Source organism: Enterobacter sp. 4974935, from assembly GCF_058661735.1.
The window spans coordinates 849149-906819 of record NZ_JBZWGT010000003.1; the positions used below are offsets into that span (position 1 = coordinate 849149).

Genomic DNA, 57671 nt, shown 5'->3' on the forward strand with positions numbered 1-57671 from the left:
AATCGCAGCTCGGCACGCGGCTACTGGAACGCAACACCCGACGCCAGAGCCTGACCGACGCCGGACGCGTTTATTTCGAAGAGGCCAGGCGCGTGCTGGAGCAGGTCTCCATTGCTGAAAACGCAGTTGAACGTCTGCGAGCCACGCCCGCCGGCACCCTGCGCGTGACGGCACCCACCTCGTTTGGCGGCTGCGTTATCGCGCCTCTGACGGCCACGTTTTTACAGCGCTACCCGCAAGTGCGCATCGAACTGGATCTCACCAACCGAATGGTGGATCTGGTGGAGGAAGGGGTCGATCTGGCCATTCGCATCGGGGAGATCCGAAATGAGGATCTGGTGGCGAAATACCTGTGTCCCTACAACATGACGATCTGCGCCGCGCCGGAATATCTGGCGCGTCACGGTACGCCGCAAACGCCAGCCGATCTGGTGGATCACCTGTGTCTGTCGCACACGGTATGGACGGCGCGTAACGAGTGGCGGCTGCCCGGTGTGGAAGGCGAGGTGCGCTGGAAGCGTGATGCCGTCTTACGATGCAATGACGGCTACGGCTTACGCATGGCGGCGCGAGCCGGGGCAGGACTATTGCTGCAACCGGAAGTGCTGGTGGCTGAAGAGCTGGCAAACGGCAGGCTGGTTCGGGTTCTGGAAGCGTTTACGCCCGCGCCGAGGCCGGTGCATTTATTGTGGCGCCAGGATTTGCGTCCGCTGCCTAAGCTAACGGAATTTATTGCCCATATTCTGCTAAGATTGGGCACAATATAAAAAAAGAAGGTAAGTAAAGAATGTCTGCAAATAAACTCGCCAGCAGCGCGCAGGGCCTGCAATCCTCTGCCATCCGTGAATTATTAAAACATAGCAAAATGGCAGGCGTGATTTCGCTGGGGGGCGGTATTCCAAACCCGGATCTGTTCGATCATGAAGGTTTAAAAATTGCCGCTGATGCCGTGCTGTCTCAGCATTTTGGCGAAGCGTTCCAGTACGGCCTGACGGAAGGCGTCCCGGGGCTGCGCGAAGAGATCCAACGCATCTGTGAAGGTCGCGGCATCGCCTGTAAAGCCGATGACGTGGTCATTACATCCGGCTCTCAACAGTCGCTTGACGTGCTGGCGCGTGCGTTAATTAACCCGGGCGATACGGTCGTCGTTGAGCGTCCGACCTACCTCGCCGCGTTGCAGGTCTTTGGCCTGGCACAGGCGAATTTTGAATCCGTCGGCACCGACGGCGACGGCATGAAAGTAGATGAACTTGAAGCGCTGGTGGCAACCAAAACCATCAAAGCGGTTTATATCGTGCCAACCTTTGGTAACCCGGGCGGCGTGACGCTCTCCGAGGCGCGGCGTAAACAGCTGGTGGAATTATCGAAGCGCTATGACTTCGTGATTATCGAAGACGATCCGTACAGCGAAATCAACTATACCGAAGAAGCGTTCCGCCCGCTGATTGCTCATGCCAAAGATATCGACAATGAGGATAACGTGGTGTACACCTCCACCTTCTCTAAAATCCTCGCGCCGGGCACCCGTGTGGGCTGGGTGCTGGTGCCGGAGTGGCTGAAGCGTGCGGTGGTGAACCTCAAGCAAACCACCGATCTGCACACCAGCACGCTGTCGCAGCTGATGACGTACGAATATCTGAAAACCGGTCGTCTGGCGAATCAGATTAAAATGATCCGCGAAGCCTATCGCCAGAAATACCAGACCTTTGCCAGTGAACTGGAAGCGGAGCTGGGCGATGTGATGTCGTTCCACAAGCCAAAGGGCGGCATGTTCCTGTGGGCGAAAATGAATAACGGCATCAATACGACGAAATGGCTGGAAAAAACGTTGAGCAACGGCGTCGTGTTTGTGCCGGGTGAGTTCTTCTACTGCAACGAGCCGGACCACACCACGCTGCGCATGTCTTTCGTTACCCCAACGGATGAGCAGCTTAAAGAAGCGGTTCGACGTCTGAAAATTTCCCTGTAAGCGGATGCGCATAATGGCAGATGCCGTTATGCGCTGTTCCCGTGTAGGGTAAGGTTATTGCGTGGCGTGGGCGAGGGTGCGGTCAAATGCATCGCCGTCTGGCGCCTGTGTGACTTCATGGATCCGACAAATTTTCCCCTCGCGCAGCGTGGCAAACATATACACCTCTAATTCTGCCTGGCGACCATCCGGATATGTCACGGCCACTCTGTGCCGGTCTGCCACACATTCGTTATGGCAACATAACGCTTCCACGGTAAACGTAATCTCGCGGATCTGCGCACGCACATGGTTCAGGTGTTTCATAAATCCCTGATAATCAAGCATGTGACCGTCCGTAACCTGCTGGTAGTCGGGCGTAAACACCTCTGCCGGATCTACATTGCCATTGAATAAGCGGGTTAACAGACAGGCCATTTGCTCGCGCTGCGCGGTGTTGTCGGGCTGGTTTATCAGGGATGTAATGATGGTCATGTTAGCTCCTCGTGATGTTGAGCCGCTATTATCCTTGACAGCATAAGGCGTAGTTTCTGTAATAAGTCGAAGAATAACGATTTTCGGTCAAATTCATGCTGACAACTGAGAGGCTTGTTCATCCCGGCGGCTATCACACACCGTGGCACAGCCATCATGCCGGCCAGCTCTGGCGCATTGCTGCGGGGCTGCTGGTGATTGAGACGCCGCTGGGGCGTTCGGTGGTACCCGCAAAACATATCGGCTGGATCCCGCCTGGTCAGCAGCACGCTGCCTTTTCGGAAAGTGCGATTGAAGGTTGCGCTGTCTATCTTGACCCTGCCCATTGTGAAGGGCTTCCGGAAAAGGCCACGCTTTTCGAGTCGGACGATTTTACCGATGCACTGTTTTCCCGTTTAAGCGTTGCCGGAAGTGAATACGATCCCCGAAAGCTCATCCTGCTGCTGGAGGAGTTGGTTCTGGCGTCTCAGGTCCGCTTTTATCTGCCCGTACCGACCGATCCCCGGCTGAAAAATGTGGTCAGGAAACTGCTGCAATCCGTCGATGATAATCAGACGGTGGAAAGCCATGCCAGCCGTGCCGGGATGAGCGTACGTACATTCAACCGGCGGTTTAGCGCGGAGACGGGGATGAACTTCGTCAACTGGCGCCAGCTGGCGCGCGTCATGCAGGCGATGGAGTGGCTGGCGGCGGGGAAGCCGGTGGGGTGGATTGCGCTCTCGTGCGGATACAACAGCGTCAGCGCATTTATTGAAGTTTTCAGAACGTGGACCGGTAAAACGCCGGGGCAGTGGGCGATTAAAGAAGGCCCTTTTGCGCAAAGGTAATGCGCGTGGCCTCGTTGAGATCCAGCTCTCTTAACGATTCCGGATAAACCCAGGCGATCTCCTGAAACTCGTCGTTAAACGTAACATCCCGATTGGCGCTGATGCAGTCGAAGATCAGATAAATCATATAAATTTCCTCGGTGGTACCCTCGGCGTAAGTTTTGACCCTGATGTCATCGCGAAAAGCCCAGGGCTTGACGTCGATAATGTCCAGCGCGTCGCCCAGCTCCTCACGGACTTCACGGCGCAGCGCCTGTTCCATGGTTTCGCCGGGTTCCATTCCACCACCGCAGAGTGCCCACTGACCGGGGAATACACCGCGATCGTCGGCCATTTTACATAGCAGGTAGGCTCCGTCATTCTGGATGATGGGGCAGACAATGGTTCGTTGGCGCATGATTTCTTCCTGAAAAATGAATTTGGGCTACTATAGCAGATTGGTGATGGAGATCATGTTAAGTGTGTTGGATCCTCATCACTCGGAACAGCGGTGTAGGCCGGGTAAGGCGAAGCCGCCACCCGGCGTTTGACTACCGTTCCCTCAGCGCCTCCTTCGCCCGGTTAAACGGCTTAATCAGATAATCCAGCACCGTTTTCTCCCCGGTCTTAATATCCACCGTCGCAATCATCCCCGGCACAATCGAAAAGTGCCTGCCCGCCTTGTTCACCAGATAATCCTGGCTTGTGCGAATGAATACACGGTAGTAGAACACCTCCGGCTTCGCTTCGTCCTGAATGGTGTCCGGCGAAATGGTCTCCACCACCCCGTGCAGCCCGCCGTAAATCGCGTAATCGTAGGCGGTGATTTTCACCAGCGCCTCCTGATTAGGATGGATAAAGGCGATATCCCGGGGCGAGAGGCGGGTTTCAATCAGCAGGTGATCGTCCACCGGCACAATCTCCATTAACTCGCCGTTGGGCGGTATGACGCCGCCGATGGTGGTCACCTTGATGTTTTTCACGATCCCGCGCACCGGCGACTTCACCGTCAGGCGGGTAACGGAATCCTCGCGGCCTTTCAGGATCGCTGACACCATATCCACCTCGGCGTTGGCCTTCGACAGCGCTTCACGGGCCTGCACGTAATACTGGGAACGTACGTCGGTGAGCTTCAGCTCCAGGTCGCTTTTCTGCCGTTGCAGGCGCAGCACTTCCACGTGGCTGGCGGCACCGGTTTTCACCAGCCGTTGAGTGATCGCCAGTTCTTTATTGGCGAGCGCTAACGCGGAGCGGAGTTCACGCTGCGTATCCTCCAGCTGGGCGCGGCGAGAGTTGTAAAGCCGCGTTTCTGCGGCGGTCAGGTCGGTCCATTTCGCCAGGGAAGGCGGGAATTTCAGCGGGAGATCGTTCACCTCGGCGTACAGGCGCACGCTGGAGGCCAGCGACGCGCGGTAACGCGCCGCGCTTTCGCCGACGTTAGATTCCGAGCGGGTAGGATCCAGCCGCGCCAGCACCTGTCCGGCCTGCACCTGATCCCCTTCGTGTACGTTCAGTTCGGTGAGGATCCCCCCATCCAGCGACTGCAATACCTGCTCGCGTGAACTGGGGATCACTTTTCCGGTGCCGGTTGAGACTTCATCCAGCACCCCGAACCACGCCCAGACGCCGAGCACCACAAACATCAGCAGGGAGAAGAAAACGATGCGCCGGGCACCGGTATAACCGCTCTCGGAGTCGAGCGCGTTATCCAGATCTTCTACTGCGGCAACGTCACGCTGATTGATTTTCATTATTCCACTCCCGTCCGGTTGCCTGCTGCTGTTGCTGCATACGGCTGTTGTTCAGCGCCTGCGCTTTTGGCGCGTCCATCACCAGCATGCCATCTTTGAGTACCACCACGCGCTCCACCAGCTCCAGTACCGGCACGCGGTGGGTCGCGACAACCAGCGTGCGGTTGCCGAGCCACGCCCCGAGACGTTGAATAAATTCCCGCTCGGTATGTTCATCAAGGGAGGCGGTCGGTTCATCCATCAGCACGATATTCGGGTCGCGCAGCAGCATCCGCGCCAGCAGAATAGACTGCCGCTGCCCGCCGGACAGCCCGACGCCGTTCTCCATAATCGGGTAATCCAGCCCCTTTGGCAGCTTCTGCACAAAGCTGGCCGCGCCGCACATCTCCAGCACCTCGAAGATCTCTTCATCGGTGGCGCGCGGCATACCGAGCGTGATGTTCTCGCGCAGGGTGCCGTAAAACAGCCGGGCGTTTTGGGTCATAAAGCCGACGTTTCTCCGCACGTCAGCCACGTCCAGATGCGGCAGGCTGAGGTTGTCGAGCCGCAGTTCACCGCCCGCCAGATCCATCCCGCCCGCCATCGCCTGCAACAGGGTTGATTTACCCGCGCCGTTGCGCCCGAGGATCGCCACTTTTTCGCCCGCTTTGATCTCCAGGCGGTTAATGCGCAGCGCCATGCGGGGATCTTCCGGGTGATAGCGGAACTGCGCCTGCTCGAAAAGATAGTGGCCGCGCAGCACGTCCTGGCGGATCGGCGTCTCTTCGCGCTGGTTCTCGGTCGGCAGCTGCATAATGCTGTCCAGCCCCTCTTTGGCCGCCTTCACCTGCTGCCAGCGGGCCAGCACGCCGCACAGCGTCGCCATCGGGGCGATCATCCGTGAGGCGAGCATCGAGGCGGCCACCACCGAACCGGTGGTTAAGGTGCCGTCGATCACCATCGGTGCGCCCACCACGATCACCCCGGCATAGACCAGGCTCTGAATGGTCATCCCCCAGCTGATCAGGTTCTGCGTCAGTTCGCGGGTGCGCAGGCCGGATTCGGCGGTGATCTGGATATAGCTGTTCCACTGCTGCAAAAAGCGGTTCTCCGCCTGCATCAGCTTGATGTCCTCCAGCCCCTGCACGCTCTCCACCAGCACCGCGTTGCGCAGGGTAGATTCATGCGCCGACTGCTTCGCCAGCTCCGCCAGCTTCTTTTGCAGCAGCAGGCCAGGCAGGACCATAATCACCGCCGCCACCGGGGCGATCCACGCCAGCTGCGGGGCGATGATCGCCAGCACAATCACAAACAGGATAAAGAACGGCAGATCGACGATGGTGGAAATGGTGGAGGAGGTGACCATCTCGCGGATCTGCTCCAGCTCGCGCAGCTGGGAGATAAAGCTGCCGGTGGAGCGCGGAATGGCGCTATGGCGTAGCCGCAGCGCGTGGCCGAAGACCCGATCCGAGACGCGCATATCCGAGCGTTTGCCCAGCAGATCCATAATGTGCCCGCGCGCCACGCGCAGCACAAAACCAAACAGCGTGGCGATCAGTACCCCAATGGTCAGTACGTAGAGCGTCGGGTAGGACTGGGCGGGGATCACCCGGTCATACACCTGCATGGAAAAGACAATGCCGGAGAGGGAGAGCACGTTGATAAACAGCGCCGCCAGCATCACCCAGCTGTAAGGGCGAAGGTCGCGCATCACCAGCCGGTAGAGCCAGTCCGGGCGGTATTTTGAGATATAGGCGTCCACGCGGCTGTCCTTCAGCGCCGCCAGCGGACGCAGGGCGATGACGTGGCGGATGGCAGGCAGCATCGCGCTCATCGACAGGCGGTTGGTGTGCGTGCTGTCGTCGAAAAAGCTGACCTCAAGCGTATCCTCGCCGTCGAAATTGTCGATCACGCCGATTTTACCGTCGTTTAGCTCTACCACCACCGGCAGACGCCAGCTGTTGATGGCGTGCTGATCGGCCGTCAGCAGCTGGAACGTCAGCCCGGCTTCACGGGCGAGCTGCGTCAGCGCGGGCACCATCGGTTTGCCTTTCAGCCACGGCGCGCCCGCGATCAGCGAGCCTGGCGAGCAGGCAACGCGATAGCGCGTCGCCACATAGCCAAACGCCTGCGCCCACTGCTCCAGCGCCTCATCCGTCATGTTTTCACCCTGCGGAATATCGCGTTGCTTCATGGCTGGATCTCCACGGTCTGGATGGTGCGGTTTTCAAGATCGAACGCCTGACGTATGCGCCCGGTTTGGTAGAGACAGTTCAGCTGAAGCTGGCGGAGCTGTCCGGCGGTTTGCTGCTGGGTAAAGCGCGCCTGATACACCTCCTGCTCGGCGTTGAGCACGTCGAGCAGCGGGCGGGAACCAAGATCGAGATACTGCTGCTGATACAGCTCGCGGGTACGGGCGCTGAGCGCTTCCTGGCGGCCCTGGATCTGAAGCGTGCTCATCAGGCTCATCACCTGGCTGCGCGCTTCCAGCAGTTTTTGCCGCACCTCAAGACGGGTGCGCTGAATGGTGGACTGGGCCGATTCCACCGCGTGTCCGGCGGCGTTACGCCGGGCGGTGAGGCCGCCGCCCTGATAGAGCGGCATCTGCACTTTTACCCACGCGGAGTACTGGGTGCGGTCCCGCGTTTCGTTGCCTGAGTAGCGGTCGTTAAGATAGTGGCGGACTTCCGGCTCCAGCGAGACGGTAGGGGTCATCTGCGCGTTGGCATAGTCGAGATTGGCCTGCGCGACGTTGGCCTGCGCCCAGGCCGCTAAAACCGAGGGCACCAGGCGATCGTCCGGCTCGGCAATATCGCAGCTGCGGGCCAGACTTTGCGGAAATTCGTTGCTGACCGCGTTCAGGCTGTCCCAGCCCAGCATGCTCATCAGCGTGGCGCGTGAGCTGTCGAGGCTGGCCTGATACTGCATCAGCTGCGCTCGCGCGCCTTCGATACGGGCATCGGTCTGCACCACGTCAGAGAGCGACGTGGCGCCTTCGTCATTACGCAGCTTCGTCAGTGTGCCGATGGAGGTCAGGGCGTCCAGCTGTTCTTTAGCGGTCTCGACCATCTGCTGCCAGGTCTGCACCTGCACCATAGCGATGGCGGTATCGTGGGCGATAGTGTCGATGCTCACCAGCACGTTGGCCTGCTGCTGGGCGACGCCCGCGTTTTCGGCGCGCACCTGGCTTGCGACTTTGCCGAAGTCGTAAAGCATTTGCGAAAGAGAAAGCACCAGCGAGGGGGTAAAGCCATTATCGTCGCCGTCGTGGCTATAGCCGTTATCCATGCCGGCGTTAATTTGCGGATAATATTTCGATTTGGCGACGTCCACATTTTCGCTCTGCTGATAAAGTTTGCCGACGGCTTCACTGATGGCCGGATGCCAGGTCACGGCGCGGTTTACGGCTTCATCCAGCTGTAGCGTGCCGGGGGCGGCTTTGCTGGCTACGGGCGCCACGCGGCCATTTAAAGAGGGGAGTTCCTGCGTTTCGCTTAATTGTCCGGTATTAATCATCGCCGCAGGGTTTGCCGCGATAGCGGGCACAGATATCAGGCAGCACGAGAGCCACCAGTAAGGCATCTTCTTTCCCATGTCTTGTCCCTAATAAAAAAGTACTGCTTTTTTGTTTATGCCCGGGCGCTGTGCGCGCCCGGGTCATTTCTTGCAGGTGCTATCAGGTAATGATGTGTTGCTGGTTTACAAGCTCGTCGTAGGTGGTCTGAACGTTGTCCAGCGTAACGAGCGTAGATTTAGTGTAGGCGGCTCCCGTGCCGTCACGGTCGATGGAGATCACAGTATTGTTACCGCTTTGTGAAACAGAGACATAGTTCCCCAGCGTCGACGCGCTACCGTTCCAGCCCACCAGCAGATCGCCAATGTCGATCTTGTCTCCCTGCGACAGGGAGAAGTTCGTCCAGTGGTCACCCGTGCTGTTACCTGCGGTGGCGTTACCCGCCGTAGTGTTCAACACCTGATAAATCAGCGTGTCGCCGTAGGCCGTGCCGCTAATCACATCGTTATGTTCCGAACTGACAAATTTCGGTGCCATATTGATGGTCAGCGAGGCGGTATCCCGGGTGCCGTTGGCGTCGGTCAGGGTGTAGTTAAAGACCTCCTTGCTGGTGATGGTAGAGAACGATATCCCCGGGTTGAGTGTGTAGGTGTAACTGCCGTCTGCGGCAATCGCCAGCGTGCCGTAGTGACCCGTGATGTTTACCTGCGTGCTGCCGGTGTAAGGATCCAGCGTGCTGGTTACGCCGTCGTAGCCGGTAATGCTGAGACGGGTATCCACCGAGTGCAGCTGGTCCATCGCGCCCGCGGAGCCGGTGCCGTCGAAGATATTGCCGTCAACGGTGTGGGTGCCCGTGGCGTCAAACTGCGACAGGGAGTAGCTGGTCCCGGTGACGCTTGGGGTAACGGTGATATTTCCCACCCCCAGCGGTCCCATTCTGCCGGTATAGTTCAGCGTATAGGTTCCCGCTTCCAGATCGAGGCCCGTCAGGTTGATCGTCGCCCTGCCGCCCAGCAGCAGCCCGCCGTTAAATGAGCCGGATCTGAGGGTGGTGGTGCCGTTGGTCAGCGTCCAGTCGACCGTTAACCCGGTAAGGGTCAGCAGCGAGGTGACGTTAAACGACAGAACCACGTTATGCAGTGCAGTATTAGGATCCACCACGAAGGTCCCGCTTCCGCTGCCCTGGGTTGAGGCAAGCAGCGCGGCGTTCCAGCTCGCCGACCCGACGGTGGTATCCGAGTATGCGGCGGTGCGGTGCACCGAGTTCACGTCCATCGCCGTGCTGACATCGTTCACCGCGTCCATTGGCTGCGCGGTCGGGGTGATGTTCAGCGATGCCGTGTCTTTCGAGCCGTTCGGCGCGGTGATGGTGTAGACGAAGGTATCTGGGGTGCTGATGCTGTCAGCGCCGACTCCGCTGTCCAGGGTGTAAGTGTACTCCCCGGCTGCGTTGATCCGCAGCGTACCGTACTCGCCGGTGATCTCCGTCAGGCCGCTGCTGTTCACCGCCACGCCGTTAACGTCGGAGACCACGGTACCTGCTGGCGCAATATCATCCGCCAGCACATCCCCGGTCGTGCTCTCGCTCACGCTTGCCACGCTGTAGACATGATCCTGCAAGACGTTCAGCGTGTAGGCCGTCAGCGCGGTGATCCCCGCCGCCGTATTGAGCAGGAACAGGTACTCGCCAGCGGGCAGGTTCAACGTCAGCTGCGGGGAAGTGCCGCCCAGCAGCGGCGCACGCAGCCAGCCGGGTTCAACGCGCATCTGCTCGAAGGTCTGCGTCGCATTGTTGAACTTATAGATGTAGAGGTCGAACACCGAGGCCAGCGCGACGCCGCCCACGGAGGCCTGAACGGTCATGGTGCGGGTGGTGCCTTCTTCCACGTTATAGATGATCGGGTTGGCCAGATCGTCCAGCAGGTTCAGCCCCAGGGTATTGCCAAGGTTGATCCCCACCAGGGTAAAGCCGCCCTGCGACGAGGTGCCGTTGTTGATCGCCTCCACGGTGGTGTCGAAGGTCAGCGAGGCGGTATCGTCCACGGCCACGATCCCGCTGCTGGTAGTGCCTTCGCCCAGCGACAGAACCAGATTTGCCGAGGCGCTGGTGCCGTTGTGGGTGATGGTGTAGGTAAAGTTCTCCGTGCGGCCAATGATGGCGGCGCTGGTGTTGGTCAGGTTATAGGTATAGCTGCCGTCCAGGTTGATGGTCAGCGTGCCGTATTGCCCCTGAATCACCGTGCCGTCAGCCGTAACGCTGGTGGTGGTGCCCTGGGCGTTGGTGACCGTAGTGACGGTGGTGCCCGCCGGGGCGTTGTCGCTGCCTGCGGTTGGATCCACGTCAGTGATGACGTTCCCGACAACGCTGGTCTCGCCGGACACGGTGCCTGCGCTGGTCTCTTTCACCGCCACATCGAGGCTGGTGTAAGAGCCGGTTGCCAGCAGGTTAGTGTTGTAGCTCAGGACGCGATACTGACCATTCGCCAGCCCGGTCAGGTTCAGCGACACCCCCGTCGCGCCGAGGGTCAACAGGTCAGCGAACTGCGGCTGCCCGGTATCGACCACGGTGGTCCAGGTGTTGTTGGCGGCGTCGAAGCGCTGTACTACCAGCTCAAGGGTATTGAGCAGGGAAAGAACGGCACCCGTGGCGTTGGCGTTCACGGCAATATCCGCACTGCCGCCGTTGCCGACGGTGAAACCTACCTGCGCGGTGTCGTTGCCGAGCAGCGTCAGCACGTTACCTAAGGCGCCTACCAGCAGGAAACCATAGTCGCTGTACTGCGAATTGGTCACCGTGGCGGTGGTCGTGAGCGCCAGTTCTTCAGCGTTGGTGCTGGCAGAGAGCGGCACCACCGGCGCAAGGGCTGAGCCGGGCAGCGAAACGTTGCCTGCCGCATCGGTGGCGGTGATTTGCAGCGTCTGACCTTCCGTCTGTTTATTGAGGAAGGTGTAGCTCCAGGAACCGTTGCTGTCCGCCGTGGCGGTGACCGTTGAATTATCCGCCAGGCGGATGGTGACGGTGCTGCCCGCTTCAGCGCTACCGGTCAGTACGCTGCCGTCTGCGTTGAAGGTCCCGGTTGGAGCCGTTGGCGCAGTGAGATCGACAATGACGGTGGTTGACGTGGAAATCGGGCTGGTGCCCGAGCCGTTGCTCGCCGTGGCGGTGAAGGCATGCGGGCCTTCGCTCAGCACCGGCGTGGTGAAGCTCCAGTTGCCGCTGGCGTTCGCGGTGACCGTGCCCATCAGCACCCCGTTGTTATAGAGGGTGATGGTCGCGTTCGGCTGCGCCGTGCCGCTCAGGGTTGGCGTGGTGTCATCGGTGGTTTTCCCGTTGGTAAGGTTGCCCGTCACCGTGCCGACGTTATCGTCGATGTTTGCGATAACCGGCGCGTTCGGGATCGTGGTGATCGGGGCAATCACGGAGGTGGTGATACCCGCGTTACCGGCCTTATCGGTAGCAAAGACAATCAGTGACTCCCCGCCGGTCTGTGGAGGGGTGAGGGTGGCGCTGAAGTTTCCGCTGCCGTCCGCGACGGCGGTACCAAGCACGGTTCCGGTGCTGCTGGTGATGGTGACGGTGCTTCCCGCTTCCGCTGTACCGGTGACCTGCGTCCCGTTGGTGATCACCGCCAGCCCGGTTGGGGCTGGTGGCGGCGTCAGGTCAACGTTAATCGTGATAATCGGTGAAGCCACGCTGGTATTGCCCGCGGCATCGGTGGCGGTTGCGGTGAAGTTATGCGCGCCTTCCGTCAGCGTGGTGCTGGTTTGCGGCAGCGTCCAGTTGCCGTTGGCATCGGCAGTGACGGTCCCCACCAGCGTCGTGCCGTCGTAAATACGTACGGTGGTATTGGCTTCTGCCGTACCGTTTAAGGTCGGACGGGTGTCGTTGGTTGGGTTGGTGCCAGTAACAGGTCCGGTGACGGTCCCCACATCATCCTCAATCGAGGTGATTGCCGGTACGACAGGGGCGGTGGCATCCACATTAATGGTGTAACCGCCGGTCTGCGCGCTGGCGTTGCCCACCGCGTCGGTAGCGGAGAAGGTCAGATTATGCGGCCCGTCAGCCAGCGGGGTGGAAGGCGTAAAGCTCCACGCGCCGCCGGTGGCGACTGCGGTGCCAATCTGTACCCCATTATCAAAGATGGTGACCGTCGCGCCGGCTTCTGCCGTACCGGTGAGCGTTGGCCGCGCGTCGTTGGTTAACCCGCCGTTGGCGACAGGCGCAGCGGCGTTACCGACATCGTCGGTGATGCTGGTCAGCACCGGCAGCGCTGGCGGTGTGGTGTCAATGGTCAGGCTGAAGTCGGCGGACGACGTGCTGGTGTTACCCGCCTGATCCGTTGCTTCTGCGGTAAAGGTGTGTGACCCACTGTCCAGCGGCACGGTGATATCGACGGTCCAGTTGCCATCGGCATCGGCAGTACCGGTGCCCACCAGCGTGGTGCCCTCATAAATATTCACGGTGGCCAGCGGCTCGCTGGTCCCCACCAGACGCGGGAGAGGATCGTTGGTGGTCTGGCCGGAACCTATTGCCCCGGTGATGGTGCCAACGTCGTCAATCGCCTGGGTGATAACCGGCGCGACAGGCGCAGCCGTATCTACCACCAGCGTAAAGCCTGGTGAGGCAGGGCTGACGTTGCCCGCGGCATCGGTTACCGTGGCGGTCCAGGTGTGGCTGCCGTTTGCCAGCGTACCGGTGGTAAAGCTCCATACGCCGTTTGCGTCCGCCACGGCGGTACCCACTTCACGGCCACTTTCATAAATGGTGATGGTCGCGTTGGCCGCCGCGGTGCCGTTCAGCGTTGGCGTGGTGTCGTCTGTGCTTTGTCCCGAGGCGACCGGGCCCAGCACGGTACCAGCATCGTCAGTGGCCGGGGTAAAGACCGGTGCTTCGGGCACCGAGGTATCCACCGTCAGGTTGAACGGTGGTGAGGTGACCCCGGTATTGCCTGCGGCATCGGTGGCGTTGAAGGTAATAACGTGCGGCCCTTCGCCCAGTTCAGTGGTCGGCGTGAAGGTCCAGTTACCCTGGGCGTTGACGACCGCCGTGCCAATTTCCACATCATCGACAATAACGTGTACCGTTGCGCCCACTTCCCCCGTACCGTTGAAAGTTGGACGGGTGTCGTTCGTGGAGCCGTCGCTGGCGAGGGTTCCCGTTCCCGGGCTGACATCGTCTATTACCGTGGTAACCACCGGGGCCGCAGGCCCGGCGGTATCCACCGTAAAGGCGAACACTGGCGAGTTGGCGGAGACGTTTCCGACATCATCGCTGGCGTTAACGCGCAGGTTATACGTCCCGTCCGTCAGTACCGGATCCGGCGTAAAGGTCCAGTTGCCGCTGCCGTCGACCGTGGTGGTGCCAATCTCCACGCCGTTATTCAGCACGTGAATGATGGTACCCGCCTGGCCGGTGCCGCTGAGGGTTGGCGTGGTGTCATTGGTCACCTGCCCGGCGGTAAGCGGGCCGGTTGCGCCTCCCGGGGCGTTGTCGCTGACCGTAACGATCGTCGGCACCTGTGGCGCAGTCAGATCGATTTCGACGCTCCAGGCGTTGGACGGCTGGCTGACGTTGCCCTGCGGATCCGTCGCTCTGACAGTAAAGTCATGCGTCCCTTCGCCGAGGGCGGTTTCAGGGGTAAATGTCCAGGCACCGGTGCCGTCTGCTGCCACCGTACCAATTTGCGTAGCGCCATCAAAAATGGCGACGACGCTGTTCGGCTCGGCGCTACCGGTCAGGGTTGGCGTAGTGTCGTTGGTTGGATCGCCGCTTGGGACAGGCGTTGCCGCATTGCCTGCGTTATCCGTCACGCTGGTAATCACCGGCGTGGTAGAGACGGTGTCGACAACGATGGTGATCCCGGCCGACGGGGCGCTCTCATTGCCTGCCGGGTCGGTGGCGGTCACGGTCAGGGTGTGGCTGCCGTCGTCCAGCGCAGGCGGCGTGTAGCTCCAGGTGCCGGTCGGACCGACAACAACGGTGCCCAGCGGGTCGCCGTCATCGTACACCGTAATGGTGTCCCCGGCCGTGCCTGTTCCGGTCAGGGTAGGACGGTTGTCGTTGGTGCTCTGCCCGTCAGCGATTGGGCCGGTGACCGGGCCTACGTCATCGGTCACCGCACCGATGGCTGGTGCGGTCGGATCGGTGAGGTCGACGGTGACAGTCGCGATCGGCGACTGCCCGCTGGTCGCGCCGGTGGTGGTGTTTGTGGCGGTGACGGCGAAGGTGTGCGGCCCTTCCGCGAGCGGCAGCAGCGGCGTGTAGCTCCAGTTGCCGTCTGTATCCGCAACAATTTCGGTCAGCGGAACCAGCGCCCCATCCAGATAAATGGTGATGACGCTACCCGGATCGGCGGTGCCGGTAAGGGTAGGCGTGGTGTCATTGGTGGTTTTATCTTTCACATCGCCAGTGACGGGATCGGCATCATCGTTGATTGCCGTAATCACCGGCACCGCTGGCAGAATAAGCGGGGAGTCCGGTACGTCAAAGGTGGTTGTCGGGCTTGCATTACCTGCGGCGTCCGTGGCGAACAGCGTCAGCGTCGCGGGATCCAGTTGGGCCGGGGAGAGGGCGATGGCGAAGGTGCCTCCCGTCGCGACCCCGGTCCCGATGATATTGCCGCCGGCGTCACGCACCGTCACCGTGGTTCCATCATCTGCCGTACCGGTCAGCGGCGTGCCCTCTGCGGCAATGGTGATATTGGTTGGCGTTGCAGGAAGCAGCGTATCCACCGTCACGCTGAGATCGCCGGAGCTGGCGGAGGTATTCCCCGCCGCGTCACTTGCGGCAACCGAGAAGGTGTGCGGCCCTTCCGCAAGCGCGGGGTCGGCTGTCCAGGACCATGTCCCGTTCGGCTGAACCACCACGACCACCGGAGACGGCGTGCCATCAACAGAAACGGTTACGCTCGAACCCGGCTCGCCAATCCCGGTGAGGGTTGGGGTACCGTCGCGGGTGTAAAGCACGCTGTTGGTCAGTTGGCTGTCAGAGACGGCGTCAATTTGCGGCACGGTCGGTGCCTGCGTATCGACCGTCACGCTAAAGACCGGGCTGACCGGGCTCAGGTTACCCGCGTCGTCCACCGCGGCGACGGTGATATTCAGCGGACCATCGGTTTGTGTCGGCAGGGTGTATGACCACTCGCCATTGGCGATTTCAACGCGATCCACTTCCACGCCGTTGTTGTAGATAATCACCGTTTCGCCGGTCGTGCCGCCTCCGCCAATGACAGGTGTGTTATCGTTGGTTGAGCCTCCATTCTGAGCGCCACCAATGGAACCGATGAGCGGGGTATCCGGGGCGAGGGTGTCGACCGTTATCGTGATACCGGTTGATGGCAGAGATTCATTGCCGGCTTCATCGGTGGCGGTCGCCGTGTATTGGTGCGTCCCTTCGCCAATGTTGCTCTCAGGACGCCAGCTCCAGTTACCGCTACCGTCCACCGTGACGCTGCCCACGGCCTGCGGCTCGCCTGTACCCACCTGGTCATAGATGGTAATGACGTCATTCGGCGTACCGGTGCCGCTCAGTACCGGGCGCGGATCGTTGGTGGTTCCGCCGTTGTCCACTGGCCCGGTGATCTGGCTTACGCTGTCTGTCACCGTCGGGATCCCCGGCTGGCCCGGCGCGTCGGTATCAATGGTAATGGTCACTGGCGTGGACGGTGCGCTTTCGTTCCCGGCGCTGTCCTGATTGGTCACCGTCAGGGAGAGATCGTAGGTGCCGTCAGGGAGCGGATCTTCCGGTGTCCAGCTCCAGTTACCGTCGCCATCGATCTCGGCTTCACCTATTTTGGTTGCGCCATCGTAAATGCTTACGGTATCTCCCGGCGTGCCCGAGCCGCTCAGGGTTGGTGTGGTATCGCGGGTGGTCTCCCCAGGATTCAGAGCCGTCCCCGGTGTGGCGCCGTCCGGGTTCACGGTGATCTCAGGAATATCCGGCGTTGCAGGCGCGGTCGTGTCGATCGCCAGCTCAAACGGTGGCGAGATGGTGGTATTACCCGCCTCATCCGTCGCATGGACCGTCAGCGAATGCGGGCCGTCCGTCAGCGGCGTGGTTGGCGTAAAGCTCCAGCCGCCGCTACCGTCAAGCACGGCCGTGCCGAGCAGGGTGGTCCCGTCATAGATAGTGATGGTGGTGCCTTCCGGTGCGGTTCCCTGCAGCTGCGGCAGCGTGTCATCGGTAGTATCCCCGCTGTTAAGCGGAACCTGCACAGTGCCGATGTTATCGGAGACGGTGTCAAGGGTGGCCGCCGGTGGCGGAGTGGTATCGACGGTAAAGGTAAAGCCGGGTGATGATGCGCTGGTGTTGCCGGCCGCATCGCTCGCGACGACGGTGAACGTATGCTGCCCGTTCCCTAATGCGGTAGTGGGCGTGAAGGTCCATGCGCCACCGTTATTCACAATGGCAGTACCAATATCCTGTCCGTCCAGGCGGATCGTCACGGTGGAGCCCGGCTCGCCGGTACCGTTCAGCGTCGGGAGCGTGTCGTTGGTGATTTGGTTGTTGTCGAGCGGCCCCGTGCGGCCCGGTACGTCATCAATGACCTGCGTAATGGCTGGAGCGCCCGGCGCGGCGGTATCCACCGTGATGCTCCAGGTGTTCGATGTCCCGCTGAGGTTATTGTTGGCGTCAACCGCCGTCGCCGTCAGCACGTGCCCGCCGTCGGGAAGATCCGTTTCCAGCGTGATGGACCACTGGCCGTCAGGCCCAACCACTGCGGTGCCGATTTCAGTGGTGCCGCTGTAGAGGGTGATCGTTGTGCCGGGCTCGCCCGTTCCGTTGATGGTCGGGGTTTTGTCGTTGGTGAGACCGTTCTGGCTGACAGGACCGGTGACGTCGAGCGCATCATCCTCCACGCCTGTGATGACCGGGGTTTGTGCCGCGGTGATGTCCGGCGCGTCAAACGGCGCGGTCGGGCCGGTGTTTCCGGCGGTATCGGTGGCATCTGCGGTCAGGGCTTCGCCGTTGGCTTTCGGCGGGATCAGATCAACGCTGAAATTACCCTGATCGTCGGCGACCGCTTCCCCGACCTTAACGCCATTTTCACGAATAGTGACGGTGCTGCCCGGCTCGGCTGTACCGGTTACCGTGGTGCCGTCGGCAGAGATCACCACGTTTTCCGGTGCCAGCGGTGGCGTGCTGTCTGGCGCGTCGGCAAAGCCGGACGGACTGGTGTTGCCGCTGCCGTCGGTGGCCGTCACTTCAAGGGCTTCGCCGTTGGTCTGGGCTGGCGAAATCGGGATGGTAAAGGTGCCGTCCGGACCGGCGGTGGCCTGGCCGATGATCGTACCGTCCGGCGCTTTAATAATAATCGTGCTGTTTGGCTCGGCGGTTCCGCTGACGCTTGCCCCGTCTTCCGCCACCACCAGGTTACCCGGTGCGGCAGGCGCGGTGATGTCCGCTGCGTTAACCAGCGCCGGGGAACTCTGGTTGCCTGCGGCATCGGAGGCGACCACGGAGATGATCTCGCCGTTCACTTGTGCAGGGTTCAGGTTGGCGACGTAGTTGCCGTTGCTGTCGGCAGTGGCGGTCCCGATTTGCACCCCGGCGTTGTTGGTGATGACAATTTTACTGCCCGGCTCGGCAGTACCGGTGATTTGCGTGCCTGTCGAATTGAGCGTCGCCTCCGGCATGTCTGGCGGCGTAAGATCGACGGTAAAGTTGATCGGCTGAGACAGGCCGCTCTGGTTGCCTGCCGCATCGGTTTCGCGCAGGGTAATCGAATGTGCACCCTCTGCCAGCGGCGTTGTCGGCGTGATGCTCCAGGTACCGTTCGGCAGAACCGTTGTGCTGCCAATCACAACGCCGTTATCGTAAACCGTAATCGTGCTGCCTGGTTCTCCTCGGCCCGTCAGGCGGGGCTGCGACTCGTCGGTAAACTGCCCGGCGGTAATCGTGCCTTTCAGCCCTCCGGTGTCATCGTTAACGATAAATCCTGTCGGCACCGGCGGGGTGGTGACATCCACCGTTACGGTAAAGGCCGGTGAGGCCGGACCGGTGTTACCGGCGATGTCGGTGGCGCGTACGGTAAGCTGGTGGCTGCCTTCGCTCAGGTTAACCGACGGCGTAAAGCTCCAGCTTCCGTTGCTGCCTACAACCGCTGTGCCAATGGCAATGCCGTTATCATAGATGGTGACCGTAGAGCCCGCTTCCGCCGTGCCGGTGAGCTGCGGGCGCGGATCGTTAGTGGTGCTTCCGCTTCCGAGCACGCCGGTATTGGGCGCAACGTCGTCGGTCATGCCGGTGATGGCCGGGGCACCTGGTGCGACCGTATCCACCACGAAGTTCACCGCCGTGGACGCCGGGCTGGTATTGCCTGCTGCATCGGTCGCGGTGGTGGTAATGGCGTGGTTTCCTTCAGACAGGTTGGTCGACGGGGTAAAGCTCCATTTCCCGGTAGCATCGGCCGTGGCGGTGCCGATCGGCCTGCCGTTGTCATAGAAGGTAATAACGGTGCCAGCTTCACTGATGCCGCTGAACGTCGGGCGTGCATCGTCCGTGCGTTGTCCGTTGCTCAGCGGGCCCGCTTCGGTGCCCACGTTATCATTGACGGTGACAATCTCGGGGGCAGCCGGCGCGGTTGAATCCGGTGCCGTGACCTGAACGCCCGGGCTGGTATTGCCGGACGGATCGGTGGCGGTGGCGGTGATCTGCTCCCCGTTGGTGAGCGGCGTGCCGAGATCGATAGTAAATTTCCCGTCGCTGCCAGCCTTGCCCGTTCCGATGGTGTTGCCATCGGCATCTTTCAGTGTCACGGTGCTGCCCGGCTCAGCCGTACCGGAGACGGTTTTGCCGTCAGGCGAAACCTCCAGATTGGCAGGTGCATCCGGCGCGGTGAGATCCGGTGCTGTGACCTGACCACCCTGGCTGGTATTGCCGGACGGGTCGGTGGCCGTGGCGGTGATCTGCTCCCCGTTGGTGAGCGGCGTACCGAGATCGATAGTAAATTTGCCGTCGCTGCCGACCTTGCCCGTTCCAATGGTGTTGCCATCGGCATCTTTAAGGGTAATCGTGCTGCCCGGTTCAGCCGTACCTGTTACGGTTTTGCCGTCAGGTGAGACCTGAAGATTAGTGGGAGCATTCGGAGGCGTAGTATCAGGTTCGGAAGGATTTCCCGGATTACCGGGATTCGGGTTGTTGTTATCGTCATCTCCGCCACCTCCACCGCCGGTTCCCGCCGCAATAGCAATCCCACCTGCGGCGGCCAGGCCACCCAGCACCCAGGGCCACGCAGCGGCGCCGCCGGCATCACTCCCTGACGCCGCCAGTAATGCATCGGTGGAGGCGATGGATTCATAGGTCGCGGCACCGGTTGGATCTTCAATCCACCACAGCGCTCCGTCACTCTCTTCAAGCACCAGCTGGCTTACGCCCTGCGCATCAGTGACGTAGAAATTCTTGAGGGTAATCACTTCGCCCGAGTTGAGGGTAATCACCAGATCGTTTCCGCTGCGGGAGTAATCTGCGATGTTGGCTCGATCCACGTTAAGCTTAACGATTGAGGAGTGATCGAGTGTTATCTGTGTCCCTTCCGTGGTCGTTTCCACGCCAGTTAATTTAGATATAACAGATATTTGGCTCATACAGTTATTACTCCAGCAGAGTGATTGGTTACGGCGTGTCAAACAAAGCCATCGTTTCTGAAGGGATGAACGCGCTCCCGGCGAAAATACTGTTTAATAAACAGGATTTACCGTTACTTTGTTTAGCGCGACCGATGCCCGCCAGGATTAAAAGTGGCAACCTCAGGGCAAAGCTAATTATTTACACAGGAAATAGTTGTTTATTTATATGTTTGCGATTTATAAGCCTTATTATTTGTGCAGGTATTAAATTATTTCGTTATAAAAATGATATAGCTATAAATGTCTGAATACGCAAATTAAGTGTTCGTAAACCCAATGCGGCTATTGCAGGGGAGATTAATTGATAGCGTGAATATATTTCGTTAGCTATGAGGGCGCGTGGATAAAGGGTTTCGGCGTAAAAGGTGCAACCCTTAAAACGGTGCTGGTGGGGCGATATTAATAATTATAATATGCGATAAATATCTAATTTTGGTTAGGTTTAATTGCTGCTTAATTGTAGTTTAAGTTAGGGTAAAATATCTGGTGTATGATATATTTAAAACTCTCTCATTTATAAAATATATTTTTACGGGCGGGTTAATTTCTGCTACTCAAAAAAATTACGTATTTTCTTCTCATGTTTAATAAATAAAAGGCCGCAAGCGTGGCCTTTCAGAGGCTATCGGTATTAGCCTAAAGAAATTATGCCGATTTCCACGAGGGCAGCTAATGTCAAAAGAATAAAGAGGATAACAACTATTGGTCTGTACATTTTTAAGGTTCCATCCTTGTGTGAAGTCCTGCCCATCGTGTCCGTTGTCATTTTCCATGGTAATGACGTGCTGTCGTTGATGCTCATCAAAGGGATGCAGTAGATTGAGGAAAATCTGCATTCAGGGTTGGAACCATTTAACGCAGTGTCGGCTGCGTGGCGGGGAGCTGTCGCCACTGGCGGATGTGCTCGATCAGGGCTCTGAGCTTGGGGGCCATATTGTGGCGCTGGGGAAAATAGAGATAAAAACCAGGAAAAGATGGAAGAAACGCATCCAGTAAGGAAACCAGCTGTCCTGATTCAATGTACGGTGTGAAGGTGTCCTCCGTGGCAAAGGTTATACCACCGCCGGCCAGCGCGAGGCTGAGCATAAGACGCAGATCGTTAGTGGTGATTTGTGGTTCAATTGCCACATCGAAAGGGACGCCTGCTTCCTCAAACTCCCAGCGATAGGGGGCAACGTCCGGGGAAGGGCGCCAGCCGATACACCGATGAGCGACCAGTTCACGGGGGTGCGTCGGTGCGCTGTGTGTCGCCAGATAGGAAGGTGAAGCCACCACCCGTTCACGCTGCTGGCCCGTAAGGGGAATAGCGATCATGTCTTTTTCGATAACTTCGCCCAGCCTCACCCCGGCGTCATAGCCCGCTGCCACGATATCGAATTCCTCATCTGACACGAAAACATCAAGCGATACCGCAGGATGCGCGGCCGTAAACGAGGCGAGCAGTGGGCCCGAAAGAAACGCTTCCGCAATTGAGGTGACAGCGATCCTGAGCTGTCCGCGCGGTATGCTGTCCGAGGTGATGTCGTCAAAGGCCGCTTCAATGTTGGCGATGGGCCCCAGCAACGATTTATGCAACCGTTCACCCGCTTCGGTGAGCCTTACCGAGCGCGTGGTGCGCATCACCAGCAGGGTCTGAAACCCATCTTCGAGACGTCTTATTCCCTGGCTGACAGCGGAACGGGTTATGCCCAGGCGCCCGGCGGCAGCGCTGAAGCTGCGTTCTTCGGCGACCGCCAGAAAAAGCGGTAACAAATTAAGATCGATTTTCATTGTTTAACATTGCTAACCAGTGAGTCCAGTAAAGGCAGGATACAAGAAACAATGGTCTGTATCTATGATTGCAGTGAACTCAACTGAAGGAGTAAAACATGAACAAAGTCATCTTAATTACCGGCGCCTCCAGCGGTATCGGAGAAGGTATCGCCAGAGAGCTCGGCAAGGCAGGCGCAAAAGTGTTCGTGGGTGCACGCAGGCTGGATCGCATCCACGCTCTGGCTGATGAAATCCGCAGCGCAGGAGGGGAGGCAGAGGCTCAGGTATTAGACGTTACCAGCCGCCAGTCGATGGCCGCCTTCGTTCAGGCAGCACGGGATAAGTGGGGCCGCATTGACGTACTTATTAACAACGCGGGCATTATGCCTCTCTCTCCGCTTTCGGCTGGCAAGCAGGATGAGTGGGAACGCACCATTGACGTAAATATCAAGGGCGTACTGTGGGGTATTGGTGCTGTTTTGCCGATTATGGAAGCCCAGGGCTCGGGGCAGATCGTCAATATAGGCTCGATTGGTGCCTTGTCCGTCGTGCCCACGGCCGCCGTCTATTGCGCGACCAAATTTGCGGTACGGGCCATTTCCGATGGTTTACGTCAGGAAAGTTCGAACATCCGTGTGACCTGCGTCAACCCTGGGGTAGTGGAAAGCGAACTGGCCTCGACCATCACGCACGAAGAAACCATGGCGGTGATGGATGCGTACCGGGCTATTGCTCTCAAACCGGCTGATATCGCTCGCGCCGTGCGCCACATCATCGAGGCGCCTGAGAGTGTCGATACCACCGAAATCACCATCAGACCTACGGCCTCTGCAAACTAACGTAGCGGGTCAGGCACCAGCCTGACCCGCTTCACCCTCTTACCACGGCTGTTCGGTCGGCATAATAAACAGCTCTGCCACGTCCACATGTTCCGGTGCCTGCAATACGTAAAGAATCGAGTCGGCGATATCATCGGCTTTCAGGAACGTCATCTTCTCCTTCAGCTGTTCCATCTGTGCACGATAATTTTCGTCACTGATATGCTCGAATAATTCACTTTCAACGGCACCCGGCTGAAGCGAGGTGACGCGAATGTTGAACTGAGGGGCCAGCTCCATACGCAAAATATCCGAGAAGGCGGCAACCGCGTGCTTCGTCGCGCAGTATACGCCCAGTCCGGGAAACGTTTTACGCCCGGCGATCGACGAGGTATTGATGATATGACCCGAGCGCTGTGACTGCATAATCGGCAATACGGCCGCGACCGTGTTAAACAGGCCCTTTACGTTTACATCTACCATTCGATGCCACTCGTCAACCCGGAGGCTGGCGATATCCGAAATCGGCATCAGCCCGGCGTTATTAAAGGCGATATCAATATGGCCATAGCGTTTGTGCAGTGCCTCCACCCCTTTATTAACTGAGGCCGGGTCAGTGACATCCATGGCCAGCGCCATGGCTTCCCCGCCAGCAGCCTCAATTTCAGACACCAGCGCCTGAAGACGATCCAGACGGCGGGCAGCGAGACCCACCCTGACGCCCTGTTCCGCTAACTTTTTGGCCGTGGAGGCACCAATTCCGCTTGAAGCACCGGTGATGAGCGCGACTTTACCGTTGAGTTCCATAGTTGATCCTCTTGAGAGTTAATTTCAACGCTTCAGAAAGAATGTCTGAAGTACGGGTCAATAATGGATCTTTCTGGCAATCGCTTCGCGCGGGCTTTTGCTCAAACTGTCGGGCTTTTGCTGCGAACGGCATCGCTGCGATAGTGGGAGGGCGTCACGCCGTTATGCCTGAGGAATACGGCAGCAAAGTGGCTGGGGCTGGTGTATCCGACGTTCAGTGCAATATTGATTATGGAATCATTGCTTTCCGATAGCATGCGACGCGCCTCCTCCATGCGTAGCCGGATAAAGTAGTGAGAAGGGGAAAGTCCGGTTGACTGTTTAAAGGCGCGGCTAAAATGGTATTCGCTAAGATCGGTCAGTTCAGCCAGGCGTGCCAGGTCAAACGGCTGGGCTAACCCTTCACGCATTGCCGTGAAGACCCGGTGCAGCTTAAATGCCTGCAAGCCCCCGCGGTGTCGTTTCGCATGAGTGCCATAGGTGCGAATCAGATGTACTGCCAGCGCCTGCGCAATGCCCTGGATAAACGGGCCGCTGGGTGGATTTTGCAGATACAGCTCCTGACGTATCTGCTCCAGCAGGGCGGATAGCGTGTCGTCGCGCGCGCCGGAGACTTCCCGCAGTTCATACTCCTGCATCATAGCCACTCCCATATAAACATGCATAACGACGAAAGGCGTATCTGGCCCGGCGTGCCAGCGCATTTCAGTAGGAGAAGCCGCCGTTGTGAGAAAGAAATCGCCTGCGGTAACGCGGTTTGCTAACCACGGCTCACCGGGGGAACGCTCCTCAACGACGGCATTACCTGAGAGGATCCAGACGATAAAAGGCTCCGGCACTGCCGGAATAATGACGTTTTCCTGCACGTGTCTGCGCGCCAGAATTTGCACGAATACATCCCGGGAAGATTGCGCCCGATGTTCCCTGATCAGCTTGCCGGGAAGGTATTCTTCAAAGGTCTCTGCGGAAGTACGCTGCGTCATATTTATCGTTACCTTTAGCTATGCCAGTTGCACCAGGTTCACCGCCGGAAGAGGCCCTCCGGGGAATTGTTGTAGCGTACCGCCAACCTCCAGGCTGCCTAAATCAATACTTGCGAAGCCCAGTTGCCCGGCTAAGGCTGTTATTTCCGCCTTTGCGTCAGGATGGTCTCCGGAGATAAAGACGACACGACGGCCACCCGCCTGCGCCGGATCCTGAGCCAGCACCCCTGCAAGGAGAGTATTGAAGGCTTTAACGACGCGTGCACCCGGAGCCCACTGTGTCACCACCTGGCTTGAGTTTTTTCCGCCCAGTTCAGCCAGCGTGAAGCCTGGCAGTATGACCGGGTTGGTCGCGTCGATCAGGATACGCCCCTCCCAGTTGATGCCGCGTAACGCGGCCTCGGTTTTGTCCCAGTTTGTGCTGACAAAAACGATGTCGGCCTGGGCGGCCTGTTCTACGGTGCCAGCGCGAGCCCCGTGGCCCAGTTTCTCAACCACCGCAGTCAGGCTTTCCGGCCCGCGGCTGTTACTCAGAATAGCGTTCATGCCCGCTTTAACCAGTTGTTCTGCAAAGGCTTGCCCGATAGCGCCAGCGCCGATGATACCTACAGTAGTCGTTTTCATATTGTATTTCCTTCATTGAAGAGTAGTGAACATGCACTGAGAGTAGTAATCTTTGACCTATCTGAATAGCCTATATAATTAGATGGGATCCATCTGCTGGAGCGATACATGCTGGACGGTATGTCTGTTGATCAACTCCGCACCTTTATTGCTGCCGTTGATGAAGGGAGTTTTTCCGCCGCCGGTCGCAGGCTGCGGCGCGCGCAGTCGGTTGTCAGCGCGACGCTGGCAAACCTTGAGGCACAGGTCGGGTTTCCATTATTCGATCGTACCGGGCGTTATCCGACGCTGACGGAGGCGGGCGTCGCCATGCTGGAAGCGGCGCGTCTTGCCACTGCCGGGATGGACGCCTTTAAGGCTAAGGCGCGCACCTTAGCCGAAGGTCTTGAGCCTGAACTGGCGGTGTCCGTCGACGTGATGTTTCCCGTAGCGCAGCTCACCGCTGCGGTGCAGGCGTTTCAGCAGGCATTTCCTGACACCCCGCTGCGTTTGTATGTGGAAGCGTTGGGGGCGGTGTTCCAGCCTTTACTGGACGGTCATTGCCGGGTGGCGATAACCGGATCGCTGCCGCATCTTCCGGCGGGATGCATCTCAGAATTCCTTCTCAGCGTGCCTGCGGTGGCCGTTGTCTCCCCTGAGCATCCGCTGGCGACCGCGTCCGGTCCGATCCTTCGTTCACTTTTACAGGAACACGTCCAGCTGGTGCTGACCGATCGCTCCTCTCTCACCGTGGGCCGAAGCTTTGGCGTCATGTCGTCAAAGACATGGCATTTAGCGGATATGGGCGCGAAGCACGCCTTCCTGCGTGCCGGACTGGGGTGGGGTTATATGCCGCTGCCAATGGTCGAGGAAGATCTCGCAGCGGGAAAACTGGTTACGCTGAACGTGCCGATGCAGCCCGACGTCGGGCCCGGTTTTTCCATGCAGGCGGTGCACCAGGAGGAACATCCGCCCGGCCCGGCCGGACGCTGGTTCGTTAACAGGCTGAAAGTGCAGGCTGGCATGCCTCTCAACGAACGCAGCGGATCCGGCAAGTGAGCTCAACGGATAATTCAGGTTTTGTTGCTGTTGCATGTCTCCAGTATCGCACCGGCCCGACGGGCCGTGGCAGGCAGGATGTCGGCATCGGCTACGTAGCCATCGGGATCGAGACAGCGATTGTGTTCTCTCGCCTGTTGCAGGATCGCTTCATCCCAGTAGAGGCGCTTACGCTGATCGCCGCGGGTCGTCAGAATAAACTCCGTTTTGCCGTCAACCGCGCGGTAGCGACGCCAGCTGTTTGCCGGAACAGAGATCACCGAACGTTCCGGAGCGATAACGCTCACTTCTTCGCCCGCCTCGTTCCAGGTGACCTCCAGCTGGCCTTTAAAGACCATAATGACCTGAATATCCGGGCAGAGATGGCGGCCCACAACGTGATCCTCGGCGAGACGCAGCCATTCGACGGAAAAACCGTGCGGGCTCACGATAGCGGGAGCGGAATCCCGATCCTGTGAAATGCCGAAACCGATAACCGGCGCAATTTCGCCGCCGTGTCCTGGCAGCACCGAATCCAGCAGTCCCTGGGCTGACCAGCAGCGGTCATCGCCGGTTACCGCACGCTGGCGCATCTCCTCAACGCTGTAGTCACGCAGCCCGGCAATATATTCCTCTGACAGCGGCGTCAGCAGCGCGGCGGGGTCAGGCCGCGGATCGCCGGTTTCCTGTGTGATGAGCATGTTGTCTTTACTCAAATACATTCCGTATTCACTGGCTGCCGCCAGCACGGAAGGATGCCAGATGATGCCGCCCGTGTTGTCCCCGCCGAGCACCGTAAACACCATACCGCTGGTCTCTTCTTTACTGACGTTGGTGAAACCGCGGAAGATCCAGGTCGGTATTGAAAGGATAGTGGGTGCGCTAAATTCAGCTTCATGCTCGCCGTTGGCACCCCAGCGAAAACGCCATGTTCCTTCATGGATCAGGAACACCTCGGCGGTGAAATGCAGATGCAGATTATTCGTCACCCCTTTCGGCATAGCCGCCGCGCCAATGTTAAAGCCGTGCGGCTCGGGAATATTGACGACCTGCTCGCTGGACTGGGTTACACCCGGGCCGATGAAGGAATAGTTTTGTTTGAGATGCGAGCCGGGTAGCTTGCAATCAATAAAAGCAAGATTACAGGAAATCATGTCCTCGGGGGCGATTAACCGTGTTCGAGCCTGACTCTGGGTAAGATGGATGGTTTTCATTATTTCTCCTTTTAATAACCGGATGCACCGGTGGTAGGGATAGCGTTGCCGCGGGCGAGGGCAATGGCTTCACGCGAGGCGCGACCCAGTTGCATGACGTCGTTTGCAGGGGTAACAAACTGAAAACCCTGATCAATGCGCGCTGCGGCGGCCGCGCCGGAAGTGCAGAAAATTCCGGCAATCTTCTGCTGCTGGCGGCAGCAGTGAATCACCCGCTCAATAGCAGCAAGCATTTCGGGATGTTGCGATTCGGCGCTGGCGCTGCCGGTCAGCGTCAGTGAGAGATCGTTGGGGCCAATAAACACACCGTCCAGCCCTTCGGTATCAAGGATGGCGTCAAGATCAGCCAGCCCTTCGCGGGTTTCAATCATCGCCAGCGTCAGGATCTCGTTGTTAGCGTGCTGTGGATAATCAATGCCGCCGTAGAGTAGACCTCTGGCCGGACCAAAGGAGCGAACACCCAGCGGTGGATAGCGACAGGCAGCGACAAAACGGCGAGCCTGTTCCGCGCTGGAGATCATCGGGCAGATTACGCCGTAGGCTCCTGCGTCTAATACGCGCATGATTTGCGCCGGATCGTTATCTGCCACCCGCACCAGCGGCACGGCAGGCGTGGCCGATAGCGCCTGTAGCATTGACAGCGCGCTGGCAAAATCAATCATGCCGTGCTGCAAATCGACGGTGACGGCGTCGTAACCCTGATGGCCCATAATTTCCGCGCTATAACCGGACGGGATCGCCAGCCAGCCGTTTATGATGGGAGTATTTTCCAGAAATGCGGTCTTTAAACTGTTTTTGCGCACTGTATGCACTCCGTTATCCACTGACGCAGCAGCGGCGCGATCTCATCCGGGGTTTCCAGCGGAATAAAATGCCCGCCAGCCTCCACCGTATGCCTGGTCACGTTCGCGTTGCCTGCTGCCAGTAGCTGATGATGATGGGGCGTACAGATAACGTCCTGCGCGCCGTTTAGAAGTAATGTGGGGCAGGAGAGGGCGTTAAACGCAGTCCGGTTGTCCTGCCGGTGAATGGCCATTTCCGTTTGCCCGGCAAAGGTCTCAATGCCGCACTCTTGCGCCATTCGGCAAATAGTCTCTTGCAGGATCCGATCGGACAGACGTGACGGGGCGACATAGCTCTGCCACAGCGAGGAGACCAGCCAGTCGGCCAGGCCCCGCGCCTGTGCGGTGCGTACCGCTTCCCGGCGTGAAGCGAGGGTGTCTGGCGCAACGGGCAACGGATTAACGGAAATCAGCGTCAGCCCGTTCACTCTTTCTGGCGCGTCGGCGGCCATTTGCAGCGCGACTATGGCACCGAGAGAAAACCCTGCCAGCAGAAAGCGCGGCGGCAGAACCTCTAATAACCGCCGTGACGCCTGCGGCGCGGACTCCGCACCCGTCAGCGTAATACACGACACCGCTGCGACATTCAGCCGTTCAATAACGGGCTGCCAGAGCCGGGCGTTACAAAGCGTGCCACCAAGCAGCACCAGTGGCAGATCGGTATTGTCCAGAAGCGGATATTCCATTGCATCCCTCACGTAGCCGTCCAGCCGCCGTCAACCATCAGGGCACTGCCGGTGATCAGCCCGGCGGCATCTGAGGCGAGAAACACTACCGGGCCCATAATGTCCTCCAGCCTGCCTAACCGGCGCAGCTTGATGTTGTCCAGCACGTAGTGGCGGAACGCCGGATCGGCAAGCGCCGGGCGCGTCAGGTCGGTTTCAATGAAGGTCGGGCACAGCGTATTAACGCGGATCCCCGCATCGCCCAGCTCCAGCGCCATCGTTCGGGTTAACCCTTCAAGCGCGAATTTGGAGGCACAGTACACGCTACGCTCGGGGCCACCAACGTGTCCCATTTGCGATGAGATGTGAATAATCGACCCTCCCTTACCGCCCGCCCGCATTCTGCGCGCCACGCGCTGGCTGACAAAAAAGGTGGCGCGCAGGTTAAGCGCCATCACCGCATCGAAATTGTCCTCGTTCACCTCAAGAAACGGCTGGTGGCGTGCCAGCCCGGCACTGTTCACCAGAATGTCGGGCGTGGGCAATGTCGCCAGCACACGCTCCACCTCCTGAGCGTCGGTAATATCCAGCTCCAGCGGGTGAAATGCGAGCCTGTGTTCCGCTGCCAGACTTGCGGCATGCGCCAGCGCCTCGCGGCCCCGGGCGGCGATCCATACCTCTGCGCCCGCCTGTGCAAGGGCGACGGCGGCAGCGAAGCCAATCCCTCTTGACCCGCCGGTTACCAGCGCGCGTTTGCCGTGCAGGGTGAAAGAGGGCGTTTGCAAAAGCGTCATGGCTTACACCTTTTCCCTGACCGGGGCCGGTGTGGCGTAGGGAACCTCCGTCTGGCCATAACGGCGCACGCGAATATTGGCCTGCTCGGCATGTCCGGCGAACCCTTCCAGCAGCGACAGACGCGAACAATAGCTGCCGATTTCGGCGGTGGCTTCGTCGCTGAGGACTTTCTGGAAGGTGCAGGTTTTCATGAACTTGCCCACCCACAGGCCGCCGGTATAGCGTGCGGCTTTTTGCGTCGGCAGGGTGTGGTTGGTTCCGATCACCTTATCGCCGTAGGCCACGTTAGTACGCGGCCCAAGGAACAGCGCGCCGTAATTGGTCAGGTTAGCCAGGAACCAGTCGTCCCGGTCGGTCATCACCTGAACATGTTCGGAAGCGATACGATCTGCCTCCAGCAGCATCTCTTCGTAGCTGTCGCAGACGATGATTTCCCCGTAGTCCTGCCAGGACTGGCGGGCAATGTCGGCGGTAGGGAGCTTTTCCAGCAGCCGTTCCACTTCGCTGAGCGTCTCTTTGGCAAGCTGGAGCGAGTTCGTCAGCAGGATGGCAGGGGTGGTGACGCCGTGTTCGGCCTGGCCCAGCAGATCCGTGGCGCACATTTCCGCGTCAACGGTGTCATCGGCAATCACCAGCGTTTCCGTCGGACCGGCAAACAGATCGATACCTACCCGGCCGAACAGCTGGCGTTTGGCCTCCGCGACGAAGGCGTTACCGGGGCCGACCAGCATGTCGACTGGTGCCAGCGAGTCCGTGCCCAGCGCCATGGCGCCTATCGCCTGAATGCCGCCAAGGGCATAGATTTCCGTTGCGCCAGCCATTTTTTGCGCCGCGACAATCGCCGGGGCGGGCTGACCGTTAAACGGCGGGGCACAGCTGATAATTCTTGAGCACCCCGCCACGCTGGCGGTGATAATCGACATGTGCGCGGAGGCGAGCAGGGGATATTTTCCGCCAGGCACGTAACATCCCACGGCGTTAATCGGAATATTTTTATGCCCGAGAATAACGCCGGGACGCGTTTCAATTTCCAGATCCCGCAGGCATTCTTTCTGCGCGCGGGCAAAATTCGCCACCTGCTGTTGGGCGAATTCAATATCCTGAATATCCTGGCGGCTTAACTGTTTTATGCAGCGGTCGATCTCCGCGGGGGTCAGACGATAATCCTGACGGTCATAACGATCGAATTTAATGGATAATTCGCGAATGGCTTTATTTCCACGTTTTTCAATATCCGCAAGTATTTGCTCAACCGTTTCTCTTATTTGCTGGTTGGCTTGCTGGCGCTCTTCGGTAGATTTACCGGTTTTTAATTTCCAGGACACACGCTTCTCCTTACCTTTTTTAGATGTCAGTTGTCCTCCCGGCAGACCGGGAAAGGGTGTTTACTTCTAAGTGGGTTATTGATCCGGCGCGGCGGCGTACGCACCGTTTTTTAATAATTGGGCTGAGGTTTGCGTTTTACGGGCATATACCCATCGAGCGGACAGCGGTGTGGCAATAGCGGCCACAACGGAAAGGGCGGCAATCAATATATAACCGGACGACAGGTTAATATGTTGCATCATTACGCCCATCATTACCGGCCCGACAAACATGCCGCAGGAATAAATGGTCTGGAATAGTCCCATTCGCGTGGATTGTTCATCAGACGAGGTATTCACTACGCTGAGCGACATGAATGCGGCAAAGGCCATACCGAACGAAAAACCTGCCAGCGCCTGCCACAGGTAAATGACGTACATATTGCTGGTAAAGGGAATGCCGAAGGTGGAGATCACCTGTAAAACGATGCCGAGCACGGCGGTTTTTACCAGCCCAAGGCGCTGATAAAACACCGAGCTGCACAGGGCGATGGCCAGCCCGTAAAACAGAAGGTGGATGTTTCCGAGCACCGCGAGGATCCCCGCCCGGGCGCCGAGCTGTTCGGCGTAGACCGGCGTCAGCGTGTCCCGGGTGGCGAAGGGTACCAGAATGACGACGGTCGCCAGGATGCCAATCAGCCAGACGGAACGGTCGGCCAGCTGCTGGCGCGCGCCGGTGATGCAGGCTTTAAGCGTGGGGGCCTGCACCGGGTCGTGCACGTCCTGAATGCGGGTCGTTAGGATCAACGCCACCAGGGCGGAGATGCAGGAGACAAAAAAGGCGATGTTATTGGCAAAATAGTGAATCAGCACCGCGCCAATACAGTTGCCGAGAAACACGCCGATGGGCCCTGCCAGCGCCAGCAGCGCGACGGCGGCAGGGGCTTCGTTGCGACCGAAGTAACGCATGAACAGGATGTTGTACAGCACCCATGTCGCCGCCGTGACGCCGTCTGCCGCTTTCGCCAGATACAGCGTAATGGCATTGGGTTCAAGCCAGGCAATTGGCCAGGCGATAATTGGCAGCAGCAGGCCAATCTGGATGAAGATCCTGCGGCTTTTAACCACGTCGGAAATAATGCCTAACGGGAAGCGTATCAGAAGGGTTGCCAGCCCGGATGCGCCCATGATGATGCCCATGATCTGTGGCTCAATGCCCTGGTTGATCATCATGGGGGCCAGGAATGCATCAATGCTATGGATGCAGATAAAGAACAGGATGCTGATGATGAAAAAGAGCCGGGCTTCCCGACGGCGTAACAGTGCTTGAAACATGGTTTTGAACCTCTTAAGAATTAATGGGTTATAACCAGTCAGGGACGACGTTTACCGGTTCAATCCTTTGGGCGACTCCTGTTCTCTCCGGTACCTTTGACGGTATGAAAACTCTTTGCATACGTATTCAAGATTTGAAGTTACGAAAAGGTTTCATGTTTGTAAAGTGATCTCGATCTTGTTGTGAGAATTTTAATTTTTTGTGTTGCATACGCATGCAAAGGTGGTGTAAGTATAAAAAACACCCACTTGCTGAGGCGTTCGAAGCACGCGCAAATGGGCAGGACGTTGATAAGGAATCAGGGGTAATGAAACGTAAGACTTTTGCAGCAGTCACATCCCAACAGGTCGCTCAGCTGGCGGGGGTATCGCAATCTGCGGTGTCGCGAACGTTCACGCCGGGGGCCAGCATTTCACCGGCAACGCGTGAAAAAGTGCTGAAGGCGGCGCGCGAGTTGGGCTATCGCCCGAATGCGATAGCCCGTTCGCTCAACACGGCGCGTTCGCGCATTATCGGTGTCGTCATTTCTTACTTTGATAACCCCTTTTACTCGCAGGTGCTGGAGGCGCTGGCACAAAAGCTGGATACGCTGAACTATCACCTGCTGCTGTTCGTTGGCGACCGGGACGGTAACGTTGACCGTATTTTTGACCAGATAATGCAGTACCGGGTGGATGGCATTGTGCTGGCCTCGGTGACGCTGTCGCTGGAGTTGTCCGAGGAGTGTCTTGCCGCCGGGATCCCGGTAGTGCTGTTTAACCGCAGCGAAGAGAGTGGCATGGCCTCCAGCGTCAACAGTAATAACGAAGCGGCCGCGCGGCAGATTGCCGAGTTTCTGCTGGCGGGGGAGCACAAGCGTTTTGCCTACGTGGGCGGCGTGGCGGATTCCCCGGTCAATATCGCCCGCCAGCGCGGGTTCATCTCCACGCTGGAAGAACATGGCATCACCGATGTGCGGGTGGTGCACGGGAATTACGACGCTCAGCAAACCACCCGGGCGGCTTATACCCTGTTTTCGGCGTCGCCAGCGCCGGATGCGGTCTTTGTCGCCAACGATCATATGGCCGTCACGGTAATGGATGTGGCGCGCTATGAGTTTGGTTTGCGCATTCCGGAGGAGGTCTCCATTGTCGGGTATGACGACATCGGCCCTTCCGGCTGGCCCTCTTATGCGTTGACCTCGGCGTCGCAGCCGGTCGGCGCGATGGTAGATGCCACGGTGGAACTGTTAATGAAGCAAATTGACAGCGGAACCATAGAGCCTGAACAGATTACGGTGCCCGGTACGCTGGTGATACGCCACTCGGCGCGTCGCCCACGCAGCGGCGTTATCGAAACCAATGGTTTAACGCTATTCCAGTCTAAGGAGCGCACATGACCAGATTGCGGGGCTTCAGCCCTCAATTCGACTCTATCCAGCAGTTCATTTTGACGCTGACGCACGTGGTGTGGGAGCAGAAAGATATCGGCCAGCTGGCGGATTTTTACGCTACGCCGGTGGTTTTCACTACCCCCGAAAAACAGCTGCATGAGCTTTCCCAGTTTATGCGCCTGACGCTTGAGGCGATGCACAGCTTCCCGCAGCGAGCGGTGCTGACGGAGGATATTCTGTGCAGCCAGAACCCGGGGGACGAGTACTATGCGGCTCAGCGTACCGTAGCCCGCATTCAGCATCAGGGGGAGGGGTTTTTTGGCCCGCCGACCGGGAAAAATGTCTGGGTCCGCACCTGGGCCGATCGCATCTGTGTTGATGGGGCCGTACGCCAGGAGTGGCTGCTTCAGGATCGTGCAGCGATTGTGGCGCAACTGGGGCTGGATATCCGCGAATTTGCCTTTAACCTGGCGACCATGCGCCAGCAGCTTGGCGTGGAGGCGGTCTCTGCCGAGACGCTGGATGCCCGCTGGGCGGGCGGGCCCGAGGGCGACGACGTAGAAGGGGCGCTGGCAGGCGTCGTTGAGCGCTACTTAACCATGTGGGCGGGCGGTAACAGTGGCGTGGTGCCCGGTCTCTATCACCCGGCGGCGACGCTTTACGCGCCGGGTCATTGCCTCTGCACCGGTGAGCAGGAAATTGGCGCACAGCTTTCTGGCTACCGCGCTTCATTTGCCGACAGCGAAACGCAGCTCCATCATCTGATTGTGCGTAAAGATCTTAACGAGCCGATTCGGCTTTCCCTGCGCTGGTCGTTATTAACCTGGCATGACGGTTACGGCAAATTTGGTGCGCCAACCCGTAAACCCATATCAATTACCGGTATCAGCCAGCTTGAATTACGTGATGGTTTAATTTTCCGTGAATATCTGGGGATCGATGAATTAGCGATCTGGTCGCAAATAGTGAATTAACAGGGGCGGCAGCCCCCTTATTCTGGCTGCCGAAAATAATCGAGTTTAATTCACCCTCACTTACGGGTGCGGGTTCTTATTGTCTGAAAACAGAGCAGGAGTTTATATGTCTTCCACCGAAGCAACAAATAAAGCACCAGCCGTACCCGAAAAAAGCAGCGTGAAATCGCTGAAAGAGGAACCTGTATTACAGGTGGAACGTCGTGATTTTGTCGATCTGGTACCGGAAAAAAGACCGCGCGTGCAATCATTACGCGGCTTTGATGACTGCTATACCGATATTGTCGATTATATAGTTCGCTGCACCCATAAAATATGGGACGAGCGCGATGTCGGCTTAATTTATTCTCACTATACCCATAACTGCGTGCTGTATAACGCGCTGGGGACACTCTATAACCGTGAGCAGGTGGTACAGGATACGCTGCAACGCTTAATTGCCTTCCCGGAGCGGCGCGGCATGGCAACCCAGGTTATCTGGAACGGAAATGATGTTGACGGTTTTTATACCTCTCACCTGGTGACGGGAAGCGGGCGGCATACCCAGCACAGCCATTTAGGCAAGCCGACCAACCGCACCTTCGTTACCCGTACCGTGGCGGATTGTATGATCCACGAGAATAAAATTTACCGGGAGTGGGTAGTCAGCGACAACATGTCGTTAATGAAACAGCTTGGCCTGAATACCGATCAAATCGCATTTAATATGGCAAAGGAGCAGTTTGATAAAGGCTTCCGCGTGATGGACATCGGCGAAAATGGCCGCATGCTGGGACAATATCCGCCGGAGATGGAGTGCGATGTATCCATTGCACACACCGATACGGAAGAGCAGTGTCTGCGCTGGCTGCACGAGATCTACAATCGTCGGATGTTCGGCAAAATCAAAGAGGTTTACGCCCCTAACGTGCAGTGGCATGGCCCGCTGATGAAAGAGCTGTACGGCACCGCGGCGGTAACCCATCAGACGCTGGCGCTGGTGGGGATGATCCCTGACGGCGCGTGGCTGCCGCAGCATATCTGTTCCAACCCGTGCGATGAAGGCGGCGTCAAAGTGGCGGTTCGCTGGATCATCGAAGGGCATCACCTGGGTTACGGCGAACTGGGCAAGCCGACCGGAGAACGACTGTTCGTGATGGGCATGTCGCACTACCACATCGTCAACGGCAAAATTGTTGATGAATGGGTCGTGTATGACCACCTGGCGCTGCTGGCGCAAATCAAACTCGGCCAGATGGAGGACGCGTAAATGTTAAATCAGGTGAGCTGGATTAAGCGCCCGCAGGGGCAGGATGCGCAGGCCGATCGTTCCCTGACGGAGAAGGTCAGCGCCATTATCGAGCGCGTGAAAACCGAAGGCGATACGGCGCTAAGAGCCTTTTCGCAGCAGTTTGATAACGTCGTGCCGACGCACTTTGAGGTGAGCGAGCAGGAGATCGCCGAAGCACTGGAGGGGATGGATGCCCAGACGCGCCGCGACAGCGAGTTTGCTATTAATCAGGTGCGTCGTTTTGCGCAGGCGCAGCTGGCGACCATGCAGCCGCTGGAAGTTGAGACGCTGCCTGGAGTGCATCTCGGTCACCGGATCATCCCGGTGCAGACGGTGGGCTGCTACGTGCCGGGTGGGCGTTACCCGATCCTCTCTGCGCCGGTGATGTCGATTGTCCCTGCGACGGTGGCGGGCTGCGAACAGATCATCGCCTGTCTGCCGCCGGGAGCGCATCCGGCGATGATCGCGGTTTGCCATCTGGCGGGCGCGCACCGCATTTTCAGGGTAGGTGGCGCGCAGGCCATTGCGGCCATGGCCTGGGGAACGGAGAGCATTCCATCGGTGGACAAAATCGTTGGGCCAGGCAACGCCTTCGTTAACGAAGCGAAACGCCAGGTGTTTGGTCGAGTCGGCATTGATGCCCTCGCCGGGCCGAGCGAGATTTTCACTATCGCTGACGACAGCGCCGATCCGCGCATTCTGGCCGCCGATATGCTGGCGCAGGCAGAACACGATATTCATACCCGCGTCGGGCTGGCGACAACCAGCCGGGATATCGCTGAGCGTACCCTGGCGGAGGTTGAGCGTCAGCTTGCCAGCCTGCCAACGGCCGCCACGGCGGGGGAGGCGTGGCGCCGGCAGGGTGAGATTGTGCTCTGCGAAGATGAAGCGCAGCTGATTGCGTTTGCTGACCATATGGCGACGGAGCATTTGCAGGTGCATACCCGCGATCCGCACGCGACGGCGGCGAAGATCCGCAACTATGGCTCGCTGTTTATTGGTCAGAACGCCAGCGTGGTGTTCTCTGATAAATGCTGCGGCACCAACCATACGTTACCGACGATGGCGGCGGCACGCTATACCGGCGGTCTGTGGGTTGGGGCGTACGTCAAAATCTGTACCCATCAGTGGATTGACGAGCAGGGTATCCCGGCAATCGCAGAACCGGCGATCCGCCAGAGCCGTACCGAGGGGATGCAGGGGCACCGACGGGCGGCGGAAATTCGTCTGCGTCCGCAGGACATTGATGCCATTACTACCGGCATGCGGGACTAAAACGTATCCCGGGCAGCCTTCTGCCCGGTTTTCATCACGAGGGAGCCTGAGACTATGAAGCGCCTGATACCGCCAGACGACTGCCCGGAGGAAATTGCCCGCCGTCTCGACGTCATTCAGCAGCACCGGGCGCTCAACGCGATCCTCGGGGTTAACCCTGACGCCATGTCTCAGGCGGAACAGCATCAGCAGCAGCGTCGACGCGGGGAGCCGATCGGCCCCCTGCACGGCGTGCCGTTGATCGTCAAAGATAATATTGCCTGCGCACCGATGCCCATTACTCTTGGCTGCCGGGCGCTGGCCTCACTTAACGCGACGTCGGATGCGCTTGTTATACAGCGGTTGCGCAGGGCAGGAGCGATTATCCTCGCCAGAGCGAATATGTCCGAGTTTGCTTTTGACGTGCGCTCGCGAAGCTCGCTGGGGGGCGATGTGGCAAACCCGCTTCGCCCGTCACTCACCGCCGGAGGTTCCAGCGGAGGATGCGCCGCGGCGGTGGCGGCGGGGATGGCGGATGGCGCATTGGGTACCGATACCGGCGGCTCTATCCGCATTCCCTGTAGCTATACCGGGCTGGTGGGGCTACGGCCTGCTTTTCGCCGTTCACAGCTGGATGGCGTGGCGCCGCTCTCGCCCAGCAAAGATACCGTTGGGCCAATGGTACATAGCGTTGAAGATGCCGCCTTGCTGCATGCGGTGATCCATGGTTTGCCACCGGTTGCGCTTCCTGTGCGTTCGCTGAAAGGCGTTCGCTTTGGTGTGGTAACCGCGTTACAGGGAGAGGATGAGGTACAGCTGGAGGTCTGGCAGTCGGCGCTGCACACGTTGCGTCGTGCCGGAGCAACGCTGGTGAAGGTATCATTACCTTTGCTGGACGACGTAAGTCAGGCGACATGCCTGAGCCTGTATGAATTTCGCGTGGCGATTGACGACTGGCTTAGCAAACAGCCTGGCGCTCCCTCCGGACTAACAAGCATTGTGGACTCCGGCGCTTTCCTGCCAGAGTTTGCGCCGTTTCTACGTCAGATGCTGGTGAGTAACACGCTGAAAACCCCGCACTGGCTGGCGGGGCGTCGCTTTCAGCGCCTGTTACGGCAGAGCCTTTGCCTGGTGGCGGAGGCGCAGCGCATCGACGGATTTGTGTATCCCACCGTACAACGGTTACCAGAAAGTATGGCGAAGATGCCGCCAGGCTGCGCGCCGGAACTGGCCGCCATCAGCGGCCTGCCAGCTATAACGTTGCCGTGCGGCGTAAGCCGTATCGGTCTGCCGGTGGGGATGGAGATGTTATCGGTGCAGGAGGATGAGACGGCGCTGATGGTGCTGGCGCTGGCGTGTGAGGGGGCGCTGGGCGAGATAAATGAGGTGCTGAGGTTTAAGGCAGGATAGCGCCAGAGCGGTACCGTTTGTCGGGACCTCTCTTAAGGCGCCGATGGCCCCTTACCGCGATACCTTATTGTGATTTCATTTTTCAGTATTGTCAGCGGCGGCGTCATTTCGCCGCGCGCTACCGACTGATACTCAAAGCGAAAGGGGCCCGCGGCCGGGAAACCCGCTGGCAACTGGATTTCGCCCGCCAGTTCCCTAAGCATCAGACAGCGCAGGTTGTTACAGACGCGAATGCGAAAGCCCGACGGCGTGGGGCCGTCCGGTGTAATCTTCCACAGCAGATGCGTCGGCGTAACCCCTTTCGGAAGGGGCGCGGCGGGCTGAACTGGGCGACTTTTCAGTACCTGCTTGCCGCGCGAGAGCGTGCCGCCAAAACTATGGCTGCTCCATGAACCGTCCGCAGCAAACGCCGGTGGCGCAAGCAGCAGAACAAGCAAGGCGGCTCTTATCACGATTTACCTCCAATGAGATACGTCATTCTCACGTTGCGCTGTGTGTTTATCTCCTGGCTGGAGAGCACTGCAAGCTGAGGGAAGATGCGACGAAGATAGCGGGACAGCATCAAACGCAGCGCCGGGTTCACCAGCAGGACCGGTGGCGCACCCAGCGCTTCCTGATGCTGCAACGCCTGCTCGGTCTGTTTCATTAAATTCTCGGCAATTCCCGGCTCGATAGCGCTTCCGCTCTGGGTTGCCTGTACCAGCAACTGCTCAAGTGACATATCAAGGCCGATTATTTGGATATCATCGTCGCCAGGGAACCACTGCTGCGTAATCGCCCGGGAGAGGCGAGCGCGCACGCGGGCCGTCAGCTCGTCAGCGTCGGACTGGGGAGTGGCATACTCAGCAAGCGTGTCGATAATGGTCCGCATATCGCGGATCGGCACGCGCTCGGAGAGCAAATTTTGCAGTACTTTGTGCAGCGTGGTCAGGCTGATTACCCCCGGGATCAAATCCTCTATCAGCTTCGGCGACTGTTTGGTGAGCTGGTCAAGCAGCTGCTGCGCCTCCTGGCGACCAAAAAGTTCGTCCGTGTGGGTGCTGATAAGGTGGTTCAGGTGCGTAGCGACGACGGAGCACGGATCCACTACGGTATAGCCCAGCGTCTGCGCCAGCTCGCGATGGACTTCATCTATCCATAGAGCGGGAAGTCCAAAGGTCGGTTCTTTACAGGGCGTACCGGGCACTTCTCCCTCTGCACAGCCTGGATCGATCGCCATCCAGCGATCGGGCTGGACCTCGCCTTTACCAATCTTCACCCCTTTTAGCAGAATACGATAGTGAGTCGGCGGCAGGTCGAGATTATCGCGAATATGAACTGCTGGCGGCAGAAAGCCCATCTGCTGCGCGAACTTCTTACGAATACCCCGTACGCGGGTTAATAGTTGGCCCTGCTGTTCATGATCGACCATAGGGATCAGTCGATAGCCAACCTCCAGCCCCAGTACATCTTCCATCTGCACGTCAGACCATGTCGCTTCATTAACCTGCGCCACGTCGGCTTCAGCTCGGGTAGGGGCGGAGGGGGCTGCGCCCGTTTTTTTCGCCTTACCTTCCTGGCCCCGCAGCCACCATGCAATGCCTAAAAGTGAGGAGGTAAAGAGTAAAAAGACCAGATTGGGCATGCCAGGGATTAGCCCCAGCAAACCGATTACGGCCGCAGAGAGGGCAAGCACGCGAGGCGAGGTAAACAGCTGGCCGACCATCTGCTCGCCTACGTCCTGCTCGTTGACCACACGCGTTACAACGACACCTGCTGCGGTGGAGATCACAAGTCCAGGGATCTGCGCAACCAGGCCATCACCGATGGTCAACAGCGTGTAGGCTTCTCCCGCTGCGCTGAGGGTCATATCATGCTGCATTACGCCAATAATCAGGCCGCCGATAATGTTTATTGCCATGATCAGCAGGCCTGCGATGGCATCGCCACGTACAAATTTGCTCGCACCGTCCATGGAGCCGTAGAAATCGGCCTCCTGAGTCACCTCTTTTCGACGGCGTTTGGCCTCCTCCTCGCCGATCAGACCGGCGTTCAGGTCGGCATCGATGGCCATTTGTTTACCGGGCATACCGTCAAGGGTAAAGCGAGCGCCCACTTCTGCAATACGCCCGGCCCCCTTGGTGATAACCATAAAGTTAATAATTATCAGTATGATAAATACGACAATGCCGATGGCAAAGTTGCCGCCTACCAGGAAGTGACCGAACGCTTCGATGACCTGGCCCGCGGCGTCCGCACCATTATGGCCATGCATCAGGATGACGCGCGTTGAGGCCACGTTGAGCGCCAGGCGAAGCAGCGTTGAGAAGAGCAGTACCGTCGGGAAGGCGGAAAACTCCAGCGTATTCTGGGTAAACATGGCGACCAGAAGGATCATAATCGCCAGTACAATATTGAAGGTGAACAGCAAATCCAACACGAAGGTTGGCAGCGGCAGGATCATCATCGCAAGAATGGTCATGATCAGGACTGGACCAGCCAGTACCTGCCACTGGGTCTCCTTCATGCCGGGCAAACGTAATTTGGTGGCGATATTAGCCATTACTCTTTACTCTCTTGTGCAAAATCGAGCGCCGGAGGAACCGGCAAATCTTTAGGTTCTGTTGGGCGCAAGCCAACGCCTTTACGCCACCGGCGCAGGCTATATACCCAGGCCAGGACTTCGGCAACAGCGTTATATAATTCACCGGGCACCGGCTGACCCGGCTCGCAGTGCCGGTAAAGCGCGCGCGCCAGCGGTGGCGCTTCCAGCATCGGAACCCGATTTTCTTCAGCCAACTCGCGGATGCGCAGGGCAATAAGGCCACTGCCGCTTGCGACGACGACCGGCGCGCCCATGGTGCCTTCCTGATACTTCAGCGCCACGGAATAGTGGGTCGGGTTGTTGACGACCACATCGGCGGCGGGCACCTCGGCCATCATGCGGTTTTGTGCCATCTGGCGCTGAATCTGCCTGACGCGACCCTTAATGTGCGGATCACCTTCCTGGTTTTTGAATTCATCCTTTATTTCCTGGCGGCTCATTCTCAGCTTCTTAAAGTTGCTCCAGAGCTGATAAATCACGTCGAAGGCCACCATGGGGATCAGTGACAAAATCACGTACAGCATGCAGCCAATCAGCAGTTTGCTGATATCGGTTAGCGCGCCGCCCAGCGGTTCATACATTAAATTGATGAACCTGCTTTTATTGAGCATTAAAAACAGACCTCCCCCGGTGGCGGCCAACAGCACCTTGAGGATGCTTTTGATCATCTCTGATACCATTTGGGCAGAGAAAAGGCGCTTAATGCCGGTAACGGGATTCAGTTTTTTGAGGTTAACCTTTAGCGCCTTACTGCTTGCGTTCAGGCCGCCGATAATCGACGGTGCCGTTATTGCGGTCACGTACAGCCCACCGGCGAAGGGCAGAATAGCGAGAAAGGCCATGCTCAACAGCGAGGCGGCACGACGTAACATATTCTGCGGGTCGCGGATCAGCAGCCGATCAAAGGTCAGCCCGTTGTGCAGAATAGTTTCAAGCTGCGTCGCCAGATGACTACCTGCGCCGACGATAAGCCCCCAGCCCACCAGAAGCATGGCAAGGGTGGTCAGCTCGCGCGAACGCGGAACCTGGCCTTCCTCCCGTGCTTTCTGTTTTCGGTGGGGTGTGGGGTCTTCTGTTTTGTCGCTTTCGCTCTCTTCAGACATAGTGTTGGCCTGGGGTCATCAAAAGCCCAGCGACTCCAGCAGGTCATCCACCTGTTCCTGCGAGGCGACAATCCCGGCGACGCTGGTATCAATCTGCGGGCCGTTCTTGAGATGGGCGTCACCGCTCTGTTCGATACCCGCGTCACGTTCGCGCATGTTTTCAACCAGCACGCTGATGAGCTCGGTCTCGACGGTCTGGATCACCTGCATCAGGCTTTGCAGCACCTGACCGGTGAGATCCTGGAAGTCTTGCGCCATCATTATTTCGGTGAGCTGTTGGTTGGTTTGCTGCGCGGTGGCCGGCACGTCCAGCAGAAAGGTACGTGTCTCTTTTACCAGTTCGCGCGCCTCGTCAAACGGCTGTGGCGCTTCAAACCAGGCGTCCCACCGTTCAGTAAGCTTACCGGCATTTTCACCTAATTTTTCCTGGAGCGGTCGTGCCACCTCGACGGCCGTCAGCGCACGATCGGCGGCCTGAGACGTTTTGCCCACAACGTAGTTAAGACGGTCGCGCGTATTGGGAAACGCGTCCGCGACTTCTTTAATGGCCTGCTCCAGGCCAAGATTTGCCATACTGTCGCGCAGCAGCCGGGTTAATTGACCGATACGCAAAAAGAGATCCTTCGGCGGTTCCGCGATCTCGCCAGGCTGAGTGGTCATAGTATTCACCCGAGTTTTTCAAAAATTTTGCCAAGCTTTTCTTCAAGCGTGGCGGCAGTAAACGGTTTAACGATGTAACCGTTGGCACCCGCCTGCGCGGCGGCGATAATGTTTTCCCGCTTTGCTTCCGCAGTGACCATCAGTACCGGCAGCTTTGACATCGCCGGATCGAGGCGAATGGTTTTCAGCAGCTCAAGCCCATCAAGGTTAGGCATATTCCAGTCGCTCACCACGAAATCAAACTCACCGGCGCGCAGCTTGTTCAGCGCGTCCTGACCATCTTCCGCTTCTTCAATATTTGAATAGCCCAGATCCTGAAGCAGGTTACGTACGATACGTCTCATGGTGGCAAAATCGTCCACCACCAAAAAACGCAGGTTTTTATCCGACATGTGTGTTCTCTCCTGAACGTCGTGGTTTATGGCTGAAACTCTCCAGCAGTCGCTGGCTAATTTTATTGAGATCGACAATCTCCCGGGCGGCACCAAGGGCAATCGCTTCGCGAGGCATACCGAATACCACGCAGCTCGCTTCGCTCTGGGCGAGGGTAAACGCGCCTGCTTCGCGCAACGCCAGCAACCCGCGCGCACCGTCGGCTCCCATACCGGTCAGGATGGCGGCGCTGGCATGTGCGCCCACCAGCTGGGCAACGGAGTTAAACAGAACGTCTACAGACGGGCGATGACGGTTGACGGGGGGCGCGTTGGTCAGCCTGACGGCGTACCCTTTTCCGTGACGGACGATCTCCATATGCTTATCGCCGGGGGCGATCAAGGCCGTACCCGGAAGGACCGGTTCGCCGTCATCCGCTTCATGCACCTTTATCTGGCAAAGTGAATCAAGACGCTGGGCGAACGAGCGGGTAAATCCGGCGGGCATATGCTGGGCGATGAGAATGCCGGGGACGCTGGCCGGCAGCGGCGTTAATACCTGGCGGAGCGCCTCCGTCCCGCCGGTCGAGGATCCAATCGCCATAATGCTTTGCGGGTCCACGGTAATGCCCCGCAGTATCGGCGCGGCTGCTTCAGCCTGACGCCACAGTTTTGCCTTCGCGGCAATACGGATCTTCTCTGCAACCTGCACACCCCACAGTTCCAGATTTCCGGCAATACGCTGATCGGGTTTGGCAAGAAAATCGACGGCGCCGTGTTCCAGCGCGGCCATTGTCGCCTTCGAACCTCGGGTGGTCATCGAGGAGATCATCACCACCGGCATGGGACGCAGGCGCATCAAACGGGAGAGAAACTCCAGCCCGTCCATTTTCGGCATGTCGATATCCAGCGTCAGCACGTCGGGGTTGAGCTGCTTAATCATCTCGCGTGCGATCAGCGGATCTGGCGCGGTGCCGACCATCTCCATATCTGGTTGTTGATTGATCACTGCGCTCAGGATGTTGCGCATAAGCGCAGAATCATCAACTGTCAGCACCCGTATCCGTTTCACCGTAAGGCCTCCGTAAGCTCATACACCGACTGGCCGCGAAGCCTGAGTGGGATGTGCGGATGGTTAAAATGTTCAGAGTGTCCAACAAACAGCAGGCCGTCTGGCTTCAGCATGCGGGCAAAGCGCTCAAGCAGACGCTTCTGCGTCGGTGCATCGAAATAGATCATCACGTTGCGGCAAAAGATGGCGTCAAACGGTCCGGGCAGCGGCCAGTTATTGTCCAGCAAGTTGAGTCGCTGATAGTGAATAGCGGCCAGCAGTTCTGGCTTTACCTTCACCCGATCGCTGTTTTCACCCGAGCCGCGCAAAAAATAGTGGCGTTTTTGCACCAGGGTCAGCGAATGCAGGTCGGACAAGCGGTAGACCCCTGCCTCGGCTTTGGCCAAAACCTCGGTATCAATGTCAGAGGCCCAGACGCGTGGCCCTCCCGTCGCGCTACCCAGGGCCTCGTCCAGCGTCATGGCGATGGAGCAAGGTTCTTCCCCGGTAGAAGCAGCAGTACACCAGACGCGGTAGCCGTTGGGCCGCTGGCGGGCGTGTTCTGCGAGCACCGGGAAATGGTAGGTTTCGCGAAAGAAAGAGGTCAGATTGGTTGTCAGCGCGTTGACAAAGTTCTGCCATTCCGGATGCTCGCTGTGGGATTCCAGAATGCTGATGTACTCAAGAAATGTGTCAATCCCCAGCGCCCGTAGCCGCCGTGATAAACGATTAAAAATCATCTCTCGTTTTTGTGCGTTGACCACAATCCCGGCGCGGCGATAGATCAGTTGCCCGATACGCTGTAATTCAGAATCGGATAACGTAAACTTATTTTGCGATAAGCGCACGGGAATGTCTTTAAATTCACTCATAGAAAGAGAGATGCCTTATACCGGGGTATTCATGATTTCCTGGTAGGCACTGAGCATTTTATTGCGCGCTTGCACACCGAAGCTAAAAGAAATGGAGGATTTCTGCATTGCCAGCATTACGTCATTTAATCCAATATCGCTACTGCCGGACATCCACTGCTGCGTCATTTCTTTCGCGTTAACCTGAGTTTCATTAATTTCGTTGATGCTGTTAAATAAAATGTCAGAGAACGACGGCGTGTTTTTCAGCGCGGCAGGCTGGTTTCGGCTCATGCCGGCGATTTGCTGTGACTGAGCGTTAATTTGATCGAGTACGCCACGCATTAATGTTGCTGACATTGATGACTTCCTGAATTAATAAGGGAAAAACACACATTTATTACCTATCTTTTAAACGTTGGTAGTTTAACACGTAGGCAAAATGGCCATAAAATCCAATAAGCGAACATTACTTTAAGCTTATTTATCCTTAAAAAATCGGCCTTTCAGACGATAATGCCCGCCTGAAAATTTCTCTTAATTTGAAATCGTCGTTATCAGCCCTGCGATATCACAGGCGCTGACGCGCATTATTGTGCGTGCTATTTCTTACAGGATCACGGCATGAGTGCCACATTAAATGATTTAACGAATAATCCGGCTGACCGAATTAAATCGGCTCTGTCATGGCTTCGCGCCAGCCCGAAGCTATCGCTGGTCATTTGCGCCGCGGCTGCCGTATCGGTATTAATTGCGCTTATGTTCTGGGCAAAAGAGCCAGGCTATCGCGTGTTGTTTAGCAATATCAGTGATGAGGACGGCGGGGCCATCGTTGCCCAGCTGTCGCAGATGAATGTCCCTTACCGCATCGACGCGCCGGGTGGCGCTATTCTGGTTCCGGAAGGGCAGGTCCATGAAGTGCGCATGAAGCTGGCCCAGCAGGGGCTGCCAAAAGGTGGCTCCGTCGGGTTTGAGCTGCTGGATAAGGAAAAGTTTGGTATTAGCCAGTTTAGCGAACAGGTTAACTATCAGCGAGCGCTTGAGGGAGAGCTGGCGCGCACTATTGAAAACCTGGGTCCGATCAGAACGGCGCGCGTTCACCTTGCCACACCCAAGCAGACGATGTTTGTGCGTGAGCAAAAACAGCCAACGGCTTCCGTCACCGTTAACCTGATCCAGGGACGTACCCTGGATGAAGGGCAAGTCATTGCCATTACCCATCTGATCTCCAGCGCCGTGACGGGGCTGACGGCAGAAAATGTCACTATTGTCGATCAGCGGGGCGAACTGCTGACCCAAAGCGGTCTGCGTGGCCTGCAAACGTCGCAGCTGAAGTACACCAGTGAAATCGAAAATGATTACCAGCAGCGCATCCAGCGGATCCTGGCGCCGCTGGTGGGCAGCAAAAATATTCGCGCCCAGGTCACGGCGCAGATTGATTTTACCCAGCAGGAGCAAACGCAGGAGCAGTATCAGCCCAACGCCGATCCGCAAAAAATGGTGATTCGAAGCCGCCAGACGAGCCAGTCCGAGCAGGGTAACGGACGCGGCAACGGTGGCGTACCGGGTGCGCTGACCAATCAGCCGCCAGCACCAGCCACTGCACCACTTACGCAGCCGCTTGACAAGCCTGCCGCTCAGACCAATACCGCAGGCACCGGAAATGACCGTTCACAGCCCTACAACAATCACAACGATGAGACCACCAACTTTGAGGTCGATCGCACGCTAACCCATATCAAAAATGCTATGGGACGCATCGATCGTCTTTCAGTCGCGGTGGTGATAAACCACCTGCCGCAAGGCGCTGAGGGGAAGCCGGGTCCGCTGAGTGAGGCTGAGCTGAACCGTATTAATGCTCTGGTTAAGGAGGCTGTCGGCTATACGGCTTCACGCGGAGACAGCGTCAATATCCTGAACTCGCCGTTTAACGGGGTTGAGGAAGAGGATCTCCCGCCATTCTGGAAGCAGGATACGTTTTATCAGTTGATGATGGCGATTGCGCGTTATCTGGTTATTGCGATTATCGCCTGGATCATGTGGCGTAAGCTCGTCCATCCGGCCTGGATCCGCCATCAGGAAACCAGCCTGCGCCGCATGGAAATGGAAAAAGAGGCGCGTCAGGAAGAGCTGGCCGCCCGCAAGAAAGCGTCCGAGAAGGATGCGCGTGACCGCGCTCAGCAGCGCGTGGATACGGAACTTAACAGTCAGCAGCTACGGGAACTGGCGGAACAAGAGCCGCGGGTTATTGCGCTGGTTATTCGTCAGTGGATGAATCAGGAGCTCAAATCATGAATGCCGCAGAGAAAAGCGCCATCGTTATGTTGACGCTGGGCGATGTCCTGGCCGCCGAAGTCTTTAAGCACCTTAACGCGCATGAGGTGAAGACCATCAGCAGTTCCATGGTCAACATGGCGGGGTTTACTCACGATCAAATGGCCGCCGTGCTGCGCGACTTTAAAAATGACTCCAGCGAGTATGCCGCGCTGAGCCTTAACACAAACGAGTATCTGCGCAGCGTGCTGGTTAAGGCGCTGGGTGAAGAGCGTGCGTCAACGCTGCTTGAGGATCTGCTGGATACCCACCAGGGTGGAAACGGGATCGAAACGCTCAACTTTATGGATCCGCTGGCGGTATTCGATCTGATTCGTGAAGAACACCCGCAAATTATCGCCACAATCCTGGTCCACTTAAAGCGTAACCAGGCGGCGGACGTCCTGAGCAAATTCGACGATCGTGAACGTAACGACATTATGCTGCGTATCGCCACCTTCGGCGGGGTTCAGCCCGCCGCGCTACAGGAACTGACGGAGGTACTCAACGGTCTGCTCCACGGTCAGAATCTTAAGCGCAGCAAAATGGGCGGCGTGCGCCCGGCTGCGGAGATCTTAAACCTGATGAAATCCCAGCAGGAAGAGGCCGCCATTGAGGCGGTTCGCGATTTCGACAGCGAGCTGGCGCAGAAAATTATCGACGAGATGTTCTTGTTCGAAAACCTGGTGGATGTCGAGGATCGCAGCATCCAGCGTCTGTTGCAGGAGGTGGAAAGCGAAACCCTTATCATCGCCCTCAAAGGAGCAGACGAAGCGCTGCGGGCCAAGTTCTTCCGCAATATGTCGCGCCGTCAGTCGGATCTGATGACCGAAGATCTGGCATCGCGCGGCCCGGTGCGTTTGTCCCAGGTGGAAGCCGAGCAGAAGACGATTCTGAACATCGTTCGACGCCTTGCCGAGTCAGGGGAAATCATCATTGGAGGCAGCGACGATGCCTACGTTTGATGCCAATGGCACCGCTCAGTGGCGCAGCTGGCAGCCTGAGGATCTGTTAAACGAAACGGCTGAAGTCCCGTTGCAGACGCAGGATACCGGCCATTCTGACGCACAGTTTAAGGCCGAGCTGGCACGCCTGCGTAAGCAGGCTGAACAGCAGGGTATTGCTCAGGGACTGGCGCAAGGCAAAGAAGAGGGCCGTCGCGAGGGCTATGAGGCCGGTCTGAAAGAGGGCCGCGAGGCGGGTCTGGCGCAGGGGCTGGAACAGGCCCGCGCCGAACAGCAGGCTTTGCTGCTCCAGGCCGGAGAGTGGGTGACGCAGTGCAAGCTTGCGCTTTCGAATCTCGATAGCCTTATTCCCGGTCGTCTGGTTCAGCTGGCACTGACCGCGGTACAGCAGCTGTACGGCACCCTGAGCGTGGCGGATAACCATGCTCTGCTTGCGCAGATCCGCCAGTTAATGAAGCAGGATAACCTGTTCAACGGCCCGATCGAACTGCATGTGAACCCGCAGGATCTGCCCATGGTTTCCCAGTCGATCGGCGAGACGCTCTCCTCGATGGGCTGGTCCTTACAAAGCGATCCCCAGCTGGCCGCAGGGGGATGCCGTGTGGTCACGCCGGACGTGGAGTATGACGCCACAATGGAAACGCGCTGGCAGTCTCTCTGTCAGCTCGCCCGGGAGGAACTGTCCCAATGAGCCAGCAGTTAAAAAACTGGCTTTCCGTCATGGATCGGGTGGAAGAGAAGCTCGGCGAGCTCCCGCGCTTTCGTCAGTACGGCAAGCTGACGCGCGCAACCGGGCTGGTGATGGAGGCCGTTGGCCTGAAGCTGCCGATAGGCGCGCTGTGCATTGTTGAACGTCAGACCGGGCAGGCTATCTTACCGGTCGAGTGTGAAGTGGTCGGGTTTAACGGTCAGACGCTCTATCTTATGCCGCTTGAACATGTTGACGGTATTCTTCCCGGTGCGCGCGTGTACGCGCCAGAGTCCGATAAGGGAGCGGGTAAACAGCTGCCGGTGGGGTTACACCTGCTGGGGCGCGTGCTTGACGCACAGGGCCGCCCCCTGGATGGACGTCCAGCGGCAGGAAAACCCGTGGCCGGCCTATTTACCCCCTCGTTTAACCCGCTTCATCGCGATCCCATCAAGTCCGTGCTCGACGTAGGCGTGAGGGCAATAAATGGCCTGCTGACGGTTGGCCGGGGACAGCGTATGGGCCTTTTTGCCGGCTCGGGCGTCGGTAAGTCGGTGCTGCTCGGCATGATGGCCCGCTTCACGACCGCAGACGTCATCGTCGTCGGGCTGATTGGCGAGCGCGGGCGTGAAGTAAAAGATTTTATCGAGAACATCCTTGGCGAAGAGGGACTTTCACGCGCGGTGGTGATCGCCGCACCTGCTGACGTCTCGCCGATCCTGCGCATGCAGGGGGCGGTATACGCCACCCGTATTGCCGAGGATTACCGAGATCGCGGGATGAACGTTCTGCTGATTATGGACTCCCTCACGCGCTATGCCATGGCGCAGCGTGAAGTGGCGCTGGCTATCGGTGAACCGCCCGCAACCAAAGGGTATCCACCGTCGGTATTCGCGCGTCTGCCCGCACTGGTCGAGCGTGCCGGTAACGGCATGCGTGGCGGCGGATCGATAACCGCCTTTTATACGGTACTGACCGAAGGGGACGATCAGCAGGATCCGATCGCCGATTCGGCGCGTGCGATCCTCGATGGCCATATCGTGCTTTCGCGTCGCCTGGCTGAGGCGGGCCATTATCCTGCTATTGATATTGAAGCCTCTATTAGCCGTGCGATGACGGAGCTGATCCCGCATGTCCAGTACCGCAAGGTTCAGCGTTTTAAGCAGCTGTTGTCTACTTACCAGCGCAACCGGGATCTGGTCAGCGTAGGCGCTTATGTGAAGGGTAGCGATCCGCTGCTCGACAGGGCGATAGATCAGTATCCTGCGCTGGAAGCCTTCCTGCATCAGGCAATACACGAGCGGAGCAGTTACGACGAGGCCATTGCCGCGCTGAGCCAGCTTTTCCCTGACATCGTTGAACAGGCGGGATAAAACGTGAAAGTGAATAATCCAATGGTCATGCTGCGTGACATGGCTCAGGAAAAGCTTACGGAGACCACTCGCGCTCTCGGCAGCGTCCAGCAGACGCTTATGGAAGCCGTGGCCCAGCACGAACAGCTTCAGCACTATGAGCGCGAGTATCAGCAATCTTTGCGTCAGGGGCTGCTCGGCAGCGGTATGTCGATGGCGGATCTGGTTAATCAACAGTCTTTCATTTTGTCACTTAACCAGGTGGTGAAGCAGCACGAATCACATGTTTCCACCTGCGAACAAGCCGTGGACCAGGCCAAAGAGAAGTGGCTACAGAAAAAGCAGCGCCTTAATGCGTTTGAGACCCTCATCGACCGCCGCGAGGCCGCACTGGCCATGGCACAGAGCCGCCAGGATCAAAAAATGATGGACGAATTCGCCCAGCGTGCCGGACAGAAAAGAGAAAGGCTATGAATATTGATATTACGGCTCTGCTGTCCGGCGGAGCGCCGACGAGAGCAGGCAAAGGAAAACTCATCGGCGAGGAGTTTGCTCTTACGCTCGACGACAGGCTGGCACAGATGGGGCTGTTGTTGCCTGGCCTGGACGTTCAGGCGCAACTGGTAAGTCATGAGGGATATCCTGTCCCGCAGCCGGCTTTGCCACCGGCAGCTGAGCCGGAGGCGAACGATGACACGCTGGCGGAGGTCAGAATCAGCGCCTCTCCCGGTAATGAAAACCCGCAGTGGCAGCTTCAGCAGATCGTCACCCGCCAGGCGAGGAGCGCTGCTACAGAGGCCTCGACCCTTGCTGAGACGAGTCTGCCCCGAGAAGTGATCGCTGGCGATAAAGCGACCTTAGCGATCCCTGTTGACGATCTTAAGCTGAAGCCCGCCCGACAAGAAGATTCCCCTCTCCAGGTGCAGGCACAGGCGTTAGGGGGGAAAGCCCCAGGCGCCAGCGCCGTGATGCCAGGCTTAACGGCTCATCAGGGAGACGCATCGCAGCACGCTACGTGCGATGCAACGGTTCAGAGCGTTGTGATGGAGCCATCAACGGCGCGACTGGTCAGTCAGCCTGTCTCACAGCAGGTGGTCAACGTCCGTTATCCGCTGGAGTCGCCCGAATGGAAACAGTCGGTGAGCCAACATATTGCCCTGTTCAGCCGCGACAATCTGCACAATGCGGAGATTCGCCTGCATCCTCAGGAGCTGGGCTCATTGCATATCTCTTTGCGCGTGCAGCAGGACCAGGCGCAGATCCATATCGTCAGCGAACATGCTCAGGTGCGGCAGATGATGGAGACTGCGCTACCGCACCTGCGGGCCGCTTTAGCGGAAACCGGGCTCCAGCTGGGCCAGGCGAGCGTGAGCCCCGATCGACCTCATACTGGCGGTGGTGAGCAGGGACGTCAGCCCCCTGAAGAGCAGCATACCGCTCAAGGCGCAGACAATGTGTTCGTGGAGGAAGACAATGTGCCGGGATTATTAACATCGACGCAAGGAAATATATACGGCATTAACACTTTTGTCTGAATTGTTGAATTGCCGACAGGAATGAAATTTTATCTCCTGATTATTCTGCTGATTAAATGGACTACAATGTCCGCCGTATTTATCGAGGGGCAGGTTGCTGCCTCTCTTATTTTATTGGATTTACGTAATGGGTAACAAAAATAAAAATGCTGCGGCTCGCGGAGGGTCGCGCTCGCTTCTGTTAATACTAATGTTTCTGATTGCCCTCGCAGCCTGCTGTTTTTCAGGCTATCTGTTCTGGTCGATGAAATATGCACACGCGCAGACGGACAACCATTCGAGAAGTGAGCATGAAGCCCCGGCGGTACAGCAAGTTGAACCGCTATACGTGTCGATGAATACCTTTACCGTGAGCCTGACCCCGACGCAGCACGAGTCGGATCGCGTGCTTTATATTGGGCTGTCCGTACGGCTTGGCGATACGTCATCCGTACAGGTGCTTGAGAAATTCCTGCCGGAATATCGTAGCCGACTGTTTATGCTGCTTTCTCAGCAAACGTATGAAACGCTCTCTACGGATGAAGGCAAACGCCAGCTGATTAGCAACATCAAAAATGAGCTTAAAAAACCGCTGGCGTTCAACAAAAAGATTAACGTCACTGACGTTTTGATTAATGAATTTATTCTGCGGTAAACACAATGGCTGATAGTTTTTTATCACAGGATGAGATCGATCGCCTGCTCAATGCTGATACGGAGAGTCCCGATGACCTCCATGGAAGCATGGGAGATGCGGGAATTAAACCTTACGATCCCAATACCCAGCGACGCGTCATTCGCGAGCGACTTCATTCTCTGGAAATTATTAACGAACGCTTTGCCCGACAGTTCAGGATGGGGTTATTTAACCTGCTGCGCCGCAGTTCAGATATTACGGCGGGAAATATCAAGATCCAGCCGTATCATGAGTTTGCCCGCAATTTACCGGTGCCAACCAACCTGAACCTGCTGCACCTTAATCCCCTGCGTGGGACCGCGCTGATGGCCTTTTCCTCCGGTCTGGTATTTATGGCCGTGGATAACCTGTTCGGCGGAGACGGGCGTTTCCCGACGAAGGCGGACGGGCGGGAATTTACCCCGACCGAGCAGCGGGTGATCCACCGTATGCTGACAATGGCACGCGAGGCGTATGAGTTTGCCTGGGGCTCTATTTATAAAATTAAGACGGAATACATCCGTTCAGAAATACAGGTGAAATTTACCAATATCACCTCTTCTCCGAACGATGTTGTCGTCACCACGCCTTTCTCCGTGGAAATCGGCTCGCATCGCGGGGAGTTCAATATTTGTATTCCCTTCAGCACGATAGAGCCTCTGCGCGAACTGTTAAGCAATCCACCGATGGATAATTCGCGCCATGAGGACTCTGAGTGGCGCAGCATGCTGGCAAGCCAGATGCGTGAAACCGAGCTGGAGCTGGTGGCGCAATTTGCCGACATCAACACGCGGTTGTCGAACGTAATGAAGATGAAAAAAGGCGACATTATTCCGCTGGATAAGCAGGAGTTTATAGTAGCGAACGTCGGCAGCGTGCCGGTATTTACCGCGAAATATGGCTCTGTAAATAATCAATATGCTCTGAAGGTCGATCAGATGAATCAGCCAGCATTAAAAACTTTCAATAAGGAGTGATTTCCCCATGAGCGACATGAATAACTCGTCGGGATCTGAAGATAAGTCTATGGACAATCTTTGGGGTGAGGCGCTGAACGAGCAGAACGCTGCGGGAAGTACAGAGCAAAGCGCGGTTCCTCAGTTTTCTGAAGAGATGAACCTGATTCTGGATATCCCTGTCAAAATGACCGTGGAGCTGGGCCGCACAAAAATGACTATCAAAGAGCTGCTGCGCTTAAGCCAGGGCTCCGTGGTTTCGCTGGACGGCCTGGCGGGCGAGCCGCTCGATATTCTGATCAATGGCTACCTTATTGCCCAGGGCGAAGTGGTGGTCGTGTCCGATAAATTCGGGATTCGTATTACCGATATTATTACCCCATCCGAGCGAATGCATCGCCTGAGCCGCTAATGAACGCAGTACAACCCTCTTTTGCCGCAGGGAGCACAAACGTGCTCTCTGGCGGCGCAATCGCGCTATCGGTCATCGGTACGCTCATGCTCATTATTATGCTGATGGTACTGCTGGCGTGGATCGCCCGCCGCAGCGGGCTGGCGCGTTGCTCCCGCGAAAGCCAGGGTGCGGTATCGCTGGTGGCCAGTAAACCTCTCGGCTCGCGCGAACGGCTGGTGGTGGTTGACGTGGGCGAACAGCGTCTGGTGCTGGGTGTTACCGCGACGCACATCAGCTGTCTCACCGTACAGGACAGGCCAGAGGTGCCTGAGCAGGCGGCTCCTTCAGCGGCTTTTCCCGCCATGCTGGATAACTTTCTTCATAAATACCGTTCGGGTGGTGAGCAAAAATGAACCGTTTGTTGATTGCCCGTGCCGCGACGGGCGTTGGTCTGCTGCTGCCCGTTGCGTCTGCGCTTGCCGCTAACGGCGACATTACGCTGGCCAGTTCGTCGGGCAGTGCAGGCTGGACGCTACCGATTCAGACGCTGCTGCTGCTCAGTGGATTCACGTTCATCCCTGCGGTACTGCTGATGATGACTGGCTTTACGCGTATCGTTATCGTGCTGGGATTGATGCGCAACGCGCTTGGTACGCCGACCGCGCCGCCTAATCAGGTATTAGTGGGGCTGGCTCTGTTTTTGACCTTTTTCGTGATGTCACCCGTGCTCAACCAGATCTATGAACAGGCATGGCAGCCGTTGCAGGCCAATAAAATCACCATGGAAACGGCCCTGAAGGAAGGCGTGAAACCGCTGCGGGCCTTTATGCTTGAGCAGACTCGTGAAGCCGATCTGGCGATGTTTGCCCGCATAGCTAAAACACCGGCCCTTACCGGCCCGGAGGACGTGCCGTTGAGTATTCTGGTGCCCTCATTCGTTACCAGCGAGCTGAAAACCGCCTTCCAGATTGGTTTCACCATCTTTATTCCGTTTTTGATTATTGATTTGGTGGTGGCCAGCATTCTGATGGCACTGGGGATGATGATGGTTCCGCCAGCGACGATTGCGCTGCCCTTTAAGCTGATGCTGTTCGTCCTGGTGGATGGCTGGCAACTGCTGGTCGGTTCGCTTGCGCAAAGCTTTTACTCATAGGAGCCTGGTATGACCCCCGAAAGCGTCATGGTATTGGGCATGGAAGCTATCAAGGTTGGGCTAATGATTGCGGGCCCGCTTTTGCTGGTCGCGCTGGCAACCGGTCTGATTATCAGTATTCTTCAGGCCGCGACGCAGGTGAACGAAATGACCATGACCTTTATCCCTAAAATCCTGATGATCGTGGGCGTCGGCGTACTGCTCGGTCCGTGGATGATGAAAATCTTTATTGAATACACGCGCATGTTATTCGCCAGCATTCCTTACGCCATCGGCTGATGATTTTTAATCTTCCCCTTGAACAGCTTTACGCCCTGATGAGCCATTACTTTTTGGTGATGGTGCGCATCTCGGCGCTACTGCATGTTGCGCCAGTCTTTAGCGAGAAAGCGATCAGCGCCCGCCTGCGTGCGGCGTTGGCCTTAACCCTCGCGCTGCTTCTGGGCGGTCTGGTTCCTGACGCCGACATAGGACTTTACTCTTGGGCGGGCGTCTGGACGATGGCTAAGCAGGTGCTCATCGGCGCCGCGATGGGGCTGACGATGCAGCTGCTGTTTGCCGCCGTTCGCCTGGCGGGCGAGATCATTGGGATGCAGATGGGACTCTCGTTTGCCACCTTCTTTGACCCGGGCAGCGGTAACAGCCCGGTGATCGCTCGCCTGCTAAACATGCTGGCGATGCTGCTCTTTCTGGTGTTTAACGGCCATCTGTGGTTGCTTTCGCTGCTGGCTGAGACCTTCGAGGCTCTCCCCATTGACGCTGAACCGCTGCATGCTGGCGGGATGTTTTACCTCGTTAATCATGCCGGACTCATCTTCAGTCAGGGGCTGATCCTGGGCCTCCCGGTGATAGCCCTGCTGCTGAGCATAAACATGGTGCTTGCGCTGCTAAACCGCCTTACCCCGCAGCTCTCGATCTTTGTAGTAGGATTCCCGCTCACGCTAACCTTCGGCATGCTGGCACTGTTGCTTATCGACGAAACGCTGGCTCCATTCTTTGAACGTCTTATGAGCCACGGCTTCGGGATCCTGAGCGGGCTAATACAAGCGCTGGTTTGAGGGCTTAATTCGTGCAGGCGATCCTGACTACCGTCTCCGTACCCGATGCCAGAATGCTGTTTTCCAGCAAATAGAGGGAACTGGTGGAAGTATCGCCGCTCTTAAGCTGCGGAAAAATGTAATCCGTTACCTCTTTTTCGTTGCTTTGATCGCCCAGCCGACGGGCGTGGCTAAGCACCGTCAGATGCAGCAGGTTGCCGGAGTAGGACATGGTATAACTCACGCTGCGCTGTACGGGGGAAGCTTGCCCTACACGTTTCCCGTTCTGAAAATGGCGGATATTACCGCTATAGGTCGTGTGTCCCTCATGAAGTCCATCGCGGTATGAGCGATAAATTCCTCGCGCCAGCGTCACGTTGTTTTCGTCCTTGATAGTATAAAACGAGGCTGGGGCAAAGCACGTCTGTCGCAGCGGCGACGTGGCGATCGTGTACCCGATCGTTAACGCTAAACCTGTCATCAGGCCGCCAGCAAAGAGGACCTGCGGGCGTTTAATAAAGATGAAAATAGAACGATTCACAGTCATTCTTTTGCTCCTGAATGGGTTTTTGACAGGCAATAACTGCCTGATATTTATCTATCTTTCCCGTGCCGGTAGTGATGTATAAAATTTTACCTGGTCTGTAATGGACGCGTCTTTCCAGTACATATTCGGTATAGGTGTGCAGCGTTGCCTGAATAAGTTCTGTTTGGCTTATTCGGTTTTTTTGCACCATCACGATATGTCCGGGGGGGATCCCTTCTCCCTGCCAGAGGATAAACTCGATGCTCTGTGGGCTGGGGACAAACGCATTTTTGACGGATATGGCAGTAAGAATACCGATCAGCATGCCGCAGACCGCGAACGCAGCGCTTCGCAAAAGTCTTTTTCGACGCGGTGCTGGCGTAGCGGAGGGGGGAGGAGGCGTAGCCTCCACCGGCATTTCAGGCGGCTGCGGTGTGGGGGCGATCTCAACGCTGTCAGCCGAGGGTTCCGGCGGGCTCTCTTCACGAATAATCAGGCGATAACCGCTTCGCGTTACGGCGACCAGCGCAATAGCATCCTGCATCTCTAGCGAGGCCAGCGCGCGTCGAAGCTTGTTCACCATAACGCGCACGCTATTATCCGTGACCTCAACGCCAGCGCTACGCCAGCCGATATCCATTAACTGTTCCTGAGACAAAATTTGTCCCTGCGCTTCCACCAGGGCGGCAAGGCAGAGGCAGGCGCTGGCGGGCAGCGTCACGCACTCGCCGTCGCGCGTTCGTGTTAGTAACCTCGTGTGCAAATCCAACGTCACTAACGATCCAATCGCAATGTAATTGACCATAATATCTTGATACTTCGTAATGAAAGATAAGGTGAATTGAATGGGTGTTTATGTTAATTGGGTAAAGTCTTTTCGTTAACAATGCGCAACAATTTCGGGCTACCTAAGGCTTAT

The 57671-nt window shown here is 57.7% G+C and carries 49 protein-coding genes (1 of these 49 cut by a window edge); 23 read left to right on the forward strand and 26 right to left on the reverse strand.

Annotated elements, in window-relative coordinates:
- Both AC4OVS_RS05310 and AC4OVS_RS05315 read left to right on the forward strand, forming a co-directional pair.
- Positions 1-767: the 3' portion of a LysR substrate-binding domain-containing protein gene (locus tag AC4OVS_RS05310; RefSeq protein WP_022649115.1), read on the forward strand. It extends 121 nt beyond the left edge of the window; the window shows 767 of its 888 coding nt (coding positions 122-888); the start codon falls outside the window, past its left edge; the stop codon is at positions 765-767.
- A gap of 20 nt (positions 768-787) precedes the next feature.
- Positions 788-1969, forward strand: coding sequence for an aminotransferase-like domain-containing protein (locus tag AC4OVS_RS05315; RefSeq protein WP_199008793.1), 1182 nt, complete (start codon positions 788-790; stop codon positions 1967-1969).
- A gap of 54 nt (positions 1970-2023) precedes the next feature.
- On the opposite strand, the gene AC4OVS_RS05320 is transcribed toward AC4OVS_RS05315, so the two are convergent.
- Positions 2024-2443 (reverse strand): nuclear transport factor 2 family protein, encoded by a 420-nt coding sequence (locus AC4OVS_RS05320; protein WP_023298434.1) that lies wholly within the window; start codon positions 2441-2443, stop codon positions 2024-2026.
- A 95-nt stretch (positions 2444-2538) separates the two neighbouring features.
- Here AC4OVS_RS05320 and AC4OVS_RS05325 point away from each other — a divergent pair, with 95 nt between their 5' ends.
- The gene (locus AC4OVS_RS05325; RefSeq protein WP_491922230.1) at positions 2539-3270 is read left to right on the forward strand and encodes a helix-turn-helix domain-containing protein; all 732 of its coding nucleotides are present in this window, start codon (positions 2539-2541) and stop codon (positions 3268-3270) included.
- Here AC4OVS_RS05325 and nudI read toward each other — a convergent pair.
- The 6 genes from nudI to AC4OVS_RS05355 form a co-directional block, all read right to left on the reverse strand.
- Positions 3242-3667, reverse strand: coding sequence for a nucleoside triphosphatase NudI (nudI, locus tag AC4OVS_RS05330; protein WP_032625899.1), 426 nt, complete (start codon positions 3665-3667; stop codon positions 3242-3244). The two genes, AC4OVS_RS05325 and nudI, sit on opposite strands and share 29 nt — an antisense overlap.
- A 133-nt stretch (positions 3668-3800) precedes the next feature.
- Positions 3801-5000, reverse strand: a complete 1200-nt coding sequence (locus tag AC4OVS_RS05335) for a beta-barrel domain-containing protein (RefSeq protein ID WP_022649110.1) — start codon at positions 4998-5000, stop codon at positions 3801-3803.
- Entirely contained in the window at positions 4981-7173 is a 2193-nt protein-coding gene (locus AC4OVS_RS05340; RefSeq protein ID WP_045308440.1) for a type I secretion system permease/ATPase, read from the reverse strand. Before AC4OVS_RS05340 ends, AC4OVS_RS05335 begins: the two co-directional genes overlap by 20 nt.
- Positions 7170-8573, reverse strand: coding sequence for a TolC family outer membrane protein (locus tag AC4OVS_RS05345; protein WP_063150995.1), 1404 nt, complete (start codon positions 8571-8573; stop codon positions 7170-7172). The genes AC4OVS_RS05340 and AC4OVS_RS05345 overlap by 4 nt, the downstream gene beginning before the upstream one ends.
- Positions 8574-8655: 82 nt before the next feature.
- Positions 8656-20079, reverse strand: coding sequence for a BapA/Bap/LapF family large adhesin (locus AC4OVS_RS05350; protein WP_491922231.1), 11424 nt, complete (start codon positions 20077-20079; stop codon positions 8656-8658).
- An 894-nt stretch (positions 20080-20973) separates the two neighbouring features.
- Positions 20974-21891, reverse strand: a complete 918-nt coding sequence (locus AC4OVS_RS05355) for a LysR family transcriptional regulator (protein WP_063148625.1) — start codon at positions 21889-21891, stop codon at positions 20974-20976.
- A 98-nt stretch (positions 21892-21989) separates the two neighbouring features.
- Here AC4OVS_RS05355 and AC4OVS_RS05360 point away from each other — a divergent pair, with 98 nt between their 5' ends.
- The gene (locus AC4OVS_RS05360) at positions 21990-22712 is read left to right on the forward strand and encodes an SDR family oxidoreductase (protein ID WP_023306786.1); all 723 of its coding nucleotides are present in this window, start codon (positions 21990-21992) and stop codon (positions 22710-22712) included.
- Between the two features lie 39 nt (positions 22713-22751).
- On the opposite strand, the gene AC4OVS_RS05365 is transcribed toward AC4OVS_RS05360, so the two are convergent.
- The 3 genes from AC4OVS_RS05365 to AC4OVS_RS05375 all read right to left on the reverse strand — a co-directional run bounded on the left by AC4OVS_RS05365 (position 22752) and on the right by AC4OVS_RS05375 (position 25105).
- On the reverse strand, positions 22752-23498 hold the full coding sequence (locus AC4OVS_RS05365; RefSeq protein WP_022649104.1) for an SDR family oxidoreductase: 747 nt from the start codon (positions 23496-23498) through the stop codon (positions 22752-22754).
- Between the two features lie 101 nt (positions 23499-23599).
- Positions 23600-24481, reverse strand: coding sequence for a helix-turn-helix domain-containing protein (locus AC4OVS_RS05370; protein ID WP_022649103.1), 882 nt, complete (start codon positions 24479-24481; stop codon positions 23600-23602).
- Positions 24482-24499: 18 nt separating this feature from the next.
- Positions 24500-25105, reverse strand: coding sequence for an NADPH-dependent F420 reductase (locus AC4OVS_RS05375; protein ID WP_045308437.1), 606 nt, complete (start codon positions 25103-25105; stop codon positions 24500-24502).
- A gap of 108 nt (positions 25106-25213) precedes the next feature.
- Here AC4OVS_RS05375 and AC4OVS_RS05380 point away from each other — a divergent pair, with 108 nt between their 5' ends.
- Positions 25214-26143 carry a LysR family transcriptional regulator gene (locus tag AC4OVS_RS05380; RefSeq protein ID WP_491922232.1) on the forward strand — a complete coding sequence of 310 codons (930 nt, stop codon included), beginning with the start codon at positions 25214-25216 and terminating at the stop codon, positions 26141-26143.
- 14 nt (positions 26144-26157) lie between these two features.
- Here the strand turns inward: AC4OVS_RS05380 and AC4OVS_RS05385 are convergent, their stop codons facing one another.
- The 6 genes from AC4OVS_RS05385 to AC4OVS_RS05410 form a co-directional block, all read right to left on the reverse strand.
- Positions 26158-27336, reverse strand: coding sequence for a cupin domain-containing protein (locus AC4OVS_RS05385; RefSeq protein ID WP_022649100.1), 1179 nt, complete (start codon positions 27334-27336; stop codon positions 26158-26160).
- Between the two features lie 11 nt (positions 27337-27347).
- The gene (locus AC4OVS_RS05390; protein ID WP_023306782.1) at positions 27348-28139 is read right to left on the reverse strand and encodes an HpcH/HpaI aldolase family protein; all 792 of its coding nucleotides are present in this window, start codon (positions 28137-28139) and stop codon (positions 27348-27350) included.
- Positions 28121-28864, reverse strand: coding sequence for an alpha/beta fold hydrolase (locus AC4OVS_RS05395; RefSeq protein ID WP_023298422.1), 744 nt, complete (start codon positions 28862-28864; stop codon positions 28121-28123). The genes AC4OVS_RS05390 and AC4OVS_RS05395 overlap by 19 nt, the downstream gene beginning before the upstream one ends.
- Before the next feature lie 8 nt (positions 28865-28872).
- Positions 28873-29637 carry an SDR family NAD(P)-dependent oxidoreductase gene (locus AC4OVS_RS05400; protein ID WP_032625875.1) on the reverse strand — a complete coding sequence of 255 codons (765 nt, stop codon included), beginning with the start codon at positions 29635-29637 and terminating at the stop codon, positions 28873-28875.
- A 3-nt stretch (positions 29638-29640) separates the two neighbouring features.
- Complete coding sequence (hisD, locus tag AC4OVS_RS05405) at positions 29641-30963, reverse strand: histidinol dehydrogenase (protein WP_022649096.1); 1323 nt, start codon at positions 30961-30963, stop codon at positions 29641-29643.
- Between the two features lie 75 nt (positions 30964-31038).
- A complete protein-coding gene (locus tag AC4OVS_RS05410; RefSeq protein WP_022649095.1) occupies positions 31039-32277 on the reverse strand; it encodes an MFS transporter in 1239 nt (412 codons plus the stop codon).
- 308 nt (positions 32278-32585) lie between these two features.
- Here AC4OVS_RS05410 and AC4OVS_RS05415 point away from each other — a divergent pair, with 308 nt between their 5' ends.
- The 5 genes from AC4OVS_RS05415 (at position 32586) to AC4OVS_RS05435 (ending at position 38558) form a co-directional block, all read left to right on the forward strand.
- Positions 32586-33656 (forward strand): LacI family DNA-binding transcriptional regulator, encoded by a 1071-nt coding sequence (locus tag AC4OVS_RS05415; protein WP_023298419.1) that lies wholly within the window; start codon positions 32586-32588, stop codon positions 33654-33656.
- Positions 33653-34624: a nuclear transport factor 2 family protein gene (locus AC4OVS_RS05420; protein ID WP_410022477.1), complete on the forward strand. Its 972-nt coding sequence runs from the start codon at positions 33653-33655 to the stop codon at positions 34622-34624. Before AC4OVS_RS05415 ends, AC4OVS_RS05420 begins: the two co-directional genes overlap by 4 nt.
- 106 nt (positions 34625-34730) lie before the next feature.
- Positions 34731-35873: a nuclear transport factor 2 family protein gene (locus tag AC4OVS_RS05425; protein ID WP_015571629.1), complete on the forward strand. Its 1143-nt coding sequence runs from the start codon at positions 34731-34733 to the stop codon at positions 35871-35873.
- Complete coding sequence (gene hisD / locus AC4OVS_RS05430) at positions 35874-37169, forward strand: histidinol dehydrogenase (protein ID WP_063853154.1); 1296 nt, start codon at positions 35874-35876, stop codon at positions 37167-37169.
- Positions 37170-37223: 54 nt separating this feature from the next.
- On the forward strand, positions 37224-38558 hold the full coding sequence (locus AC4OVS_RS05435; RefSeq protein ID WP_491922233.1) for an amidase: 1335 nt from the start codon (positions 37224-37226) through the stop codon (positions 38556-38558).
- Positions 38559-38590: 32 nt separating this feature from the next.
- Here AC4OVS_RS05435 and AC4OVS_RS05440 read toward each other — a convergent pair whose 3' ends face one another.
- The 8 genes from AC4OVS_RS05440 to fliE are packed head-to-tail and all read right to left on the reverse strand — an operon-like array spanning position 38591 to position 45538.
- Positions 38591-39010, reverse strand: coding sequence for a flagellar protein FlhE (locus AC4OVS_RS05440; protein ID WP_491922234.1), 420 nt, complete (start codon positions 39008-39010; stop codon positions 38591-38593).
- Entirely contained in the window at positions 39007-41100 is a 2094-nt protein-coding gene (gene flhA, locus AC4OVS_RS05445) for a flagellar biosynthesis protein FlhA (RefSeq protein ID WP_491922235.1), read from the reverse strand. Before flhA ends, AC4OVS_RS05440 begins: the two co-directional genes overlap by 4 nt.
- Entirely contained in the window at positions 41100-42245 is a 1146-nt protein-coding gene (flhB, locus tag AC4OVS_RS05450; protein ID WP_491922236.1) for a flagellar biosynthesis protein FlhB, read from the reverse strand. Before flhB ends, flhA begins: the two co-directional genes overlap by 1 nt.
- A gap of 18 nt (positions 42246-42263) precedes the next feature.
- Complete coding sequence (cheZ, locus tag AC4OVS_RS05455; RefSeq protein WP_491922237.1) at positions 42264-42905, reverse strand: protein phosphatase CheZ; 642 nt, start codon at positions 42903-42905, stop codon at positions 42264-42266.
- 5 nt (positions 42906-42910) lie between these two features.
- The gene (gene cheY / locus AC4OVS_RS05460; RefSeq protein ID WP_015571623.1) at positions 42911-43297 is read right to left on the reverse strand and encodes a chemotaxis response regulator CheY; all 387 of its coding nucleotides are present in this window, start codon (positions 43295-43297) and stop codon (positions 42911-42913) included.
- The gene (locus AC4OVS_RS05465; RefSeq protein ID WP_491922238.1) at positions 43287-44348 is read right to left on the reverse strand and encodes a protein-glutamate methylesterase/protein-glutamine glutaminase; all 1062 of its coding nucleotides are present in this window, start codon (positions 44346-44348) and stop codon (positions 43287-43289) included. The genes cheY and AC4OVS_RS05465 overlap by 11 nt, the downstream gene beginning before the upstream one ends.
- Entirely contained in the window at positions 44345-45199 is an 855-nt protein-coding gene (locus tag AC4OVS_RS05470) for a CheR family methyltransferase (protein WP_063865302.1), read from the reverse strand. Before AC4OVS_RS05470 ends, AC4OVS_RS05465 begins: the two co-directional genes overlap by 4 nt.
- Positions 45200-45214: 15 nt before the next feature.
- Positions 45215-45538: a flagellar hook-basal body complex protein FliE gene (fliE, locus tag AC4OVS_RS05475; RefSeq protein WP_063865301.1), complete on the reverse strand. Its 324-nt coding sequence runs from the start codon at positions 45536-45538 to the stop codon at positions 45215-45217.
- Positions 45539-45802: 264 nt separating this feature from the next.
- Here fliE and fliF point away from each other — a divergent pair, with 264 nt between their 5' ends.
- The 13 genes from fliF (at position 45803) to fliR (ending at position 56247) form a co-directional block, all read left to right on the forward strand.
- Positions 45803-47473, forward strand: coding sequence for a flagellar basal-body MS-ring/collar protein FliF (gene fliF, locus AC4OVS_RS05480; RefSeq protein WP_491922239.1), 1671 nt, complete (start codon positions 45803-45805; stop codon positions 47471-47473).
- Positions 47470-48456, forward strand: coding sequence for a flagellar motor switch protein FliG (fliG, locus tag AC4OVS_RS05485; RefSeq protein WP_063865299.1), 987 nt, complete (start codon positions 47470-47472; stop codon positions 48454-48456). The genes fliF and fliG overlap by 4 nt, the downstream gene beginning before the upstream one ends.
- Complete coding sequence (locus tag AC4OVS_RS05490) at positions 48443-49147, forward strand: flagellar assembly protein FliH (RefSeq protein ID WP_491922240.1); 705 nt, start codon at positions 48443-48445, stop codon at positions 49145-49147. The genes fliG and AC4OVS_RS05490 overlap by 14 nt, the downstream gene beginning before the upstream one ends.
- Complete coding sequence (fliI, locus tag AC4OVS_RS05495; RefSeq protein WP_491922241.1) at positions 49144-50517, forward strand: flagellar protein export ATPase FliI; 1374 nt, start codon at positions 49144-49146, stop codon at positions 50515-50517. Before AC4OVS_RS05490 ends, fliI begins: the two co-directional genes overlap by 4 nt.
- Before the next feature lie 21 nt (positions 50518-50538).
- Positions 50539-50970 (forward strand): flagellar export protein FliJ, encoded by a 432-nt coding sequence (gene fliJ, locus AC4OVS_RS05500; RefSeq protein WP_491922754.1) that lies wholly within the window; start codon positions 50539-50541, stop codon positions 50968-50970.
- Positions 50967-52031 (forward strand): flagellar hook-length control protein FliK, encoded by a 1065-nt coding sequence (locus tag AC4OVS_RS05505; protein ID WP_491922242.1) that lies wholly within the window; start codon positions 50967-50969, stop codon positions 52029-52031. The genes fliJ and AC4OVS_RS05505 overlap by 4 nt, the downstream gene beginning before the upstream one ends.
- A gap of 127 nt (positions 52032-52158) precedes the next feature.
- A complete protein-coding gene (fliL, locus tag AC4OVS_RS05510; RefSeq protein WP_064909795.1) occupies positions 52159-52665 on the forward strand; it encodes a flagellar basal body-associated protein FliL in 507 nt (168 codons plus the stop codon).
- Positions 52666-52670: 5 nt separating this feature from the next.
- Positions 52671-53663: a flagellar motor switch protein FliM gene (gene fliM / locus AC4OVS_RS05515; RefSeq protein WP_063865291.1), complete on the forward strand. Its 993-nt coding sequence runs from the start codon at positions 52671-52673 to the stop codon at positions 53661-53663.
- Positions 53664-53670: 7 nt separating this feature from the next.
- The gene (gene fliN / locus AC4OVS_RS05520) at positions 53671-54054 is read left to right on the forward strand and encodes a flagellar motor switch protein FliN (RefSeq protein WP_063865290.1); all 384 of its coding nucleotides are present in this window, start codon (positions 53671-53673) and stop codon (positions 54052-54054) included.
- On the forward strand, positions 54054-54449 hold the full coding sequence (gene fliO, locus AC4OVS_RS05525; protein WP_063865289.1) for a flagellar biosynthetic protein FliO: 396 nt from the start codon (positions 54054-54056) through the stop codon (positions 54447-54449). The genes fliN and fliO overlap by 1 nt, the downstream gene beginning before the upstream one ends.
- A complete protein-coding gene (gene fliP, locus AC4OVS_RS05530) occupies positions 54446-55189 on the forward strand; it encodes a flagellar type III secretion system pore protein FliP (protein WP_063865288.1) in 744 nt (247 codons plus the stop codon). Before fliO ends, fliP begins: the two co-directional genes overlap by 4 nt.
- A 9-nt stretch (positions 55190-55198) precedes the next feature.
- Positions 55199-55468: a flagellar biosynthesis protein FliQ gene (gene fliQ / locus AC4OVS_RS05535; RefSeq protein WP_017692822.1), complete on the forward strand. Its 270-nt coding sequence runs from the start codon at positions 55199-55201 to the stop codon at positions 55466-55468.
- Positions 55468-56247 carry a flagellar biosynthetic protein FliR gene (fliR, locus tag AC4OVS_RS05540; protein ID WP_180243127.1) on the forward strand — a complete coding sequence of 260 codons (780 nt, stop codon included), beginning with the start codon at positions 55468-55470 and terminating at the stop codon, positions 56245-56247. The genes fliQ and fliR overlap by 1 nt, the downstream gene beginning before the upstream one ends.
- A gap of 4 nt (positions 56248-56251) precedes the next feature.
- Here fliR and AC4OVS_RS05545 read toward each other — a convergent pair whose 3' ends face one another.
- Together AC4OVS_RS05545 and AC4OVS_RS05550 are read right to left on the reverse strand one after the other, a co-directional pair.
- Positions 56252-56773, reverse strand: coding sequence for a hypothetical protein (locus AC4OVS_RS05545; RefSeq protein ID WP_180243126.1), 522 nt, complete (start codon positions 56771-56773; stop codon positions 56252-56254).
- Entirely contained in the window at positions 56739-57473 is a 735-nt protein-coding gene (locus AC4OVS_RS05550; protein ID WP_230373034.1) for a transcriptional regulator, read from the reverse strand. The genes AC4OVS_RS05545 and AC4OVS_RS05550 overlap by 35 nt, the downstream gene beginning before the upstream one ends.
- Between the last annotated feature and the right edge of the window lie 198 nt (positions 57474-57671).

What these genes read in the sequence shown, in the direction of transcription:
- AC4OVS_RS05315 (WP_199008793.1), top strand. Translation starts at nt 788, where the DNA reads ATGTCTGCAAATAAACTCGCCAGCAGCGCGCAGGGCCTGCAATCCTCT.
- AC4OVS_RS05320 (WP_023298434.1), bottom strand. Translation starts at nt 2,443, where the DNA reads ATGACCATCATTACATCCCTGATAAACCAGCCCGACAACACCGCGCAG.
- AC4OVS_RS05325 (WP_491922230.1), top strand. Translation starts at nt 2,539, where the DNA reads ATGCTGACAACTGAGAGGCTTGTTCATCCCGGCGGCTATCACACACCG.
- nudI (WP_032625899.1), bottom strand. Translation starts at nt 3,667, where the DNA reads ATGCGCCAACGAACCATTGTCTGCCCCATCATCCAGAATGACGGAGCC.
- AC4OVS_RS05335 (WP_022649110.1), bottom strand. Translation starts at nt 5,000, where the DNA reads ATGAAAATCAATCAGCGTGACGTTGCCGCAGTAGAAGATCTGGATAAC.
- AC4OVS_RS05340 (WP_045308440.1), bottom strand. Translation starts at nt 7,173, where the DNA reads ATGAAGCAACGCGATATTCCGCAGGGTGAAAACATGACGGATGAGGCG.
- AC4OVS_RS05345 (WP_063150995.1), bottom strand. Translation starts at nt 8,573, where the DNA reads ATGGGAAAGAAGATGCCTTACTGGTGGCTCTCGTGCTGCCTGATATCT.
- AC4OVS_RS05350 (WP_491922231.1), bottom strand. Translation starts at nt 20,079, where the DNA reads ATGAGCCAAATATCTGTTATATCTAAATTAACTGGCGTGGAAACGACC.
- AC4OVS_RS05355 (WP_063148625.1), bottom strand. Translation starts at nt 21,891, where the DNA reads ATGAAAATCGATCTTAATTTGTTACCGCTTTTTCTGGCGGTCGCCGAA.
- AC4OVS_RS05360 (WP_023306786.1), top strand. Translation starts at nt 21,990, where the DNA reads ATGAACAAAGTCATCTTAATTACCGGCGCCTCCAGCGGTATCGGAGAA.
- AC4OVS_RS05365 (WP_022649104.1), bottom strand. Translation starts at nt 23,498, where the DNA reads ATGGAACTCAACGGTAAAGTCGCGCTCATCACCGGTGCTTCAAGCGGA.
- AC4OVS_RS05370 (WP_022649103.1), bottom strand. Translation starts at nt 24,481, where the DNA reads ATGACGCAGCGTACTTCCGCAGAGACCTTTGAAGAATACCTTCCCGGC.
- AC4OVS_RS05375 (WP_045308437.1), bottom strand. Translation starts at nt 25,105, where the DNA reads ATGAAAACGACTACTGTAGGTATCATCGGCGCTGGCGCTATCGGGCAA.
- AC4OVS_RS05380 (WP_491922232.1), top strand. Translation starts at nt 25,214, where the DNA reads ATGCTGGACGGTATGTCTGTTGATCAACTCCGCACCTTTATTGCTGCC.
- AC4OVS_RS05385 (WP_022649100.1), bottom strand. Translation starts at nt 27,336, where the DNA reads ATGAAAACCATCCATCTTACCCAGAGTCAGGCTCGAACACGGTTAATC.
- AC4OVS_RS05395 (WP_023298422.1), bottom strand. Translation starts at nt 28,864, where the DNA reads ATGGAATATCCGCTTCTGGACAATACCGATCTGCCACTGGTGCTGCTT.
- AC4OVS_RS05400 (WP_032625875.1), bottom strand. Translation starts at nt 29,637, where the DNA reads ATGACGCTTTTGCAAACGCCCTCTTTCACCCTGCACGGCAAACGCGCG.
- AC4OVS_RS05410 (WP_022649095.1), bottom strand. Translation starts at nt 32,277, where the DNA reads ATGTTTCAAGCACTGTTACGCCGTCGGGAAGCCCGGCTCTTTTTCATC.
- AC4OVS_RS05415 (WP_023298419.1), top strand. Translation starts at nt 32,586, where the DNA reads ATGAAACGTAAGACTTTTGCAGCAGTCACATCCCAACAGGTCGCTCAG.
- AC4OVS_RS05420 (WP_410022477.1), top strand. Translation starts at nt 33,653, where the DNA reads ATGACCAGATTGCGGGGCTTCAGCCCTCAATTCGACTCTATCCAGCAG.
- AC4OVS_RS05425 (WP_015571629.1), top strand. Translation starts at nt 34,731, where the DNA reads ATGTCTTCCACCGAAGCAACAAATAAAGCACCAGCCGTACCCGAAAAA.
- hisD (WP_063853154.1), top strand. Translation starts at nt 35,874, where the DNA reads ATGTTAAATCAGGTGAGCTGGATTAAGCGCCCGCAGGGGCAGGATGCG.
- AC4OVS_RS05435 (WP_491922233.1), top strand. Translation starts at nt 37,224, where the DNA reads ATGAAGCGCCTGATACCGCCAGACGACTGCCCGGAGGAAATTGCCCGC.
- flhA (WP_491922235.1), bottom strand. Translation starts at nt 41,100, where the DNA reads ATGGCTAATATCGCCACCAAATTACGTTTGCCCGGCATGAAGGAGACC.
- flhB (WP_491922236.1), bottom strand. Translation starts at nt 42,245, where the DNA reads ATGTCTGAAGAGAGCGAAAGCGACAAAACAGAAGACCCCACACCCCAC.
- cheZ (WP_491922237.1), bottom strand. Translation starts at nt 42,905, where the DNA reads ATGACCACTCAGCCTGGCGAGATCGCGGAACCGCCGAAGGATCTCTTT.
- cheY (WP_015571623.1), bottom strand. Translation starts at nt 43,297, where the DNA reads ATGTCGGATAAAAACCTGCGTTTTTTGGTGGTGGACGATTTTGCCACC.
- AC4OVS_RS05470 (WP_063865302.1), bottom strand. Translation starts at nt 45,199, where the DNA reads ATGAGTGAATTTAAAGACATTCCCGTGCGCTTATCGCAAAATAAGTTT.
- fliE (WP_063865301.1), bottom strand. Translation starts at nt 45,538, where the DNA reads ATGTCAGCAACATTAATGCGTGGCGTACTCGATCAAATTAACGCTCAG.
- fliF (WP_491922239.1), top strand. Translation starts at nt 45,803, where the DNA reads ATGAGTGCCACATTAAATGATTTAACGAATAATCCGGCTGACCGAATT.
- fliG (WP_063865299.1), top strand. Translation starts at nt 47,470, where the DNA reads ATGAATGCCGCAGAGAAAAGCGCCATCGTTATGTTGACGCTGGGCGAT.
- AC4OVS_RS05490 (WP_491922240.1), top strand. Translation starts at nt 48,443, where the DNA reads ATGCCTACGTTTGATGCCAATGGCACCGCTCAGTGGCGCAGCTGGCAG.
- fliI (WP_491922241.1), top strand. Translation starts at nt 49,144, where the DNA reads ATGAGCCAGCAGTTAAAAAACTGGCTTTCCGTCATGGATCGGGTGGAA.
- fliJ (WP_491922754.1), top strand. Translation starts at nt 50,539, where the DNA reads ATGGTCATGCTGCGTGACATGGCTCAGGAAAAGCTTACGGAGACCACT.
- AC4OVS_RS05505 (WP_491922242.1), top strand. Translation starts at nt 50,967, where the DNA reads ATGAATATTGATATTACGGCTCTGCTGTCCGGCGGAGCGCCGACGAGA.
- fliL (WP_064909795.1), top strand. Translation starts at nt 52,159, where the DNA reads ATGGGTAACAAAAATAAAAATGCTGCGGCTCGCGGAGGGTCGCGCTCG.
- fliM (WP_063865291.1), top strand. Translation starts at nt 52,671, where the DNA reads ATGGCTGATAGTTTTTTATCACAGGATGAGATCGATCGCCTGCTCAAT.
- fliN (WP_063865290.1), top strand. Translation starts at nt 53,671, where the DNA reads ATGAGCGACATGAATAACTCGTCGGGATCTGAAGATAAGTCTATGGAC.
- fliO (WP_063865289.1), top strand. Translation starts at nt 54,054, where the DNA reads ATGAACGCAGTACAACCCTCTTTTGCCGCAGGGAGCACAAACGTGCTC.
- fliP (WP_063865288.1), top strand. Translation starts at nt 54,446, where the DNA reads ATGAACCGTTTGTTGATTGCCCGTGCCGCGACGGGCGTTGGTCTGCTG.
- fliQ (WP_017692822.1), top strand. Translation starts at nt 55,199, where the DNA reads ATGACCCCCGAAAGCGTCATGGTATTGGGCATGGAAGCTATCAAGGTT.
- fliR (WP_180243127.1), top strand. Translation starts at nt 55,468, where the DNA reads ATGATTTTTAATCTTCCCCTTGAACAGCTTTACGCCCTGATGAGCCAT.
- AC4OVS_RS05545 (WP_180243126.1), bottom strand. Translation starts at nt 56,773, where the DNA reads ATGACTGTGAATCGTTCTATTTTCATCTTTATTAAACGCCCGCAGGTC.